Source organism: Bacillus sp. FSL R5-0447, from assembly GCF_038606125.1.
Taxonomy (GTDB): domain Bacteria; phylum Bacillota; class Bacilli; order Bacillales; family Bacillaceae; genus Bacillus; species Bacillus velezensis.
Window position 1 is genome coordinate 1,567,368 of sequence record NZ_CP152012.1, and the last position, 57,671, is coordinate 1,625,038.

Consider the following 57,671-nt stretch of genomic DNA (forward strand, 5'->3'; position numbering starts at 1 on the left):
AATGAAGTATAAACAGCTTGCTCCTTCCCTTCATTCCGATAACTTAAATCCTAATATTGATTTTGAGGAAACACCGTTTTACGTGCAGTCTGAACTGACTGATTGGGAGACGCCGCAAAATCAAGCCAGAAGGTCAGGCATCAGTTCGTTCGGCGCTGGAGGATCTAATGCCCACATTATCATCGAAGAGTATAAGAATGAAGAAAAGATGGAAACGGTAAAGAGCAACAATACGCAAATTATTCTGCTTTCTGCCAAAAATGAAGAACGGCTCAGACTCTTGATTGATGCATATATAAATGAACTGGAGCCAAAAACGTCACTAGCTGATGCTGCATACACCTCGCAGACCGGGAGAAACGCTATGGAAGAGCGGCTCGCTGTTGAGGTTAGCAGCATTGACGACCTTCGCAATAAGCTGACGATGTATTTGCGGTCAGATCATAAGGTAAACGGTTTATATAGGGGAAAGTCCCGCCGAGGCGCTTGTCAAAAGAATGCCCTGTCAGCCGCCCACTTTAAAAGTGCAAGAGAAATGGCCATTCACTGGGTGAACGGAGGAGACGTTCAATGGGAAGAGATGTACACTGCGGAATTACCGAAGCTTGTCTCTCTTCCTGCTTATCCTTTTGAACGGAACAGATATTGGGTGCCTGTTGCAAAAGCTGCACAGAAACAGAAAAAAACAGGTGTACCGCAAAGTCTGCCCCATGCACCGATTGACTTATCATTTGATGTATTAAAAAAATCGTGGAAAAAACAAAAGGCTGCGCCTTCCGCTTTTACGAAAGGACAGGTGATGATCCTGGCTAATAGTGAAAGTGAGCGGCTTGCATTCGAATTGTTTGATTCAGATCCTCTCATTGAATCCGCTGTCATTTGTGCAGATAACTGGGATCATTCGGATGGGGAAGCCAAAAAAACGGCTCTAGCGGTCATAGAAGAAAATCCGGAAATCATCGGCATGATTGACCTGTCAGATTTGCGGAGTGATCAAAACGGGGCACGCACCGGCACAATCGGGAAGCTGACACTGCTGCAGGAAATCATAAAGACACGTAAACAGCTTTTCGTTTTACATGTGACCAGAGGGCTGCAGACATTTCTGAATGACAAGCCGTCGTTAGCCGGAGCCGAAACAGCCGGACTATATAAAATGCTGAGTGCGGAGTATCAAAAGATAAAATCAAAAACAATAGATGTAGACGGTCATGTCGGGACTGCGGCGGAATTGAGACAGGTAATCACAGATGAAGCTTACGCTGACGGGCTGTATAGTGAAATCTGCTACCGCAACGGTGAACGTTATATTCCATACGTCGAGAAATTACATGCAGCGGAAATAAACCGGAAACTATCCGGTCTGCCAGTATGCCGTACGGATCAAACCCTGGTTATTACAGGGGGAACAAGAGGGATCGGAGCAGAACTTGCCAGACATTATGCCGGCAAGGGAGTCAAAAAACTTGTGTTGATGGGAGTAACCGACCTTCCGGAATCTGATAAAATAGCCGGCTTGTTAAAAGACACCGATGAAAAGTCACCTCTTTATTCGAAATTACAACTGCTGCATGAGTTGGATCAAAAGGGAGTTCAGGTGGAAGTGTATTCCGGGCCGCTCACGGAAAAAGAAACATTACATCGCTTCTTTTCAGAGGTGAGGATGAAGTTCGGCAAAATCGGCGGGGTGATTCATTGCGCTGGTGCAGCCAATCATTCGAATCCGGCTTTTATTCATAAATCTGATCAAGAAATAAGAGAAGTATTTGAGCCAAAGGTACAGGGGATGCAGGTACTTCATGACATTTTTATTGATGACGAACTTGATTTCTTCATTTTGTTTTCATCTGTTGCGAGCGCCTTTCCTTTATTAGGCGCCGGAACAAGTGACTATGCCGCGGCGAACGCTTTTATGGATTACTTTGCGGCGTATCAGCATGCAGCCGGCAGAACATATTATCAATCAATTAACTGGCCGAGCTGGAAGGACATTGGGATGGGCGAGGTGACAAGTCCATCATATCAGGCACTTGGTTTACTTTCACATTCAACAGAAACAGGTATTGCCATGCTGGATGAAATGATGACGATAAACGGATACCCATGCCTTATACCGGCAAAGACACATCCGGAGAAATTCATGCTGCAGCAGCTGCTTCAGACAAGAATTCAAGCTGCTAAAAATAACCCGGATGCTGAGGAAAAAGTGATTTCTGGTCAGGGAGACAATGAAGCTATAATCAGGAAGTTAATGGAGATTTTTTCTGCGGAGCTGAAAATACCTTACGGGAATTTAGATCAGGATACGTCTTTTGCGGATTACGGAGTTGATTCAATCTTACTGGTTCAGCTTGTTAAAAAAGCGGAAGATGCATTTCAAATAAAAATTGAACCATCAGCTTTTCTGGAGTATCCGAGTTTTTCACAACTAGGCGTCTATTTAAACGAATTATTTGCAAGTGAGGGGATCAGTCCTCAAATTGACTCAGAAAACATTGAGGTTCGGAAAAAAGAGCAACATATAAATCAAAATGCTTCCGAAGTACGGGACAGCGGATCTCAAATACAACAAACCAGTCTGAACCAAATCGCTATTATCGGAATGGGCTGTGAGTTTCCGGATGCTCCGGACACAGAAACGTTCTGGACAAATTTGAAGAAAGGACAAAATAGTGTCCGCGAAGTCCCGGGGTCGCGATGGGATATTTCTTCATACTACTCTGACACCTATGAAAAGGGAAAAAGTATCAGTAAGTGGGGCGGATTTCTTCAAGATATTGAGTCTTTCGATCCCGCGTTTTTTAATATGAACAAAAGTGAGGCATCAGAGCTTGATCCGTTAATCAAAAAATGCCTTGAGGTCAGCGTCCAGACATTGAGAGACGGCGGCTATACAAAAGAAGAAGTATCAAACAAAGAAGTCGGCGTCTTCATCGGTTCGCGGACCGGGACGTTTATGTCCAAAATAGGTTCCCCTTCAAAAAATACGATCGTGGGTATAGGACAAAATTTCATAGGCGCGCATATCTCACACTTTTTTAATCTGAAAGGACCGAATCTGGTTGTAGACACGGCTTGTTCTTCTTCATTGGTCAGCGTCCATCTTGCTTGTCAAAGCCTGATGTCAAAAGAGTCAGATATGGCGATTGCGGGCGGAGTTGACATTTTGCTGGATCAAAAGCCTTACGTCATGCTGAGTGAGGCTCGGGCGCTTTCACCTGAAGGAAAATGTCATACATTTGATGAGAAGGCAGATGGATTTGTACCGGGAGAGGGATGCGGCGCAGTCCTTTTGAAAAGACTTGATGACGCCCTTGCCGAAGGTGACAGAATTTACGCGGTAATTGACTCATCCGCGGTTAATAATGACGGACAGACAATGGGAATGACAACACCTAATCCGAAAGCGCAAAGCGCAGTGATAAAAAAAGCCCTGAAAAAAGGCGGAATTGATGCAGATACTCTCAGTTATGTCGAGACGCATGGCACCGGCACGATGATAGGAGATCCGATTGAATTAAAAGCGCTGACTGAAGTGTTCCGGGAGGTTACGGAAGAAACGCAATTTTGCGGAGTAGGCAGCGTAAAAACGAATTTCGGACATTTAATGAGCGCAGCGGGGATAGCGAGTATTATAAAGGTTGCCTTATCCATAAAAAATCAGATGCTCCCGCCGACATTACATTGTAAAACGCCAAATCCGCGTTTTAAATTTGATCAATCGCCATTCTTTCCGAACACGTCTTTAAAAGAATGGCGTCCCAGAAAAGGGGTTTTGAGAGCCGGAATCAGTTCTTTTGGATTCGGGGGCACGAACGCACATATGATATTGAGCGACAGCCATCTCACATTAGGATATGGAGAGACAAAAAGACACCCGCTTTCTCCGGTTATATTCAATAAGGAGCAATGCTGGATTGACAATGGAGAAACTCCAGAAAAGGAAGAGTCAGAATTGCTGATTCCTTTACTTGATTTCAAAGAATTATAAAGAAAAGAAAAGGAATGAGACAGGTGGCCAGTAATCAAAACTATCAGTTCACATTAACAATTAAACATACGGACTATATTGTCAGGGATCACCGGGTGCATGGCACCCGGATTATACCCGGTGTCACATTTTTAGATATGATATACCGTATGGCGCTGAGCAAAGGTTTGCCTATTGAAGAACTCGAGTGTCAGAATATTTTGTATTTGGAACCTGTAGCAACAGCGGATACCTTTGACAGAGAAATCCGCATCCTTTTTCAGGGATTGGAACAGGGATGGGAAATTCAGGCGAAGAGCAGAAAGGTAAAAGATGACCGCATCCTGGATGAAAGCTGGGATGAGAATATGACCTGCAGGCTCATGCAGAAATTCCCGGAAAGCATGAGTTCAATTCATATCGATGAAATCAAAAATGCCTCCGTCCGTGAAGCCGATATGGAGATATGTTATGACTATTTAAAAAAGGTTGATATAGAGCATTTTGAATTTATGAAGAGTCCGGGGAAGGTTTATGCGTCTGATCATTCTGTACTTGCAGAGTTGTCGCTCAGCCAAATTGCCAATCAATATACCGGCTATTTTCAATTGCATCCCACTTTTCTTGATGCGTCTACCATCATATCGATCCTTTATCAGGCATGTCCCGAATATTTTACACAAGGATCTCCGGCAAGCCGGATGAAAACGTATATTCCCATTCATATTGAATCTTTCCGTATGACGAAGCGCCTGGAAGACAGGTGTTATGTGTACATAGAGAAGCAAGACCAAAATCATGATTCAGGGGATGTCATCCAAGTAAGTTACGGTTTGTACGATGCATACGGGGAGATGATCGCTTATTTTACGCGGCTGTCTGTGAAACATATTCGCTCAAAAGATTTAATTGAAAACCTGAAGCAGACTCGTTTGGAAACTGAAGCGGCTTCTCAGCCAAAAGACAGCCTGATCAGAAAAGATTCAATCATAAATCGAAGCGAAAGCATCGAGACACACCTTAAAGAATTAATATCCGGGGTTTCAAATATAGATCTGCGTGACATAAGGACAGACATTGGTTTTTATGAACAGGGCCTGGATTCAGCTTCTTTGCTTGCCATTGTTAAAGAACTTGAAAACAAAACAGGGGAACAGCTGTATCCTACACTCCTGTTTGAGCAGAAAACGATCCGGGAACTCGCCGCGTATATTAAAGAAAATCAAAGAATGTCCAGTTATTTCTTAACGCGAAATCAACCGGCTGAAAAGCCTGACATGAAAGAAAGTATGAACGAAAATCTTTCCGCTCTTATAACAGAAGGAGACATTCAGCAGCTGATCGCAGATATCAAAGGGACTGCCCCTGAAACACTCTCTGTGGTAAAAGGTTTTTATGAACAAGGCCTCGATTCCGTAACACTTATGCAAGCCGTAAAGGCACTGGAAGAGAAAACAGGCAGGGAACTGTACCCTACTTTATTGTTTGAGTATCCGACGATTCAAAAACTTGCAAACTATTTTGCAGAGAGCGGCGAAAAAACTTCCGTTGAAAAAGACCTCCCTCTTCATCATGGAGAGAATCATACGGCTCTGACCTATTTAACGCCGCATTGGAGACAAAAGGCTGCCGCTTGGGACCCGAATTGCGGAAATAAAAAGAAAAGAACATGCCTGCTGTTTCAATATGACAGAGAGCTTTTTCATTTTATGCGGGAAAATGCTGAAAATGGATTCGAAAATACACAGATCATTCTCGTTTTATCAGGGAATCGTTTCTCCTATCACGGAGACGGTGTTTATGAGATAGATCACAGGGAGGAAGCTCACTTTGACAGGCTTGCAGCTGATCTGAAAAAAAGGGGGCAAATGCCCGACACCGTGGTTTACGGGTGGCCGGAAGGGTCATTTGCCGGCCCGGAAAAAATAAGTGAACAGCTTTCTAAGGGGGCTTACCCGCTATTCTTTTTCAGCCGGGCATTGATGCGCAGCAAGACGGAAAAAAAGGTTGTATCGCTTTTCCTTTATCCGGCGGATCATAAAAATGATCAGCCGCTTTATGCTTCAGTCCATGGCGCAGGGCAGTCTATTGTGCTTGAGAACCCGAAACTGGCCCTTAAGACAATCGGGATGTCAGTTTCAGACAAGTCATCGTTGCCGGAACTTACAGCTGAAATCATCAGAGTCGAATCTACGGAAGCGCATCCGGGAGAAACCGATCTTTATTATGAAGGAAATGTGCGCTGGGTCCGTGCCTTACGGGAAGCAGAACCGGCTCCAAACTCAGATTTCTCCTTTAAAGAAAACGGAGTATACATGATTACAGGAGGGGCCGGCGGCTTAGGCCTTATATTTGCAGAACATATCGCAGCCCAAACGAAAGCCAATATTATTTTAGCGGGCCGTTCTGAACTTACGGAAGACAAAAAGAACAAAATCAGCCGAATGAAAGCAGGCGGTTCTTCGTTTCAATATATAAGAGGTGATTTTTCAGATAGCCGCGATGCAGAGCGAATCATAAAAACCATTAAAAGGAAATTTGGGGAAATCAACGGTGTGATACACAGTGCCGGTGTGACGCACGACGCTTTATTGATTCAAAAATCAAAAGATGAAATTCAGGAAGTAATCGCTCCGAAAATAAATGGGACGGTCTTATTGGACAGCTTGCTGCAAACCGAACCTTTGGACTTCTTTGTGATGTTTTCATCAAGCACCTCGATGTACGGGAATATCGGACAGACGGATTACGCATTGGCCAACCGCTTCATCGATCTTTTCGCTGAGTGGCGTGAAGGAATGAGGCGGAAAAAAGAACGCTCCGGCGTCTCAGTAGCCATCGGCTGGCCGCTATGGGAAGACGGCGGCATGAAAGTGGATAAACAAACTGAAAAATGGATGAAACAAAAAATCGGTATGGTTCCTCTTAGTAAAACCAATGGGATCAAAGCTTTTCAAGATTCACTCTCTCTGAACGCATCACAGCTGATCGTGTTTGAAGGTGACAAAGAAAAATTGGAATCTGCACTTCAAGATACCTTCATAGAGGATGAAAGCCGTGAGATCCAAATAAATGAAACAGCTGATACAAGGCATGAGGACATTGCCATTATCGGATTAAGCGGGAAGTATCCGATGGCTGAAGACTTACCTGAATTTTGGGAAAATTTAAAGAGCGGAAAAGATTGTATTACAGAAATCCCGCCTGACCGCTGGAATATGGATGATTTCTTCAGCGAAGACAGAGATATGAAAGGGAAGTCTTACAGCAAGTGGGGAGGTTTTATCAGCGGAGCCGATCAATTTGATCCGCTTTTCTTTCATATTTCCCCAAGGGAAGCAGAACTTATGGATCCCCAGGAAAGGCTCTTTTTAGAAACGGCCAAACATTGTTTTGAAGACTCAGGGTACCCGAGAAACATGCTGGAAAAGATGAAAGTCGGTGTATTTGTCGGTGCAATGTGGGGCCAATATCAACTATTTGAAGGAGAAGAAAATGGAGTGGCTTTCTCGCCGGCGTCCGTCTATTCTTCAATTGCCAATCGGGTGTCTTATTATTTTCATTTAAAAGGTCCGAGTTTGGCTCTGGATACAATGTGCTCTTCATCACTGACCTCTATTCATTACGCATGCCAAAGCATACATTGCGGAGAGAGCGATATGGCATTAGCCGGCGGAGTGAATTTGTCAATACATCCGAATAAATATAAGTTCCTCAGCATGGGACAGTTTCTATCAAGTGACGGCAGATGCCGGAGTTTTGGAAAAGATGGAAGCGGTTATGTTCCCGGAGAGGGAGTCGGGGCCGTATTGTTAAAACCATTGAAAAAAGCAATAGACGATCAAGATCAAATATACGGTGTGATTAAGGGAAGCGCCGTTAACCATGGAGGAAAGACGAGCGGGTATTCCATACCGAATCCGGATGCGCAGGCGGAGGTCATTTCAGAAGCGCTTCGTAAAGCTGACATTGATCCGAATACCGTCAATTATATTGAAGCGCATGGAACGGGTACGTCATTAGGCGATCCGATTGAAATTCAAGGACTGAAAGATTCCTATCAATTGAACCATCCTTGCGCCATCGGTTCGGTGAAATCAAATATCGGACATTTAGAATCTGCGGCAGGAATCGCTGCGGTAACGAAAGTGCTTCTCCAAATGAAGAATAAGCAGCTTGTTCCTTCTCTGCATTCCGATATTGTTAATCCGTTTATAGATTTTGATCAGGTTCCTTTTCAAGTGCAGCGGAAAGCGGCTGAATGGAATATTCCGCAAAACAGCAATGCTGTTCATCCTTTGAGAGCCGGGGTAAGCGCTTTTGGGGCAGGAGGAACAAACGCGCATCTTATATTGGAAGCGTATGAGCCGCCAAAAGCTTTTGATCATCAAAGCGGCCGAGTGATCTTTGTTTTATCGGCTCAAGACAAGCAACGGCTGATAAAATATGCGAAGGTTATGGCTGATTTTCTATCAGAAAATGAATCGAAGGATAACAATCATAAACTGCGTCTTCAGGATATTGCCTATACACTTCAGACGGGACGCGATCATATGGAAGAACGGCTGGCGATAGTGGCAGATTCCGGGCGGGTCATTGCTGAAGAGCTTTCAGCTTATACCAGGGGTGAAAAAAGCAGCTTAAGCTATACCGGTAATACATTCGAATCAGAAGTTCACAATGAAATGCCTCACGTTTGTTCAGATTACGCCGAAGCAGCATCCAAATGGGTAAATGGAAGAAAGATAGATTGGGAGACTTTTGAGGTGAATCGGAATGCTCGCAGGATTTCTATTCCGGGACAACCGCTGATCAAACAGCGGTATTGGATAGCGGAAAAAGGGGAAACGCTTGTTTCAGCGGATATGAGTAAGCCGGGTCACCCTTTCTTGGGGAGTAACACGTCCGATTTTAATCAGTTCAGTTTCACGAAAAAAATCACCCGTAATCATCCGTTCGCACTAAGTCTGTCTGAAGGAAACGTGTCCTTTTTCCCTTATGCATCTTTGGCTGAAATGGCTATCGTCAATGCAGCGGCGGCATTTGGACAACCAGTTCAAACATTGACTGATTTATTGTGGACCGAAAGCATGAACGGAATGACTGATATAAGGGAACTGATGATTACGCTGACGCCTGAGCGCGACTTTGCGCGGTTTGACATATATGCAAACACAAAAAATGAGAATAAAGTACGTCTTGCCAGGGGAAATGCGCATATTGTTAAGCCTGAAAGCGGTATGCTTCCTGAAGCGCTTGATATTGCTGAAGTCAAATCAGAAATGACTGAACATCCGGCTGAAGCGCCTTTTGTCATTGAATCAGCGAAAAACAGTGACGGAATGCTGTCGCTTCATTCATTGCCGGATGAGCTTTATGCAAAAAGAGAGAATTTTACGATCTCTCCTGAAGCGCTTGAGTCCGCGATTCAAGCCAGTGCGTTTTTTGTCAGCGGCGAAACCTTCCCGGATTTGATCGGAATGGGAGCGGCGGATGTCTATCACCCTCTCGCTCAAAATTTTTATGTCTATACTCAAAAAGAGAACCGGCAGAACAGCCGTGATGTAACGTGTCATATGACATTTACAGATGAAAACGGAAGCATTCTGGCAGAGTGCAGAGATGTGAGATTCAGATATGGTCATGAAAAAGACACTGTTCAGACGGACGACGAACTCATTCGTCTCCTGCGTCAATTGGAAACCAATGATATTGATCAGAAGGCTGTATTGAAACAATTAATGGGGGAAGAATGATGAACGGAAAACGTGAACAAATCAGCGATATTCTTGATCTGATTCAATCAGGACAGATATCGGCTGACGAAGGCTATGCCCGTGTGACATCCATTCAGAATCAAAAATCACGGGCATCGAACCATCCGCTTTTTTATTACAAGCCGGAATGGACTGAATCGTTCATTCCGAGTAAGAAGAGCGTACCCTTGACGGGATTGCTCCTGATTTTTGCAGAAAATGAACGGCAAATACAAGAATTGAGCGGTTTGTTTAAGGACTGTACTCTCTTGTTTGTTATCCGCGGAAAAGAATTTGCTGTTTTACATGATGATACGATTTGTATGAACCACGTGAAAAAAGACGATTATCTAAAGCTGTTCCGATACATTCATGATCATTATCAGCTGCCCGAAAAGATTCTTCACTTGTGGTCTGATTCTCAGGCTGACATGAGGAAGGAAGGTATACAGAAACAATTGGAAAACGGATTGTTTTCTCTTCTGTATATTACACAGGCGCTGATTGAACTAAAATGGAAAAAGATAATAAAGCTGACGCATATTTTTCAAACAGAGAATAAAGAACAACTGCCGCTGCATCATGCTCTCGGCGGATTGGTGAAAACCGTTCACCAGGAACACCCCAATTTTCACTATCAGATTATCAATATCACGCAATCAGAGGGTGCGGGAGCCGCTCTTCCAGCAATAGCGGATATATATCAGAGAGAGTGTGACGAAAAACGGGATATCCATTTTGAAGTGCGCTATGAAAACGGCAGACGTTTTACGAAAAGCTATAATAAAGCCGGCTCATTCGATTTAACCCAGCCGCTGAAACATCATGGGAATTATCTGATTACAGGAGGCCTGGGCGGTCTCGGTTATATTCTGGCAAAACATCTGTCGGAAAAATGGAAAGCGAATCTCATATTGACGGGGCGCTCTGATTTAACTGAAGAGCAGGAGAAAAAGATCGAATATTTAAGAAGTTCAGGTTCAACAGTTGAATATATCCGATCTGATGTTTCAAAACAAAGTGATGCTGAACGGATGTTTGCTTTTGCAAAAGAGCAGTTCGGCACCTTACATGGAGTATTTCACAGTGCCGGCGTACTCCGTGACTCTTTTATCTTAAGAAAGACAAAAGAAGAAATTGATCAAGTCACAGGTTCGAAAGTTTATGGCACGCTGTGGCTGGCGGAAGAAATCAAAAAAATGAAAGTTGAATTACTTGTCTTGTTTTCATCCACATCCGCAGTCTTCGGCTCAGCCGGCCAATGTGACTATGCTTTCGCCAATGCCTGTTTGGATCAGTATGCAGCAGTTATGACCGCAAAAGAGTCTGCCGAAAGGATAGTGTCAGTCAATTGGCCGCTATGGACTTCCGGCGGGATGAATATTGACGATGAAGGAATATCCTACATGAAACAGGAACTCGGTCTTGACCCGTTAGATGACGGTGACGGAATACAGGCTCTGGAGAACAGCTTGTGTCAATCATCTGAACAGCTGATTGCCCTGAAAGGCCGTAAAGAAAAGATTGAGGATGTGCTGAAGCGTGCCGGCACAATCAGCTTACATTCAGACCAGCAGGAAGATGCCGATTTGCAAAACGATGAATTAAGACAAAATATCATCAGTTATCTGAAAAATATAATGTCAGAGGAATTGAAATTACCGGTCTCACTCATAGATGAAAAACAATACCTGGAGAAATACGGCATTGATTCAGTAATGATCATGCGTCTGACCAAAAAGCTGGAGCAAAGTATCGGCAGATTGTCGAAAACATTATTTTTTGAATATCATTCAATATCTCAGTTAGCCGAATATTTCCTGAGTCATCACAGCGAACGAATGATGAAACTGCTGAAACCGGCCGGCACATCTGAACTTGTCTCATATCAAAAAAAGCCAAAAAGAAAACCAGTGGAAACAAAAGCGCCGGTACGCTCTGAAGGAGAAGATTCAAAAGAGCACATGGCGGCCGATCCCCTTTCTGCTGATATAGCCATTATCGGTGTCAGCGGCAGGTATCCGGGCGCGGAAAACATCAGGGAGTTCCAGAATGTGCTGATGAATGGACGGGATTGCGTAAGCGAAATTCCTGATGACCGGAAGGAAATGCTGGAGGGAAGCTGCTATAAGTGGGGAGGTTTTCTGAAAAATCCAGACCGGTTTGATCCTTTATTTTTCCGGATATCACCGAAAGAAGCGGCTTTTCTTGATCCTCAGGAACGTCTCTTTTTAGAGACAGTGTACAATACCATAGAGGATGCGGGTTATAAACCTTCAGATCTGACCCGCAAAAAGGTCGGAGTATTTGCAGGCGTCACATATGGAAGCTATCAATTTTTCGGCGTTGAAGAATCACTTAAAGGAAATGAACTGGCCGTCGGGTCTCCATTTTCTGCAATAGCAAACAGAATATCATATTTCTTTAACTTTAAGGGGCCGAGTATGGCGGTTGATACAATGTGTTCATCCTCTCTTAACGCCATTCACTTAGCCTGTGAAAGTATACGAAGAGGAGAAAGCACACTTGCTGTTGCGGGCGGGGTCAATCTTACGCTTCATCCCAATAAATATACATTATTAAATCAAAGCCGCTTCTTTGCAAGTGATGGCCGATGCCGTACATTCGGCGAAGGCGGTGACGGTTATGTACCGGGAGAAGGAGTGGGATCCGTACTTTTAAAGCCGGCGGCGGAAGCGGTAAGGGATGGAGATCATATTTATGCGCTGATTAAAGCGACAGCGGTCAATCACGGAGGGAGAACAAACGGTTTTACGGTTCCTAATCCAAATGGTCAGTCTGAACTGATACAGGAAGCGCTTCAGAAAGCTTGTATTGACCCTCGTACAATTAGTTATATTGAAGCTCACGGAACGGGAACTTCTCTTGGAGACCCGATTGAGATCACCGGGTTAACAAAAGCGTTTCGGGAATTTACGGAGCACACTCAATATTGTTCCATCGGTTCTGTCAAATCAAATATCGGCCATCTTGAGGCCGCAGCGGGAATTGCCGGTTTGACAAAGGTTCTTTTGCAAATGAAACTGAAAAAACTGTTTCCTTCCATCCATGCGGAGACGTTGAATCCAAATATCGATTTTAAAGCATCTCCCTTTTATGTACAGCGGTCATTGCAAGATTGGAAGAAACCAAAACTGCAGGAAAACGGAAAAACAGTAACTGTTCCGAGAAGAGCGGGGATCAGCTCATTCGGAGCGGGAGGAACGAACGTTCATATCATTATAGAAGAATATGAAGAAACAAACGTCTCAACAGAACATGTTGAGAACGAACCGCATATTGTCCTGTTATCTGCCAAAGACAATGAACGTCTTCTTGAGTATGCCGAAAACATGAGAGATTTTATCCAACGTTCACTAAGTCCTGAAGTAAAGGATAAGCAGCCTGATATGAGAGAAAAGGTGTATGAAGTACTCAAACCGTTTGTTTCGGAATTGCTTCATATCCATCCGGAAGAAATTAATATTGCTGATCACCTGAGTGAATTTGGCGTAGGGCCTTTGGAATTAAGCCGGATGGCGGATTTTATTAACGAAATGTTTCATATTGAACTCACGATGTATGAATTAACTGATTGCCCCTCCATTCAAGCGGTTACTGAATACTTATTGAAGGAATATGCCGGAGCGATAAGAAACCTGTTCCCGAATGAAGTGATGGAAGGCAGCCAATCGGAAAGCGTCGTTTTACGGGATCTGGCATACACTACACAATCGGGCAGAGAAGCGATGGAGGCCAGAGCGGCGATTACCGGTACGTCTCTTAAAGAAATGAAAGATAAATTATTTGAGTTTTGCCGCGGTGACAAGCAAGTTCCAGGCGTATATGTTCATCAGCAATCAGCAGATGCATTTGCTGAAAAAATGAAGGTGTTAACGGAAGGCACAGCAGGTGAATTGTTTGTAAAGACTATTATTGAGAACGGTGATGCGGAAAAGCTGGCTCAATTATGGGTTTGGGGGGCGGATGTCGACTGGAAATCCGTTCATCAACATTTACAGCAGCCGGGTAAACGGATCTCAATTCCGACTTATCCGTTTGCAAAAGAACGTTATTGGGTTCCGTCCAGGACTAAGAAGACAGAGATCCCTCAGCATTCTTTTCAACATCACTTGCAAAAAAAATGGAGGGAGAATCCGTTTGTAAATCCATCCGAAACAAAAGAGTACGGACTGACAGTAGCATTTGTAAATCAAGACACAGAATCAATTGCCCGCTCTATTTGTTCGGATATAGATCAGGAGAATCTGATTGTCATAAAACATCACTCTTCATTTATAAAACACTCTGATCAAATGTTTGAGTGTTCTTTATTAGATGAAAACCACGCATACGACGTTATCCGTGAGATCTTCTCGGGCGGTGAGCGGCAGATCCAAAATATAATTGATTTCTCAGATATCGGAAACCAGAGTGACAATCAGAACGGCATCCCATATGGTAAATTCTTATTTATACAAGAAATAATTAAGCGGAGTAAAAAGGAAACACCATTATCCATTTTACAAATCACCAAGGGCTTGCAGGTATTTAAAGCGGAAAAACCAAAGCTGACGGGGGCAGAATCAGCGGCTTTTCTGAAAGCCCTTTCTGCGGAATACGGTTTTGTTCATGTGAAAACAATAGATATAGACAGCATGAAAGAAACGCATGAGCTGAAACAAATCTTTGAGAATGAAAGGCAATGTACCGGAGAGAATGAAGTATGCTACCGCAGCGGCGTCAGATATGTTCCGTATTTTGAAGAAGAAAGAATCCATACCGGCGGGCCTGTTTCATTTCCTGCGGATAAAGCCGTCGTGATTACCGGCGGGACAGGGGGCATTGGCAGAGCAATAGCTGAAGATTTGGTGAAACGGGGAGTGAAAAAACTCGTGCTGACGGGTACGCGTCCATTACCTTTGCGAAGTGAATGGGATCATTTGCTGAAAGAGGGCAGACAGGACGAAAAGACAGTCAGCAATATAAAACTGTTTCAAAGTTTTGAAGAGAAAGGTGTCAACTATCTGTATTACAGCGGTTCTCTCACAAATGAAGAGAAGCTGCGTTCATTCTTTCACCAAGTAAGCCTTGAATTTAAAGATATAAGCGGTATCATACACTGTGCCGGACTGCACAGCGGCGGAAATCCGGCCTTTATTCATAAAAGAATGAGTGAATTTAAGACGGTGTACGGGCCGAAAGTCACTGGACTTCAAAATTTGGAGCGGATTTTTAATAATAGGCCGCTGGATTTCTTTATTCTATTTTCATCAATTGCAGCACAGTCACCCAAACTGTCGAAAGGAATGACTGATTACGCGTCTGCAAACGCATATATGGACTATTTCGCGGCTTATCATTTTCAAAAGGGGAGAACGTATTTCACGTCAATCAATTGGCCGAGCTGGAAAGAAGTCGGAATGGGTACTGTGACGAGTCCTTTATATGATGAATTGGGACTGAACTCTCTATCCACACGGGAAGGACTGGCGATTTTGTATCATGCACTGGAGAAAAAATCAGCCAATATCATTCCTATCGTGAAAAAAGGAACAGTGTTTCATGCAGACAGTCTCCTGAACATCAATAAAACCGGCGGAGCTTCGGTTCCAGTCCGAAGACAGGAGACTCCCGACACTTTTGATCATTCAGAAGGGCTTGTCAGTGAACTTTCTGCCGTATTTGCCGAGGAATTGAGCATTCCCCTTGAAAAGCTTAACCCAAATACGGATTTTCAGGAATACGGTGTGGATTCTATACTTCTTGTCAGCATTATACATCGAATAGAAGCAATGATTCAGAAAAAAATTGACCCTACTGTGCTTCTTGAACACAACACGATTCATGGTCTTGCGGAATATATCGGTAAGACGGCGCCGCCGTTGAAGAAACAAATCGAACAGACTGATTCTCAAAGCAGCAATCAGCAAGATATGCAGTCTGTGACGAGCCGAAATACAGAACCGCAGACGGCTTCCTCTGCAAAGATAGCTGTTATCGGAATCGGATGTAAGTTCCCTGGAGCGGCTGATAAAGAGGAATTTTGGAACAATCTGAGAAAAGGGAAGAATCATATTAAAGAAGTACCTGATTCCCGGTGGAATATAGAAGAAAATTACTCTCCGGTGCAGCAAAAGGGAAAAAGCATCAGCAAATGGGGAGGATTTATCAATGGAATCGGCAGCTTCGATCCGGAGTATTTCCGCATGGAAGAGGAGAAAGCCATCCAAACGGACCCGCTGATAAGACATTTCTTAGAAACGAGTGTACAGACTGTACGGGATGCCGGTTATGAAGAAACGGAATTATCGGGAAAAAAAGTCGGCGTATTTGTCGGTTCCAGAATGGGCGGCTACGGTCACAAACTGCCGAAAGAAAGCAGCAGCCACATCGTCGGGCTTAGTCAAAACTTTATTGCTTCACATGTGTCGCATTTCTTTAATTTTCACGGTCCAAGCATGGTTTCTGATACCGCTTGTTCTTCTTCATTAGTCAGCATTCATTTAGCCTGCCAAAGCATAAAAAACGGTGATTCAGAGATGGCGCTGGCAGGAGGGGCGGATCTGCTTTTGGATGAAATTCCTTACCTGATGTTAACAGAAGGAGGAGCTCTTTCGCCGGACGGTCAGTGTTTTACTTTTGATGAAAGGGCAAACGGTTTTGTACCCGGAGAGGGTTTTGGCGCTGTTCTGTTAAAACCGCTGGAGAAAGCGAAAGCTGACGGAGATCGGATATACGGTATCATTGAAGCATCAGCTATTAATAACGACGGTGCGACAATGGGAATTACGACCCCGAATCCTAAGCTTCAAGAGCAGGTTATTCAAGATGCATTTGAAAAAGCCGATATCACTCCCGGATCAGTCAGCTACGTCGAAACTCACGGCACAGGCACGATGATTGGAGATCCGATCGAGCTTCAGGCTCTGACAAAAGTATTCCGAAGAGACACAAACAAAACGCAATTTTGCGGAGTAGGAAGTGTGAAAACCAATATCGGACACTTATTAAGCGCTGCCGGAGCGGCAAGTTTCATTAAAGTGATTTTATCAATATGGCATAAGGAAATTCCGCCTACATTGAATTGTGAAACGCCAAATCCCCGCTTTGAATTTGAAAAGTCGCCTTTTTATCCGAATACAGAGCTGAGAAGCTGGAAGGATGGAAAACGGAGGGCGGGCATCAGCGCTTTCGGTTTTGGCGGAACAAACGCCCACCTTTTGGTAAGCGGCCTGGATGATTCATATCATTCCGTCAGAACTCCGCTGCCTCCTGCCGAGTTTGTCAGAAAAGAGTACTGGCCGGATTCAAATCGGAAAAAACAAATCAAACAGAATAAAAAACGGCTTCTTGAAATTATTGATGAAACAGAGTAGCACCTGCTCTGTTTCTTTACTTTGTAAAAGAAGAAAGGTTGTCGAGTTGCATGAGGTTCAGCGTATTAGTCAAACATGACGATTATATTGTTTCAGACCATGTCCTTCATCAAGTGCGTACGATACCCGGCGTAACGTATCTGGATTTAATAACACGATTTTTAGCTGAGAAAGGGATATCACCCCGAAGTTTTGAAATCAAACATGTTTTATTCCGTGAACCTGTTGCGACGTCAGTCCATTTTGATAAAAAAGTCACCTTCCAGTTTACGGAACAAGAAAACGGCTGGCTTGTTGAAATAACAAGCAGGAAATGGGTCGCTGAAAAGGCGGAAGGTGAAGCGTCAGTCAACTTGCAGGCGGAAATCATAAGAAAAAATGCGATAAACGAAAAGACAATTTCAATCGAAGAATTAAAGAAAGGGGCCGTCCGGATTTCGGATGCTGAAGCCGCCTATCGTAATTTGCGTAGAGGCGGCCTGATTCATAAAGATTTTATGAAATTGGAAGGTACGGTATATGAAGGTGAAAATTATATTCTGGGAGAGGTTAGTTTAAGCGGACTTTCAAAAGAATATACAGATGACTTTTACATGCATCCCGCATTTTTGGATGGGTCTCTCAGCTTGTTGGGAATCCTTACATCAGACTTGCCGGATGAAGGAACAAATGCGTTTATCCCTATATATATTGAGACATTCCGGGCACTGCATAAAACAACTGGGTCTTGTTTTGTGTATATTAATAAAACCAGTATAACGCAGCCGCCTTCTAAAGACATTTTATATGCGGACATAGAAGTATACAGGCCTGATGGAGAGCTTGCTTTTTATTATGAGCGATTCGGTGTGAAAAGAGTCAGAAATGAAAATTCAATACAAAGGCTGGAGCATTCCCAAAAAGCTAAAGAGGTCGGCAGCGCAACGAAAAATAAAGAAATAATCAGAAATAATTTGATCCAAGAGATAGCCGGCATGATTGAAAAACCTGCTGAAACAGTGAAGAATGATATTTCCTTTTATGAGATGGGCTTGGATTCTAAACAATTATTAGACTTATCCAAAAAGTTAGAACTGATGTTAGGTTCAAAGCTGTACCCGACTTTATTATTTGATTACTCCACAATCGGTGAATTGACGGAATTTCTGCAGGAGAAATACGGAGCTAACATTACAGACTCTATCTCTGATACAGTTCAGCACCAAGACAGTCATAAAACATTAACAGATGAGCTGTCATCCATTATTGGAGAGGTTACAAACACACCGCCAAATAAAGCGGACAAACACCAATCTTTTTACGAACTGGGTCTTGACTCAAAACAGCTGCTGCATATATCGAAAATGCTCGAGGAAAGATTGGATACACAATTGTATCCGACATTGCTTTTTGATTATAACAATATTCATGATTTAGCGGCTTATTTAGAAGAAAAATATGATGTGCGTAATACGCCGGCCGCAGCTTTTAAAGAAAAAACGCAAACGAAAGAGCCGTCTGAAAAGCCGGTGCTTGATTCCTTGTATTTACAAAAAGAATGGATAGAATCGCCATTAAAGTCCGGAGAAGTACCTAAGGAAAATACATTGATTTTCGATTTCGACAGTTCATTGAGTGATGAAATCCGAAAGTACATCGGCAGTGAAAATGTTATTTATGCGGAAGCCGCCGCTGAATATGAAATGGTAAATGAAAAGCATTATAAAATTAATCCGGAGCAGTCTGCTCATTACACCAGACTGTTAGAAGATCTTAAAAAGTCCGGAGCGTTTCCGGCGTCAATCATTCATTACCTGTCAAAAAAAGCTTATACTGAGGCAGCGTTAGATTTGACTCACAGCTTTTATTCAATCCTTTATTTAAGCAAAGCGTTGATCCGTCAAAAAACAAAAGAAAACATCAACATTTTGTACGTACATGACAAGGGTCAATATACAAATCCGGTTTACGCCGCGATTGGAGGCTTTTTTAAAACGCTGAATGCGGAGCAGCCGAATATAAAGTGTAAAACGGTTGAGATTTCTTCAAGACAAACCATTGAAAAAGCACCTTTGCTTCTCAATGAATTAAGTGCCGGACATCATCAGGCTGTGAAATATGACGGCGATCAAAAAAGGCGGGTGACAGCATATAAAGACGCTTCGCCGCAAACAGGACAAAAGGCCGCCAAGTTTGCAAAAAACGGGGTGTATCTCATCATCGGAGGATTAAGCGGCATCGGCTGGATTATTTCAGCGTTTCTTTATGCAAATCACGGAGCCAGCGTTATCATTGCCGGGCGATCGAAAATGACAGCAGACATGGAAGAAAAATTAGACAGCATCCGATATGACGGGGCAAGCATTTCTTATATCCAGGCTGACATGTCAGATAAGCAGCAGGTCATCAAGTTAGCGGAAAAAATTCATGCTGATTATTCCGAAATCAACGGGGTCATTTACAGTGCAGGCGTGTTAAAAGACTCTCTCATTATGAATAAAACAGACGCGGAAGCTCAAGCGGTGCTGCAATCAAAGGTCAATGGTGTGATTCATTTGGATGAAGCGCTCAGAGATATGCCTTTAGACTTTTTTGTTTTGTTTTCTTCCATCTCCTCAGAAATCGGAAGTCTGGGTCAAGCCGATTACGCCTACGCCAATCGTTTTCTGGAGCATTTTGCCGAGTGGAGGGAATGTATGAGAAAGGCGGGGGGAAGATCAGGAAAAACCATCGCTGTAAATTGGCCTTTCTGGAAAGAAGGAGGCATGTCAGTTGATCCCGGCATTCAAGATATTATGAAAATGGAGTACGGACTTCACCCCTTAGAAAATACTGCCGGAATCAAAGCTTTTGAACACTCGCTTCTCGGCCGAGGCCACCAGCTGATCGTGTTATACGGAGAAAAAGAAAAAATACAAAACGATTTCAAGCCGTTATCCGCCCGTTCAGCACCGCCTCTGGTAAGAGATTCAGCGATTGCAGCCGATTTTGATGCTTCGTCAATCGTTACGGAAGAAGCTGAAAGTCCTTTCCGAATACTCGGCACAGCTTCCAATCGTCATCTCGACGATTATTTGCATTATTGGAGCAGACTGAAGAAAGGAGCCCTTCAGCACAATCAAAGCGATGCCGCAAAAAAACTCATCGCTTTTTACCAGACAGAAGAAACGGAAACCGTTCATTTTCTGGCAAACACAGAAAATGCCCGGCAAATGGAAATATTGATGAGCGGTAAGGGTGAAACAATTTTACTGATTTGCGGTTTTGCTACCACTGCTTACATGTGGAAAGAACAAATGAAGGAGTGGGCAGATCAATTTAATGTAATTGTCATACACACACCGGGTTACGGGCTGAGTGAGGGGAGCGCCGATTTTACACTGAGCGGGCTGGCTCAGACTTTTATCGAAGTGCTGAACGAGATAGGGGTTGCTTGGCCGATCCACATTGCGGCAGCTTCTTGGGGAGGCATGATAGGGCAGAGGATTGCCTATGAATACCCTGAAAAAGTAAAAACGCTCATTCTTTCCGGAAGTTACACCGAATACGAAGAAGACCCTGAAAGCAGTGTCGAGGAAAAACTGAAAAATGATTTTATAGCTATAGGAAAATCACATGAATATGAAAGTTTATACAGTAATCAATTCCTAAATGCTTCTATTGAACGTTTTATGAAGATACATCAACAAGAAGGCTATTCTACGATCGGCTTTTTAAAAGACATTCATACAAGAACGCTTATCCTTACGGGTGAGAAGGAAAGCGTAGTTGATCAGAAAGAAACAAAAAGGCTGCAGAACCTGCTGAGCAATGCAGAATTAAAGAAAATTAAGGGAGCGGGGCATCTTCCGAACATCACACATCCGGAAGAATTTAATAAAGCGGTGTCAGAATTCATCAAGAAATCAGTAAGTAAGGGATGAAAACGATACATACAGTACAGGGGGAGAAAACAATGAAACAAACAATAAGCAATCCGGCATTTGATATGAAACAAATTAACGCTCTTAACGGTCATTATCAGACGATGATAGACAATGGAGATCTGCAATGTGCGAGTTATATGATGTCAAGAGGAGGTGAGGTTTTTGCAGCTGAGTCGTTAGGGGAATTTACCGGCGGACAAAAAGAAAAGCAAACATTTCAGCTTGATACAATCAGAGAAATCGGTTCTTTGACAAAAGTGTTTACCGCTGTAGCCGTCATGCAGCTCGTCGAAAAAGGTTTGCTCGATCTGAAAATGCCGGTCAAGCTCATTTTGCCAGCGTTTGATAAACCGGGTTTCGGAGACATTAAAATTTTGCACCTTTTGACTCATACGGCGGGATTAAGTTTTGAGCTGGATATTCAAAAGGCTGAAGGCATTGACTTAACGAATGAGGAAGAATGGATAAACTATCTGGTCAGTACGCCTTTGGAGTACGGAGTGGATGAAGCATGGAACTATTCCAGAACCGGTTTTGTTATACTTGGCATCATTATTTCAAAAGTAACAGGCGTATCCTACGAACAGTATGTAACAAAGCATATTATTGAAGCGCTCGGATTAGAAAGAACGTATTTTTATGTGCCTGATGCTTTAAAAGAAGAAGTTTGTGTGATCAATGAGCACGAGTGCGTACAGCTGGAAAAAAGTCATCACCCGTATTTTCCGAATAAAGCGACCAGCGGTCTGTACTCTTCATTGCGAGATATTTGGAAGTTAGCTGAAATGTTTAGAAATAAAGGCAGATTGAAAGATAAGAAGCTGCTTGGAAGAAAAACAGTCGAAGCGATGCTGAGAAATCAAATAAAGCCCGGTCTTCCTTTTTACTTCTTCGGAGCGCCCAGAGAGGAAGGCGGCTTTGGTTTAGGCATTAATTTGTGGCCGGCCGGTGACCATTATTTCATGACAGAAGGCACCTTCTCACATCTTGGAATGGGGTGGTGCGGCATGTTTTCTGATCCAGCCGAAGATTTTACGTATGTATTTTTCACTCCGATTTCCGAGTTTCACCCTCATGCCGTGCTGACGCCGCTGAATATCGTGTGGGCGGGTATTGAATAATTGTCAAAAGCGTCGTCCCGTCTGTTCGGCAGGCGGGACGATTGCTAACTGCCCGTTTTTATCCCGCGGCATCTTTTCAAAGCCTGCCCCGAAGTTAAATAACTTAATTTACTCTTTGTAATTTTTTTTAATTATAGTACAGTAGAGCATTTTTATAATACAGTTTAAAGTCTTTTATAGTACAGTTTGGCGCAATATGATCTTATGTTTTATAAGCGGTTTCAAAATGAGGTTATAAATAATTGACGGCTTTGTTTAATTACTGTAAACTATGGTTGTTGATCATATTGTACTAATAAAAAATCTTTTTTTATTAGTACAGTTTAAACGTCATTATCTTTGCTTAAGCGCTATGTGAATTTCTGAATGATTAATTTTAGAATTGCAGAGCATGATAAGACTGTTTTTAATACGGATGGCTAAACGGTATCCTAACCCTGTTAAATCAAAAGAAGAGGTGGTTTAAAAAATGGCTGCAAAGACAAAAACTTCAATTGTTGATAGCAAAAAACAATTTGATGCTATTAATAAGCAGTTTGAAACGTTCCAAATTTTAAATGCTGAAGGAGAAGTCGTAAATAAAGACGCAATGCCTGATCTTTCAGATGATCAGTTAAAGGAATTAATGAGAAGAATGGTGTATATCCGCATTTTAGACCAGCGTTCAATTTCTCTTTCCCGTCAAGGACGTTTAGGTTTCTATGCACCGACAGCGGGCCAGGAAGCTTCTCAAATTGCATCACACTTCGCGCTTGAACAGGACGACTTTATCCTTCCGGGTTATCGTGACGTTCCTCAGCTGATTTGGCACGGTCTTCCTTTACACCAGGCATTCCTGTTCTCAAGAGGCCATTTTAAAGGTAATCAGATGCCTGAGGGAGTAAATGCTTTATCACCTCAAATTATTATTGGTGCTCAAATTATCCAAACCGCAGGTGTAGCTTTAGGTCTTAAAAAGCGCGGTAAAAAAGCGGTAGCTATTACTTACACTGGTGACGGCGGAGCTTCTCAAGGTGACTTCTATGAAGGAATGAACTTTGCCGGAGCATTTAAAGCGCCAGCGATCTTCGTTGTTCAGAATAACCGCTATGCGATTTCAACTCCTGTAGAAAAGCAATCATCCGCACAGACAATTGCCCAAAAAGCAGTTGCCGTCGGTATTACAGGTGTTCAAGTAGACGGAATGGATGCACTTGCCGTTTACGCTGCAACCGCAGAAGCACGCCAGCGCGCAATTAACGGTGAAGGTCCGACTCTGATTGAAACTCTTACATTCCGTTACGGACCTCATACAATGTCCGGTGACGATCCGACTAAATATCGTACGAAAGAAATAGAAAATGAATGGGAGCAAAAAGACCCGCTCGTACGTTTCCGCAAGTTCTTGGAAAACAAAGGACTATGGTCTGAAGAAGAAGAGAACAAAGTGATTGAACAGGCCAAAGAAGAAATCAAACAAGCTATCAAAAAGGCTGACGGCGAATCAAAACCGAAAGTAACAGAGCTGATTGAGAATATGTTTGAAGAGCCGACGTTCAACTTGAAAGAACAACTTGAAATTTACAAAGCGAAGGAGTCGAAGTAAGCCATGGCGCAAATGACAATGATTCAAGCGATCACTGATGCGTTACGCACAGAACTGAAAAACAATGAAAACGTTCTGCTTTTCGGGGAAGATGTAGGCGTTGCCGGAGGCGTATTCCGTGCAACTGAAGGCCTTCAAAAAGAATTCGGTGAGGACCGCGTATTTGACACGCCGCTTGCTGAATCCGGTATCGGCGGTCTCGCTCTCGGTTTAGGCCTGCAAGATTACCGTCCTGTTATGGAAATCCAATTCTTCGGATTCGTATATGAAGTAATGGATTCAATCTCAGGACAAATGGCTCGTCTCCGCTACCGTTCCGGCGGACGCTGGACTTCTCCGGTGACAATCCGTTCTCCATTCGGCGGAGGGGTTCATACACCTGAACTTCACGCTGACAGTTTGGAAGGCCTTATCGCTCAGCAGCCGGGTATTAAAGTTGTTATCCCATCCACTCCTTACGATGCAAAAGGACTGTTGATTGCCTCTATCAGAGACAATGATCCGGTTGTTTTCTTAGAGCATATGAAACTTTACCGTTCTTTCCGTCAGGAAGTTCCTGAGGAGGAATACACAATTGAGCTTGGCAAAGCTGATGTGAAACGCGAAGGTACTGACCTTTCTATCATCACATACGGCGCGATGGTTCATGAGTCGCTTAAGGCTGCTGAAGAGCTTGAAAAAGAAGGCGTTTCTGCTGAAGTTATCGACCTTCGCACTGTAAGTCCGCTTGATATTGATACGATTATTGCTTCTGTTGAAAAAACAGGCCGCGCAATTGTCGTGCAAGAAGCTCAAAAACAAGCCGGCATCGCTGCCAACGTTGTAGCTGAAATCAATGACCGCGCGATTCTGAGCCTGGAAGCTCCGGTTCTGCGTGTTGCGGCGCCTGATACAGTATTTCCTTTCTCGCTTGCTGAGAGCGTATGGCTTCCAAACCATAAAGACGTTCTTGAAACTGCGAAAAAAGTTCTTGAATTTTAATCAGGCATCATAAAAGACGGTAAAGAGAGTCCTTTTCTCTTATGATGAAGGAGTCTGTTTACTAGGTTCAATGCTTGCGTATGCATAACTAAAATTTGCTTAATCAACTAGGAGGTCGAAAACTGTGGCATTTGAATTTAAACTTCCGGATATCGGGGAAGGTATCCACGAAGGCGAAATCGTAAAATGGTTTGTGAAGCCGAACGACGAGGTAGAAGAAGACGATGTTCTGGCTGAAGTGCAAAATGATAAAGCAGTGGTAGAAATTCCTTCACCTGTTAAAGGAAAAGTATTAGAATTAAAAGTTGAAGAGGGAACAGTTGCAACTGTTGGACAAACGATTATTACGTTTGACGCACCTGGTTACGAAGATCTTCAATTCAAAGGAAGCCATGATTCAGGAGAGGCGAAAACTGAGGCTCAAGTTCAGTCGTCTGCTGAAGCAGGGCAGGACATCTCTAAAGAAGAGACTCCTAAAGAGCCTGCAAAAGAAACCGGCGCAGGACAGCAGGACCAAGCGGAAGCTGATCCGAACAAACGCGTGATCGCGATGCCTTCCGTACGCAAATATGCCCGTGAAAAAGGCGTGGATATCCGTAAAGTAACAGGTTCAGGCAATAACGGACGTGTTGTAAAAGAAGATATCGACAGCTTTGCAAATGGAGGAGCGGCTCAAGAAGCGGCACCGCAAGAAACAGCTGCACCTCAGGAAACAGCTAAACCTGCAGCGGCTCAGGCTCCTGAAGGCGAATTCCCTGAAACACGCGAAAAAATGAGCGGTATCCGTAAAGCGATCGCGAAAGCAATGGTGAACTCTAAGCATACTGCACCGCACGTAACTCTTATGGATGAAGTTGACGTAACAAATCTTGTTGCTCACCGCAAACAGTTCAAACAAGTTGCTGCTGATCAAGGCATCAAGCTGACTTATCTGCCTTACGTCGTCAAAGCATTAACATCCGCTTTGAAAAAATTCCCTGTTTTAAACACATCGATTGATGATAAAACAGATGAAGTGATCCAAAAACATTACTTCAACATCGGAATTGCAGCGGATACCGAAAAAGGCCTGCTTGTGCCGGTAGTGAAAAATGCCGACCGTAAAGCCGTTTTCGAAATCTCTGATGAAATCAACAGCCTTGCTACAAAAGCGCGTGAAGGCAAGCTTGCACCTGCGGAAATGAAAGGCGCTTCTTGCACGATCACAAATATCGGTTCTGCCGGAGGCCAATGGTTCACACCGGTTATCAACCACCCAGAGGTTGCGATTCTCGGTATCGGCCGTATTGCTGAAAAAGCGATCGTCCGTGACGGTGAAATTGTAGCTGCTCCTGTCTTAGCTCTTTCTCTCAGCTTTGACCACCGTATGATTGACGGAGCAACTGCACAAAATGCGTTAAACCACATCAAGCGTTTACTGAACGATCCACAACTTATTTTAATGGAGGCGTAATGTTATGGTAGTAGGAGATTTCCCTATTGAAACAGATACTCTTGTGATTGGTGCGGGACCAGGCGGCTATGTAGCTGCCATCCGCGCTGCTCAGCTTGGACAAAAAGTAACAGTCGTTGAAAAAGCAACTCTTGGAGGCGTTTGTCTGAACGTCGGCTGTATTCCTTCAAAAGCGCTCATCAATGCAGGCCATCGTTACGAGAATGCAAAACATTCAGATGACATGGGAATCACTGCTGAGAACGTAACGGTTGACTTTACAAAAGTCCAAGAATGGAAAGCTTCTGTTGTAAATAAGCTTACCGGCGGTGTTGCAGGTCTTTTAAAAGGAAATAAAGTGGACGTTGTAAACGGGGAAGCTTATTTCGTAGACAGCAACTCTGTCCGCGTAATGGATGAGAACTCTGCGCAAACATACACATTTAAAAACGCGATCATTGCTACCGGTTCTCGCCCTATCGAATTGCCAAACTTCAAATATAGCGAACGCGTTCTGAACTCTACAGGCGCACTGGCGCTTAAAGAAATTCCGAAAAAGCTCGTTGTTATCGGCGGCGGATATATCGGTACTGAGCTTGGAACAGCGTATGCGAACTTCGGAACTGAATTGGTTATTTTAGAAGGCGGAGATGAAATTCTTCCTGGCTTCGAAAAACAAATGAGTTCCCTCGTTACCCGCAGACTGAAGAAAAAAGGCAACGTTGAAATCCATACAAGCGCCATGGCTAAAGGCGTTGAGGAAAGACCTGACGGCGTAACAGTTACATTCGAAGTAAAAGGCGAAGAAAAAACGGTTGATGCTGATTACGTATTAATCACTGTCGGACGCCGTCCGAACACTGATGAGCTCGGCCTTGAGCAAGTCGGTATCGAAATGACTGACCGCGGTGTCATTAAAACAGACAAGCAGTGCCGCACAAACGTACCGAACATTTACGCAATCGGTGACATCATTGACGGACCTCCATTGGCTCACAAAGCGTCTTACGAAGGTAAAATCGCTGCGGAAGCTATTTCAGGAGAGCCGGCTGAAATCGATTACCTCGGTATTCCGGCGGTTGTATTCTCTGAGCCTGAACTGGCTTCTGTCGGTTACACTGAAGCACAGGCGAAAGAAGAAGGCATTGAAGTCGTTGCAGCTAAGTTCCCGTTTGCAGCAAACGGACGTGCGCTGTCTCTTAACGAAACTGACGGCTTCATGAAGCTGATCACCCGTAAAGAAGACGGTCTTGTAATCGGTGCGCAAATTGCCGGCGCAAGCGCTTCTGACATGATTTCTGAATTGAGCCTGGCGATCGAAGGCGGAATGACTGCTGAAGATATCGCGATGACAATTCACGCTCACCCGACATTGGGCGAAATCACTATGGAAGCTGCCGAAGTAGCAATCGGAAGCCCGATCCACATCGTAAAATAATGATGTAACAAAGAAACAGCCCCCGTTTGTAAAAGCGGGGGCTGTTTTTATTGTGCAAGCACATGCTGCATAGGTTTGATGATATCCTCTTTTTTCTTTACGGATCCCTCAATCTTCATGACCACATGCCGATGATTGATCACCATCAGCGCAGGGAACGTATTGATTTCCTCTTCCCATCCCTTTCTGTTGTCATAAACCTTCATTTGATCGACATGATGGGGATATTTCTTTTCTAAATCAAGAATCGCATCGTAATAAGGAACTTCTTTATCTATATGATTTTCATCGGAAAAAAACAAGATTTGAGTGTGATGAATGCTGTCGATCCGGTTATTTTTGAATGGAATGACAGTAGAAACCGAACAGCTTGACAGAACGAACAGCATCAAAAAAAAGGGAATCACCGTACGGTAGCGCATCTATCTTACTCCTCTGTTTTATATAATATATTGGTTCATCCATTTATAAGGACTATATTAAGTGTATCACGAGAGGTGAAAAACCTAAGGCTTGTTACTGAATTGTTATATAATTGAAACCGTTTTTAATGAAGAAATAATACGTGTGACAACTTGTACAGCCGATGTGTAAAAAAGGCACATTGTTTTTCGTGAGAGCGCTGTTTTTTCGTTATACTGGGGGCAAAACCATATCAGGAGGGATTGTCATGTATAAAGCCGCTGCAGCCGTCATATGTATGTGCTTACTCGCCGGCTGCCAATCAAATGAAAAGATGCAAACAAACAAACCCCATTCTCAAGCCGCGGCCAATCATGCCAAACGGGAAAACCATCATACAAAAGAGAAAAAACAGAAGGCGGAGCCCCGTTACTATATCAATCCGAAAACCTTTTCTGTGGAAAAAATGGATGAACAGAAAGAAAAAAAACCGATCGCATTGGTAACGATCGATGACGCGCCTGATCAGCATGCCGCTGAGATTGCGGACAAACTGCATGATCTCAATGCGTCAGCGATCTTTTTTGTAAACGGACATTTTTTGAAAAAAGATGAAAATAAGAAAGCGCTTAAGCATATTCATGAGTTAGGTTTTATGATCGGTAATCATACAATGACTCATCAAAACTTAAAAGATCTTTCCGAACAAAAACAACGGGAAGAAATCATTGGCGTCAATAAAGCGGTTGAAAAGGTAATAGGAGAGAAACCCGCATTTTTCAGGGCGCCTTTCGGAAGCAATACGGACTACAGTGACAGACTTATAAAAAAAGAAGGTATGGTGAAAATGAACTGGACCTTCGGGTATGATTGGGATCAGAAATATCAATCCAAAAAAGCGCTTACCGATATCACACTGAACAGTCCTTATCTGCGGGACGGGGCCAACATATTGATGCATGACCGGAAATGGACGGCGGAAGCCATGCCGGACATTGTAAAAGGATTGCGTCATAAAGGATATACTGTGATTGACCCTCGAGCTATAAAAAGACCGTAAAAAATAAATGTGTTATACAATTTATCGGTTGACATATTAAATGTGACATAATAATATAATAACAACAAGTAAAAATTAAGCGTTTTCAAATTCTGAGAAATGGGGAATGACAGATGGGTACAATTGTTTGCCAAGACTGTAACGAAGCGATTCATTACTTTGAGGATGAGAAGGTCACGACGTTATACGGAACATGCTGCGGACAATGCCAGTGTCATCTTGAAGAAGAGTAAAAAGCGTAAAAAGGCCCGAAACGATTTCGTTTCGGGCTTCTTTATGTTTATTGGATGGCTTTTTGCTCTTTGATGACTCTGATCATTTTAAGCGTTGCATCTTCGGGACCCTGCACAGGAAGGCCGGCGTCCAAGTTTTTAAAAATGTAGCTGATATTTTCTTCAGTAATGATCTCGCCCGGAATAAAGATCGGAATTCCCGGCGGGTACACCATGACAAACTCTGCGATGATCCGTCCCGCGGATTCTTTTAACGGAATGACTTCCGTATTTGCGTAAAACGCGTCTCTTGGCGTCATCGCTAACAGAGGAATTTCAGGAAGCAGAACCTCGGTTTGCTGATGAGCATAGTCATTGGCGGAAGCCTGCTTTGAAATGTCTGTAAGCGCGCTTACAAGACGGTCGGCATCTCCCGCTCTGTCGCCGGGGGTGAAAATACATAAAATATTATACAAATCGGACAGCTCGACTTCGATATTATATGATTCGCGGAGCCATTTTTCAACGTCATGACCCGTCAGGCCGAGGTTTTTGACCGAAATGATTAATTTAGTCGGATCATAACTGAAGGCAGCTTTAGACCCTGTGATTTCTTCACCGACACAGCGGATGCCTTCAATTTGATTGAGGCGTTCCCGTGTCTGATCCGCCAGCAGAATCGTATCTTCTAGAAGATCGCGGCCTTCTGTAGCGAGGCGTTTTCTTGCGACATCCAGTGAAGCGAGAAGCAGATAGGATGTTGACGTTGTCGTCAGCATGCTTAAAATCGACTGTACTCTTTCTTTGGAAACAAGACCTTCTCTCACATTTAAAATGGAGCTCTGCGTCAGGGAGCCACCCAATTTGTGCACGCTTGTGGCTGCCATATCAGCGCCCGCCTGCATGGCGGACAGAGGAAGCTTATCATGAAAATGAATATGCACGCCGTGCGCTTCATCGACAAGCACAGGCACATCGAAAGAATGCGCGAGCTTTACAATGCTGCTTAAGTCAGCTGCCACACCGAAGTACGTCGGATTTATGACAAGCAGGCCTTTTGCGTCAGGGTGCTCCGTCAAAGCCCGCTCGGCGGACTCAAGCGTAATGCCGTGAGAAATTCCGAGCTCATCGTCAATTTCCGGGTGAATAAAAATCGGCACCGCTCCGGAAAATACAATGGCCGACATAATGGATTTATGAACGTTTCTCGGGATGATGATTTTATCTCCGGGTCCGCATACGGCCATGACCATCGTCATAATGGCGCCGCTCGTCCCTTGTACGGAAAAGAAGGTATGGTCTGCGCCGAATGCTTCCGCGGCCAGATCCTGGGCTTCTTTAATGATGCCCTTTGGCGCATGTAAATCATCCAGAGGTTCGATATTAATTAAATCTATGCTTAACGCGTTTTCTCCGATAAATTGTCTGAATTCCGGATCCATTCCCGCGCCTTTTTTATGGCCCGGAATGTGGAATTGGACAGGCTGTCTGTCCGCGTGCTTTTTCAGTCCGCTGTACAGGGGTGTTTCATGTTGCGGCAATTGTTTTCCCACCTTTATCATAATACCTACGGATTAGTTTGTATTACATTCAGTTTTATTACCCGTTTTTTAAACGTAAAACAAATGAATTATATTATGAACTTGAAAGAAAGTAAAGAACAATTTATGATCTATGGAAGATGCTTATTTTGAGCATGATGATAAAGGAGTGAAGACATTTGGAATATCAATATCCGATGAATGAGGACTGGACGACAGAGGAGGCCGTGGATGTTATTGCTTTTTTTCAGCAGGTGGAAAACGCCTATGAAAAAGGAGCTGACCGAGACAGGCTTCTGAATGCGTACCGCCGCTTTAAAGAAATCGTTCCCGGGAAAGCGGAAGAAAAGAAAATCTGCAGCCAATTTGAAGCTGACAGCACCTATTCCCCGTATCGGACTGTGAAACAGGCGAAACAATCAGATCAAGCGATTATCAAAATGTAGACAAAGCGAGCCGGCAATCGGCCCGCTTTTTATGTTATGAGACTTTCTGAGTCAGTGTGTATAAAAAGGAAAGCTTCCTAAAAGTATCTTCAATGGTTTGCAGGAATTCATTGTTGTTCATGTTGATCACGTCTTCTTTTTGCAGCTGAATGCCGCACAAAAGCTCTGCTTTTTTCACTGTCTGCAGGCGTTCAAATAATGTTTTCAGCTGCTCCTGATCCATGTCGGACTGCTTGTACGCACCTGGCTTCGTATGATCCGGCGACCATACAAAATGACCGGGAATCTGTTTTGTGATGTCCTCCTGCTTCGCTTCCAGCAATCTGCCGTATTCCTCTTTTATCGGAGATTCATAAATGATGGCAAACCATACAAACATATGAGTGTCCCATAAACCGATCTGAAAGTGAGGGAGTTTCTTATACCCGCGTTTGCTGTTGGCAAAGGCAACCCAGCTGTCAGCCGGCGGGTTGACAGATCTTCTCGCGTGCTTGGCGACATGCGGGAACATTTCATCTCCTGTCAATGCTGACAATGTCGGTGCGAAATGCTCTCCTAACAAGGTCAGCTTCGGGCGGACTTGTTCTTTTAACACCTCCATGCGCGGATCTAAACCTTCTATTGTAAATGTATCGAAGTCTTCTTTTGTAAAACGCATCTGAGTCATCTTTTTCCTCCTTATCGTAAGTATTCATATTTTACCACAGCCGCCGCCGGCCGCAAAAACATTGAGAACGTTTGAACCGAGAGGATTGGTGGTAAAAAACGAATAGGTAAACACACAATTTTAAGAATGTTGTTACAGCCGAATATAAGTTTCCATACGATATAAGAAGTATCATTAATAAATTGGAAAAATGGGATGCTTTTTTAACAAATGATCTCTGGAAGGGGCGAAAGACAATGAGGCAAGTGGTGAAGGAAGGATTCAGGGAGGAAAAAAATAACCGTGTAGCTGTCTGGAGACTAGAGGTTGATTATGAATTGGCAACCCTGTATGAGGCCATGCAAAAAGAGAATGAAGATCAAATCGATCTCAGCAAAAGAAAACTGGAACGTCTCAGAAAAGAATGGATTCGGCTTAACGGATAAAGAATAGTAAAAACGAACCGCAGGAAATGGTTCGTTTTTACGTGAGAAGGCATTTTTTTCATTTTCCTTGCTTTTTCATCGCCTTTATCAGTATGCTATAGAATAAGCTATACATAGAAAAGAGGTACACGGTATGACAAATTGGACGGAAATTGATGATATCGCAAAACAATGGGTAAAAGAAGCCGGAACGAGAATCAGACAATCCATGCAGGAAAGCTTGACGATTGAAACAAAATCAAATCCGAATGATTTAGTCACAAATATTGATAAAGAGACGGAACGCTTTTTCATTGACCGTATACAGGGAACTTTTCCCGGACACCGGATTCTCGGAGAAGAAGGGCAGGGAGATAAGCTCCGCTCCCTTGACGGAATCGTCTGGATCATTGATCCGATTGACGGGACGATGAATTTTGTCCATCAAAAGCGGCATTTCGCGATCTCCATCGGCATCTTTGAAGACGGAAAAGGCAAAATCGGCTTAATTTATGATGTGATGCAGGACGAACTGTATCACGCATTCAGCGGAAAAGGGGCTTATCTGAACGACACGCCGCTTGCTCCTTTAAAAGAAGCTTCCATTGAAGAAGCCATTATTGCAATCAATGCCACATGGGTGACGGAAAACAGAAGGATTGACCCGAGTATTTTGGCGCCGCTCGTAAAACGGGTCAGAGGAACGCGGTCCTACGGCTCGGCGGCACTTGAGCTCGCCAGTGTTGCGGCCGGCCGCATTGACGCATACATTACGATGAGGCTCGCGCCGTGGGATTACGCTGCCGGCTGCGTGCTGCTGAACGAAGTCGGGGGCATTTACACGACCACAGATGGCGAACCGTTTACGTTTTTAGACAACCACAGCGTGCTTGCGGGCAATCCGGCAATACATAAAATTATCTTTGACGACTATTTACATGCTGACAGGTAGAGATTTTGAAGAAGAAGATCTCGGGTTTCTGGAGCAGCTGGCGGCTGCACACCCGGTGTGGAAAAACGAAGAGTTCGGAACAAAAAATGCGGCGGAGTTTATGCTTGCATACTCCATGTACAATGGAACGTGGCTCGTATGGGAGATTGACGGCGCTCCTGCCGCCGTCAGTTTTCATTTGGAATGGGCGCCTTCAAACGGAAAACCGTGGCTCGGAACCGTGGCCGTCGCTCCGGAGGCAAAAGAGAAAGGAATCGGACGCGCGGTCATTGAAGAGATTGCGGGCCGGCTGAGAGGGGAGCATAAAGCGATGTTTTCAGCCGTTCCCCTGGACAGGCAGGAATGGGTTTTGTTTTTAAGCCAATGCGGCTTTGAACAGCTTAAGCTTGAAAAAGACGATCGGGAAAAGACATATATGATCATGGTGAAGCCATTGTGAAATGTTTCAGATATAAAAAAGAGACCGGATTTCTCCGGTCTCTTTTTTTGTTTACAAGCCGACCGCATTCCAGGCCGCTTCTACGCTTGCAGCGTCTTGAGAGCCGTAAAGGTCCCGCGCTGATTGAATCAAAGCTGCTTTTGCATCTTTAAAGTTTGATGACGGAGTGAGATATACCGTCAGTGCGCGATAGTAAATCTGCTCCGCTTTTTTCACGCCGATTTTTGTAATCGTGTTGTAAGCGGCTTTGTTCGGAATTCCGCTGTTTGTATGCACGCCGCCGTAGTCGCCGGCATCAGTGTTCGGAAGGTTTTGATAATTTTTGTAATGATCGGGCTGTCCGTATTTTGTCGGAGTGGATAAACTGCGGAGAGCCGGCTGGCTGACCGTAATATCTTCACCGATATCCCAGTCCTCAGTATCGTTGAAGTATCCGAATACATCAGAGAAGGATTCATTTAAAGCGCCCGGCTGATTTTCATAGTTCAGGTTGGCTGTTTCCTGTGTAACACCGTGTGTCATTTCATGGGCCGTTACGTCCATTGAACCGGAAAGAGGCGAGAAGAATGAGCCGTCACCGTCACCGTAAATCATTTGGTCGCCGATCCAGGCCGCGTTATTGTATTTGCTGCCGTAATGAACGGAAGATACGATTTTGCCGCCTTTATTGTCGTAACTGTTGCGTTTAAACGTCTGATAGAAATAATCGTACACTTTGCCGAGATTGTAATGCGCATCAACGGCAGCGCGCTGAGAAGAAGTTGTGAACTGGTTGGTAGTGCTTGATACGAGCGTGCCCGGCAGGTTATACTGTCGATTTTGCAGATCGTACGTAATAATTTGCGTTCCAGTAGGTTTAGAAAGATCACGCATTACATATTTGCCGCTTTCAGAAGAAATATTTAATGAGACCGTTTTTCCTTTAAGAGTCGTACCTGTTCCGGTTGCAGCGGCATGCTCCACTTTGTTTTGCTTTTTCAGGACTTTCCCTGTCTCCGCATCAACGGTTACTTCCCAGTTAGCTGGTTCCGGTTCGATGTAGCGGATGGTTACATCATAGGCGAGGCGGTATTTACCGTCTTTTGTGGCCGCTGCTTTCAGCTCGGCTTTGTTTTTGTTTGCAACGTTGCCGTTAGAGACGGCTTCAGGTGATTTGCCGATTGCTTTAAAAGCATGATCCAGCGCCTGATTTGCAGATAATTTTTTGCTGTTTGCCGTTTTGGCAGAAGCATCGTTGTTTAATTCACCGTTAATCGCATAGACATTGTTGGATTTATCGACGTGAATAATGACTTGCGAGTCTTTCACAGGCACACCGTTAACGACAGGCACATAACGGAAGTGCTTGTAGCCGAGATCATCGGTCGTGTGGTCAATCAGCTTCAGTCTCTCAGAAGGGTTGCCTTTGAAGACTTTGCCGTTTTGTTTCAAGTATTGCTTGATTGCTTTGTCACTGACTGAAGGCAACTCAGACTGCACCAAAGAATGCTTCGGCACAAAGTTCGTCAGGTTTTCTTTAAGCTGAGGATTCTCAGCGGCCTGAACACCCGGAAGACTGATAGTTAAACTCATAAAGGAAGCGGCGACAGCAACAGACAATTTCTTACCTAAACCCACAATAAATCCCCCTTTTTGAAAATAATGAAAACTTATATTGTTATAATAAACCAGCATTCTCTCATTCTGCAATATAAAACTAGACTCCGCTGATGAATTGATAGAATCGTCCCGGAAAGGCTTCCGGCGGCCAGCATCGGGGGATAAGCCGAGAGGCACGTGTTGAATCAGACATGAGTCGAATGATGCGATTTATTCTGAAAAAAATGACAAATGAAGTCGGGAAAAATGATAGGGGAAAAATGTTCCGATCTGTAAAACTTTTTTTATAGCCGTTTGTCTAAATGGGTGAGGCCTTAATAAACGAAAAGGATTGTTTCAGATGTCAGAGATTTTCAGTCATTTTATTCAGCATTTCGACAGGTATTTCAAGAGCTGTCTTACGAAGAGATTGCTGATGTTTTGGACTGGAGTCTTTCGAAGGTGAAGAGCACCCTGTACAGGGCGAGAATGCAGCTGAAACAGCACTTGGGGGAAAAAAGGAAGGACGGACAGATATGACTTGCTGTTTAGTGAGAGATTTACTCCCTTTATATATTGAAGGCGATTGTGAAACAGAAACGGAGCGGTTTATTTCCCGCCATCTTGAATCATGCGGTAAGTGCGGGAGTTTATATCATATGATGAAGGAGCCGCTTGACCTCGGCAGCTCTGAGATGAAGGCGCCATCCTGTTATGCAGAAGAAGAAAGGCGGTTTAAGGAACGGTATTACGGAAAGCTGCTGATAAAAGCAGCCTGTTTGTTCGGCGCTGTTTTCTTTATCATGCTGGTCCTTAAACTGCTGATTTAAAAAAACGCCCGGCTGAATGACCGGGCGTTTTAATCCGTTTACTCAGCCGGATGAAAGGCTGTATAAATGCCTTCAAGCAATTCCTGGGGCAGTGAATTAAAGAATCCGGCACATAGCTTTGCTTCTTTTTTTCCTGCTCCTGCTTTTTCAGCAAGGTCCTGATCAAACGTATACACACCGTCTTCTTCAATCAGCGCAGATTGAAGGATATGAAGACTTTGGGAAAAAGCGGTGAACAGCTGATCAACGATAAGGGCCTCTTTTTCCGTAAAGCCGAGCTCCACCGCTTTTTCTTTATTAAATGTATATTCGCCGTCCGTTTTCTCAATACATTGAGAAAGAACGGTTAAAAATTCGGTTGAACTGTCCCACAGCTTTTGAATGATCTGGGCTTGTTCTTGATCTAATCCCAATTCAACCGCTTTTTCGCCATCAAAATAATAGACACCGTCTTTTTCGTAAATCGATTGGCTGATGATGTCAATGAGTTTTGCCGCGTCTTCCGGTGTTTTCTCTGCGGAAGCCTGCAGGACATGCGGTTCATTTGCCTGAATCGTTTTTGCGCCGGCAGAATCAAGCGGACTGAATGCAAGCAAGGCGGCTGAGGCGGTTGCAGCAGCAGTTACAGCGGTTTTCTTCAAAAAAGATGTTTTCATTTCATTCTCTCCTTGTCATGTGTATTTGCTTACAGCCACAAGTATAAAAAGACAATGATGGAATTGAAATAGGAGGTATGGTATTTTCTGCATAACGATGCCGGACTATTTCTGACTGCATATTCTGAGGGAATCTGCTGATGTAACTAGAGTGGGAGCTGTCATTTCCGGCTTCCTGACTAGGCGGCGGGGGAGATAAGCCTTACATCTGGAGCCTGTTTTGAGGATGTAAAAAAGCCTGAATCTTTGATTCAGGCTTCATAAGATATTGTCTTTCCATGTTTACGGAATTTTGCAAAGGGTCATGCTTTTAATCAAGCAGTCCCTGTTCGCGCATTTTTTTCTTTACAGTGAAACCGCTTCCCATCATGGCGATAACAAGAACAATGCTTCCGATGATGCCCCATGCGCTTTTCTCAGCGATTGATACGCCGATCAGCATCATGCTGAAGACTGCTGCGAATGCAAATAATAATAATAGCCAATTCAATTTTTTCATATTTCCATCCCCTTTAACGTCATACTTTCAGTTTACAGAAAAACGTAACGCTTTTAAAGAGGATGTGTGGTATAATATGAAAGTTATCTAATTTTTTTAGGAGATGAAAATGTGAAACTTCGAAACGATCTTCGCAACATCGCGATTATTGCCCACGTTGACCATGGGAAAACGACTTTGGTAGACCAATTGCTTCACCAAGCCGGAACATTCCGTGCCAACGAAAATATTGCCGAACGCGCAATGGATTCAAACGATCTTGAACGTGAACGCGGTATTACAATTCTTGCGAAAAATACTGCGATTAACTATAAAGATACACGCATTAATATTTTGGACACTCCGGGACACGCCGACTTCGGCGGAGAGGTAGAACGGATTATGAAAATGGTTGACGGCGTTCTGTTAGTCGTTGACGCATATGAAGGCTGCATGCCGCAAACCCGTTTCGTACTGAAAAAAGCCCTTGAGCAGAACTTAAATCCGGTTGTCGTCGTAAACAAAATCGACCGTGATTTCGCCCGCCCGGAAGAAGTCATTGATGAAGTGCTTGATTTGTTCATCGAGCTTGACGCAAACGAACAACAGCTTGAGTTCCCTGTCGTCTACGCTTCTGCGATTAACGGAACGGCAAGTCTGGATCCGAAAAAGCAGGACGAAAATATGGAATCACTGTATGAAACGATTCTTGAACATGTCCCTGCCCCGGTAGATAACGCCGAAGAGCCTCTTCAATTCCAAGTGGCGCTGCTTGATTACAATGATTATGTCGGCCGTATCGGTATCGGACGCGTTTTCCGCGGCACGATGAAAGTGGGTCAGCAGGTTTCATTGATGAAACTTGACGGAACGGTAAAATCATTCCGCGTAACGAAAATCTTCGGTTTCCAAGGATTGAAACGCGTGGAAATTGAAGAAGCGAGAGCGGGAGACCTCGTTGCCGTTTCGGGCATGGAAGACATCAACGTCGGTGAAACGGTTTGTCCGGCTGACCACCATGAGCCGCTGCCGGTTCTGCGCATTGATGAGCCTACGCTCCAAATGACATTTGTCGTAAACAACAGCCCGTTTGCAGGCCGTGAAGGCAAATATGTCACAGCCCGCAAAATTGAAGAGCGTCTGAACGCGCAGCTTCAAACAGACGTCAGTCTTCGTGTCGAACCGACTGCATCACCTGACGCATGGGTTGTTTCAGGACGCGGTGAGCTTCACCTGTCCATTTTAATTGAAAACATGCGCCGTGAAGGCTATGAGCTTCAAGTGTCTAAACCTGAAGTTATCATTAAGGAAATCGACGGCGTAAGCTGCGAGCCTGTTGAGCGCGTGCAGATTGATGTGCCTGAAGAGCATACCGGTTCTGTTATGGAATCAATGGGTGCGAGAAAAGGCGAAATGCTTGATATGATTAATAACGGAAACGGCCAGGTCCGCCTGATCTTTACCGTACCTTCACGCGGACTCATCGGCTATTCTACTGAGTTTCTGTCACTGACACGCGGTTTCGGGATCCTGAACCACACGTTTGACAGCTATCAGCCGATGCAAAAAGGCCAAGTCGGAGGCCGACGTCAGGGTGTGCTCGTTTCCATGGAAAACGGAAAAGCGACATCTTACGGAATTCAAGGTATTGAAGACCGCGGCGTCATCTTCGTTGAGCCCGGAACAGAAGTATATGAAGGCATGATTGTCGGCGAACATAACCGTGACAATGACCTTGTCGTCAATGTAAGCAAAATGAAACAGCAGACAAACGTCCGTTCCGCTACGAAGGATCAAACGACTACGATTAAGAAAGCGCGCATTATGTCGCTTGAAGAATCACTCGAGTACTTAAACGAAGATGAATACTGTGAAGTAACGCCGGAATCCATCCGTTTAAGAAAGAAAATCCTGAATAAAAACGAACGTGAAAAAGCGGCGAAAAAGAAAAAAACAGCAGGAATGTCTTAATCACTTGCAGAATTTGAAAAGGTAGAACCCGAACGGAAAAGGGGAGGGGGATCCTTTTGAATGAAGTAAGTGAACGGCTGTCATTCTTTGCGGCTCTTTACCAAGTGGATGAGCATCCGCTGACGGGAATGTGGCTGTTATACGGAACGATCGTCGTGCTTTCGGTAATTGTATTTAAACTCGGCTTTGCCAAACGGCTGCCGGTGTTGAAGGCTGCGGCAGTTTATCTCTTCCTCGTGCTCGGCTGCACCGTGCTGACTTTTTTCGGTGTGTTTCTGCCGGTCGGAGAAGGGCTTGTTGTCGCCGCCTTGATTTTGATCATTTACAAAATCCGTCTGCACCAGTCCAAAAAAAGCCAGTCAGCTAAACCGCAATAAAAAAATGACCTTGCCTTCCGGCGGGTCATTTTTTATTCGGTTTATTTTTTCAGTTTATCTTTTTTCGCTTTTTGTCCGGGATGAAAAGAAAAGTGTCCGGTATTCAGCCGCGCCTCCGTTTTGACTTTGATTCGGTCATGGCATTCCCGGCACATATATGTATGAATCGGACGATTGCGGAGGCGTTTGGCTGTCAGTGTTTCATCATCAATTTGTTCGATTTTGTCGCAAATGGAACATTTTACTCTCATTGATTTTTCACCTCTTTCACTATGACAAGCATTATATCATGGATGCCCCTCCTGCCAAAGGGAAAGAAAGCAGCGCCCTTCCTTTGGAGCGGGCGCTGCTTTTTACCGGCGGTTTTTCATATGATGATCCGATTGATCGTTCTGTTCGTTCTGCAGCTTATTCTGGTCTCTTTCGTTCAGCTGATCATCATTCGATTGAGTCGGTGATTCTTTTTCATTGTCGGTCACATCATTAGGGACTTCCGGCATGACACGGCCGACGATGGCGGCAAGTTCGTCCAAAATGCCTGAAACGGGGCGGCCGGCCTTAATGTCGCTGCCCATGCCTCTCAGACGGGAAACCGTATCAGGATCAGCCACGACAACGGCATTGGCGCCGTAAGGATCGTTTTTTAACGCCTGGGCAACCGTGTATTTAATGCTCTCCACTTTGCTTCTTTCTAAATTGTCATCCACATCGATACCGACAACGGAGTATCTTCCGAGTACAACCGCGGTGGCATCTGAAATGCCGGGGATTTTTTCGGTTACCTCGACGAGATGCTTAGCGATGTCTGTCCGGCCGGGATTTTCAGCTGTCTCAGGAGCCGTATTTTTCACATGGATCGGTTTTGCATCGCGCTGATCGGCTGATTCGTTCTGAATATTGCGGCCGCGGCCGTCCTGTACAGCAGTGCAGCCGGTAAGGATAAACAAGGCTTGTATGATAATGAAAAGAATTCGCACGTCAGATTTCCTCCTTGAATGCTTTCATTTATTTTATTGTTGAATTAACCTTCTATCTTTATTCACCAAATCATATATTTTAGCAGGCATCCCCGTTTTTCGCGGAAAGAGAAGCACACGATGGGCTTTGATCCTTATTTCAGGAGGCTGAGACTTGAGTAAAATTTATGTGTTAGATACGAATGTACTTTTGCAGGATCCTAACGCCATTTTTTCCTTTGAAGAAAACGAAGTTGTCATCCCCGCCGTCGTGCTGGAAGAGGTCGATTCAAAAAAGCGGTATATGGACGAGGTCGGGAGAAATGCGAGGCACGTATCTAAGCTGATAGACGGGCTCAGGGAGAAAGGAAGGCTGCACGAGAAAGTTCCGCTTGAAAGCGGAGGAACGCTCAGAATTGAACTGAACCACCGGTCATTTCACCAGCTCCAAGAAATTTTTATCGAAAAAACGAATGATAACCGTATTTTGGCGGTGGCGAAAAATTTAAGCCTTGAGGAGGAAACGAAAGAAAACGGCCGCCTCGTCATCCTGGTCAGCAAAGATGTGCTTGTCAGGGTAAAGGCGGATGCCATCGGGCTTTTGGCGGAGGACTTTTTAAACGACAGAGTCGTTGACCATGATGAAATATATAGCGGGTACAAAGATATATTTATGAATAAAGAGCGGTTTGCCTCGTTTTATAAAGACAAACAAATTTCAGTCAAGGAGCTTCAGCAGCATCAGGTTTATCCGAATCAATTTGTGCTGATGAAAGATGAATTAGGAGGATCTTCGTCTGCGGTCGGCATGACAGATAAGAAAGGCGAGACCGTAAAAAGACTCGTTTTCGATGATGAGCACGTATGGGGTATCAGGCCGAAGAACGTCCAGCAGACAATGGCGCTTGAACTCCTGCTGAGGGAAGATATCCCGCTTGTCACCCTGATCGGAAAAGCGGGAACGGGAAAAACCTTGCTTGCTCTCGCGGCAGGGCTTCTGCAGACGGAGGATCTCGGTATTTATAAAAAACTGATCGTCGCGCGTCCCATCGTCCCGGTGGGAAAGGATATCGGATATTTGCCGGGCGAAAAAGAGGAAAAGCTCAAGCCGTGGATGCAGCCGATCTTTGATAATCTTGAATTTTTATTCAATGCGAAAAAGCCGGGTGAACTTGAAGCGATTTTGGCAGGAATCGGATCGATTCAGGTGGAGGCGCTGACATACATTCGGGGAAGAAGCATTCCGGATCAGTTTATTATTATTGATGAGGCTCAGAATTTGACGAGGCACGAGGTCAAAACGCTTTTGACTCGGGTGGGAGAGGGCAGCAAAATTGTCCTGATGGGCGATCCGGAGCAAATAGATCACCCATACTTAGACAGTTTAAACAACGGACTTGCTTATGTGGTAGAACGGTTTAAAGAACAAACCGTCTCCGGCAGCGTGAAGCTTGTGAAAGGTGAAAGATCCGGCCTTGCACAGCTTGCAGCCGATTTGTTATAAAACTTCGATTTCTGTGACGCCCGTTATCGGTTTTTCTAAGTCTCCGTCCACGTAAAAATGGACCGGGCCGCCGTCTTGAAGGGGTTTCCCCGCATCGCTGAAATGCGCGATTGCGTCCATCGCCTTTTCAAGCGCCACTTCGGTTCTTTCTGATTTTGAAATAAATGCGCACAGGACAGCGCTTTCTTTCGGCTCGGCATTTGCTAAAACAGCGCCGAGCTTCATGGCGAAGCTGCCGTTCATCAGTCTTTCTTTTTCATAACGTTTTTCGCTTTTTAAAGTCGGCGGCGAAATGCGCCCTTCTCTGATCACCCGTTCCGGATCAAGCGTATGCTCCTGGGTTTCTGCAGAGCCGTCCGGATGAACGGGCTGATTTTTTTCAAACGGAAACTTACGGTCATCGAAAATCCAGACACTCGGATCAATTGTAATCGGGTATGTAACATTGCCTTTTACTTGAATAACGCTCATGGTGAAGCCCCCCTTTACTTAAAGTATAAAAGTTTTCGCATGAATTGTCACTTTGCGTCGCAAATTAGATGTATACAACGGCAGCGAAGTGAGGATGATCGACATGGTATGCCGGCATTACCAAGAGCTGGACGCATTAGTTCAAGAAGCGAAAAAAAGGACCGAAGAAGGCAAAGTGGCAGACTATATTCCGGCTCTGGCTGAATCTGAACAAGACAGCCTTTCGGTCACGATTTATCATGCGGAAAATACATGTCTGACGGCAGGAGACGCCGACCGGACATTTACGCTGCAGAGCATTTCGAAAGTGCTTTCTCTGGCGCTCGTACTGATGGATTACGGAAAGGAAAAGGTGTTCAGCTGCGTGGGTCAGGAGCCGACCGGCGACCCGTTTAATTCCATGATTAAGCTTGAAACAGTGAATCCGGGCAAGCCTTTAAATCCGATGATTAATGCGGGCGCTCTCGTCGTAACGGGTTTCATTAAAGGGCATTCGCCGAAAGACCGCCTGGATTACCTGCTCGGATTCATCAGAAGACTTGCGAATAATCAGGACATTACATATTGCAGACATGTCGCGGAATCGGAATTCAGTTCATCCATGATTAATCGGGCCATGTGTTATTACATGAAGCAGTATGACATTTTTAAAGGCGATGTTGAAGAGGTCATGGATTTGTATACAAAACAGTGCGCAATTAAGATGAGCAGTCTGGATTTAGCCAAAATCGGCTGCGTATTCGCCCTTGACGGCAAGCATCCGGAAACCGGGGAGCAGGTCATTAAAAAAGATGTGGCGAGAATCTGCAAGACGTTTATGGTGACATGCGGCATGTACAATGCGAGCGGGGAATTCGCGATTAAGGTCGGCATTCCCGCTAAAAGCGGCGTTTCGGGAGGGATCATGGGCATTTCGCCGTACAACTTCGGAATCGGTATATTCGGCCCGGCGCTTGATGAAAAAGGCAACAGCATCGCGGGTGTGAAGCTTTTGGAAATCATGTCTGAGAAATACAGGCTGAGTATTTTTTGAAACATTTTTTATCATAACATCTGCTTAAATCCTCTTGCAATTTCATCTGATACCCTTTATGATAAATAGAAGAATTAGGTACTCGCCTGGGGAACGGAGGGATACTTTTGGCTTCAGAGATTATAGTTGACCATCAGCAGAAAGCATTCGAGCTGTTGAAGTTAGATGCTGAGAAGATTTTGAAGCTGATCCGAGTACAAATGGATAACTTAACGATGCCTCAATGTCCTCTGTATGAAGAGGTCTTGGATACTCAGATGTTCGGACTGTCGAGGGAAATCGATTTTGCTGTCCGCCTGGGATTAGTTGACGAAAACGACGGCAAAGAGCTGCTGGACAGACTTGAAAGAGAACTGTCTGCTTTGCATGATGCGTTTACAGGAAAATAAATGATCAAACTCAAACTATTCAACGGTTTGGGTTTTTTTATAACCGTAAACCGTTTTTTTGCATCTTCTTTTCGTAAGACGGTCTCTTAATCTGCATTTCATCCGAAAAACTATAAAGAAACTGCGTAAAATGTTTATGAATTATAGTAAAATATAATACGCAATAGGTATTAAACGTAAGCTTTAAGCAGGAAAGAGGATGTTATGTTTAAAAGAATGTTAAAATCTTACGATTATTCATTGATATGCGCTATCATTCTGCTGTGCAGTTTCGGATTGGTAATGGTATACAGCTCAAGCATGATTACCGCCGTTATGCGTTACGGCGTGAGCAGCGACTATTTCTTTAAACGGCAGCTGTTCGCCGTCATCGCGGGGTTTGTGCTGTTTATCATCGCGGCCGTTTTTCCGTACAAAGTGTTCGCCCATCAAAAGATTCAGAAATTCATACTGCTTGCGTCAGTGGCTGCGCTTTGCGCGCTGTTTGTTTTCGGACATGTTGCCGGAAACGCGCAAAGCTGGTTTAAAATCGGCGGAATGGCCATTCAGCCGGGGGAATTTGTCAAGCTGTCCCTGATACTGTACCTTGCCGCGGTATACGCAAAGAAACAAAGCTATATCGATCAGCTTTTGACGGGGGTTGCGCCGCCGGTGATCGTCACCGTAGTCATTTGTGCGCTTATCGCCATTCAGCCTGACTTCGGAACGGCGATGATTATCGGCCTGATCGCGTTTTGCGTCATTATGTGTTCGGGCTTCAGCGGAAGGACCCTGCTCAGGCTGGTTCTCATGGCGGGAATCGTATTGCTCCTTGTCAGCCCGATCATCTATCTGAAATGGGACGATATTTTGACACCCGGGCGTATGAGCCGGTTTGAAAGCCTTGAAAATCCATTTAAATACGCCAGCACATCAGGCCTGCAGATTATAAATTCGTATTATGCGATCGGCTCAGGCGGTTTTTTCGGTCTCGGTCTTGGAGAAAGCATTCAAAAATACGGTTATCTGCCTGAATCGCATACAGACTTTATTATGGCGGTTATTTCAGAGGAGCTCGGCATTTTCGGCGTCCTGTTTGTCATTGTGCTGCTGGCTTTTGTGGTGTTGAAAGGTTTTTATATTGCGAGAAAATGTGAAGATCCGTTCGGAAGCCTTTTGGCAATCGGGATATCCAGCATGATTGCGATTCAGACCTTTATCAATCTCGGCGGTGTCAGCGGTTTAATTCCGATCACAGGTGTTCCGCTGCCGTTTATCAGCTACGGGGGCTCATCGATGTTTTTGTTATTAACGAGCGCCGGTATATTGGTGAATGTCAGCATGCATGTCAAGTACTCAGAAAAGAAGAAAAAGAGGGAGCCCGTTCCGTCTAAGGGGGTAAAAAGACGGCAGACGGAAAAATCTGTGTATCTCTAAAAAACAAGTGTATACACAGGGCGGATATTCCTTTATTATAAACTACATATTTATTAGGCCAAGGGGGAGAAAAGTTTGTCACAACAATCCATCCAAAAAGTGTTAGTAGCAAACAGGGGAGAAATTGCGATCCGGATTTTCCGGGCGTGCACAGAATTGAACATCAGAACGGTAGCCGTTTATTCAAAAGAAGATTCGGGCTCCTATCATCGCTATAAAGCGGATGAAGCTTATCTAGTGGGAGAAGGCAGAAAACCGATTGACGCGTATCTTGATATTGAAGGGATTATTGAGATCGCAAAAAGAAACGGCGTAGATGCCATTCATCCGGGCTACGGATTTCTCTCTGAAAATATCCAATTTGCGAGACGCTGTGAAGAAGAGGGCATCGTATTCATCGGACCGACGTCAGCGCATTTGGATATGTTCGGAGATAAAGTAAAGGCGAGGGAGCAGGCAGAAAAAGCCGGCATCCCCGTTATTCCGGGGAGTGACGGACCGGCTGAAACATTAAAAGATGTCGAACAATTCGCAAAAGTCCACGGATTTCCGTTTATTATTAAAGCATCGCTCGGAGGCGGAGGGCGCGGAATGAGAATCGTCCGAAGCGAAAGCGAATTGAAAGAATCGTTTGAGCGGGCCAAATCAGAAGCGAAAGCCGCATTCGGAAACGATGAAGTGTATGTTGAAAAACTGATCGAAAATCCTAAGCATATTGAAGTTCAGGTGATCGGAGATAATGAAGGCAATGTCGTCCATCTGTATGAGCGGGACTGTTCCGTTCAGAGACGCCATCAAAAAGTCATTGAGGTGGCGCCGAGTGTATCTTTGCAGCCTGAATTAAGGGACGAAATCTGTGAAGCGGCTGTGGCGCTTGCGAAAAATGTCGGCTATATCAACGCGGGGACCGTGGAATTTCTCGTAGCGGACGGTGAATTTTACTTTATTGAAGTGAACCCGCGCGTGCAAGTGGAGCATACGATTACGGAAATGATAACGGGGGTTGATATCGTTCAGACGCAAATCCTCGTCGCGCAGGGCCACGGACTGCACAGCCGTGCCGTCAATATCCCTGAGCAGAAAGACATTTTTACAAACGGGTATGCGATACAATCACGTGTGACCACTGAAGATCCGCTGAATGACTTTATGCCTGACACGGGTAAAATTATGGCTTACCGCTCAGGCGGCGGCTTCGGCGTCCGCCTTGATACGGGAAACAGCTTCCAGGGCGCCGTCATCACGCCTTATTATGATTCACTGCTCGTCAAGCTGTCGACATGGGCGCTGACGTTTGAACAAGCATCAGCGAAAATGGTCCGCAACCTGCAGGAATTCAGGATCAGGGGCATTAAGACCAATATTCCGTTTCTTGAAAACGTGGCAAAGCATGAAAAATTCCTGACGGGCCAATATGACACATCGTTTATCGACACAACGCCTGAGCTGTTTGTTTTCCCAAAACAGAAGGACCGCGGAACAAAAATGCTTTCCTATATCGGCAATGTCACGGTGAACGGTTTTCCGGGAATCGGGAAAAAAGAAAAACCTGCATTTGATAAGCCTCAGACCGTTACGTTAGGTATCGGGGAAAAGCCGGCAAGCGGTACGAAACAGATCCTTGATGAAAGAGGCGCTGAGGGGCTTGCAGACTGGGTGAAAGAGCAAAAATCCGTGCTCCTGACCGATACAACGTTCAGGGATGCCCATCAGTCCCTGCTTGCAACCCGGATCAGATCCAATGATTTGAAAAAAATCGCGAATCCGACGGCTGCCCTGTGGCCTGAACTGTTCAGCCTTGAAATGTGGGGAGGCGCGACATTTGATGTAGCGTACCGTTTCTTAAAAGAAGACCCTTGGAAACGCCTTGAAGATCTTCGCAAGGAAGTGCCGAACACATTGTTCCAGATGCTGCTTCGTTCATCAAATGCCGTCGGTTATACAAACTATCCGGACAATGTCATCCAAAAATTTGTCCGGCAGTCAGCGGAGTCAGGTATTGACGTATTCCGGATCTTTGACAGCCTGAACTGGGTAAAAGGGATGACGCTGGCCATCGATGCCGTCCGTGAAACCGGAAAAGTGGCGGAGGCTGCGATTTGTTACACGGGAGATATTCTTGATAAGACCCGGACGAAATATGATTTGCAATATTATCTTTCTATGGCGAAAGAGCTTGAGGCGTCTGGCGCCCACATTCTCGGTATTAAAGACATGGCCGGTCTTTTGAAACCTCAAGCCGCATACGAACTTATCTCAGCGCTGAAGGAAACGATTGATATTCCCGTTCATCTTCACACGCATGATACGAGCGGCAATGGCGTCTTTCTCTATGCCAAAGCTGTTGAAGCGGGTGTGGACATCGTGGATGTCGCCGTCAGCTCAATGGCGGGTCTGACTTCACAGCCGAGTGCAAGCGGATTTTATCATGCGCTTGAAGGAAACAGCCGCCGTCCTGAAATGGATGTCCGGCAGGTGGAAAGACTGTCGCAATACTGGGAATCCGTCCGTCAGTATTACAGTGAATTTGAAAGCGGGATGAAGTCCCCGCATACTGAGATTTATAATCATGAAATGCCGGGCGGCCAGTACAGCAATCTGCAGCAGCAGGCAAAAGGAGTCGGCCTGGGTGATCGCTGGAATGAGGTGAAAGACATGTACAGCGTCGTCAACCGCATGTTCGGCGACGTGGTGAAAGTAACACCTTCTTCCAAAGTCGTCGGAGATATGGCGCTTTACATGGTGCAAAACAATTTAACAGAACAAGATGTTTATGATAAAGGCGAAACGCTTGATTTTCCGGATTCAGTCGTTGAGCTCTTTAAAGGGCAGATCGGCCAGCCGCACGGCGGATTTCCGGAAAAACTGCAAAAGCTTGTTCTGAAAGGACAGACGCCGATCACGGTAAGACCGGGTGAGCTGCTTGAACCGGTATCTTTTGAAGGTATTAAAGAAGAATGGAAAGAAACGCATCAGATGGAATTGAGTGATCAGGACGCAATCGCGTATGCTCTTTATCCGAAGGTGTTTACTGAATATGTTAAAACGGCGGAACGCTTCGGTGATATTTCCGTATTGGACACACCGACTTTCTTCTATGGCATGACACTCGGTGAAGAAATCGAAGTGGAAATCGAGCGCGGAAAAACGTTGATCGTGAAGCTTGTATCTATCGGTGAACCGCAGCCAGATGCGACACGTGTCGTTTATTTCGAATTGAACGGCCAGCCGCGCGAGGTGGTCATTAAAGATGAAAGCATTAAATCATCCGTACAGGAAAAATTAAAAGCAGATCGGACAAACCCAAGCCACATTGCGGCATCTATGCCGGGAACCGTCATTAAATTGTTAACGGAAACCGGGGCAAAGGTAAATAAAGGCGATCATCTGATGATTAATGAAGCGATGAAAATGGAGACGACGGTACAGGCGCCGTTCTCCGGGACGATACAGCAGATTCATGTGAAAAACGGTGAACCGATTCAGACAGGCGATTTACTGATCGAAATTGAAAAAGCGTAAAAAATGAACATAAAAAACCTGATCCTCCCCCGTGTGCGATCAGGTTTTTTAGATGTAAAAAGGCCGAAGCTCTGATGCTTCGGCCTTTTCATGTGCCTCAGATGTTCCGCTGTTTTGATTCATAGCGGAAGCGGGCGATTAATAATAAGAAATAGCATAAGACGCCGAACAGGCCGGCAATAAAGAGCGAATGGGCAAGTGCAAAGCCGGTGGCCATTTCTGAATAAACAACCATGATTCCGGAGAGCGCCTGTAATACAACAAAGGCAAGAGCCGCTATCCAGCCCCCAAGAATCTGTTTTTGGTCTTTGTAAGAGCGCACCGCATGTGCAAAAGCGACAAGAATCCATACGAACAGAAGCAGCGCTGCCGTTCTGTGGCCCATCTGCACCCATTCCTGAAAATGGGACGGAAGCCCGTGATTCAGCCTGCTGCAAAGCGGAACGTCAGGGCAGGCAAGGCTTGATTTCGTATGGCGCACATAAGCCCCCGTATAAACGACGATATACGTGTAAATCGAAAGGCCGATCATATGAAACTGCATTTTCCTGCCGATTCTGAGCGGCTTGACGAGCTTTTTGTCTGATTTATCAGCTTCAAATATGAGCAGCGTCAAAATCAGAACAGAAGCGAAAGAAATCAGCGATATGCCGAAATGAAGCGCCATAACGAGCGCATTTGATCCGAAAACAACCGCTAATGCGCCGAGAAGCGCCTGTAAAAATAAAAAGATAATGGACATAATGGCGAGAAAGGTTGTTTCACGGAAAACAGGCGTGACTTTTCTCCATGCCCAAAAAGCGAGACTCAGCACGAGAACGATTGAGACACCGCTTGCGAGTCTGTGGCTCCATTCAATGATAGAAGCGGCGTTAAGCTCCGGGAAAAACCGGCCGTGGCAAAGCGGCCACTGCCTTCCGCATCCGAGACCCGATCCTGTCTTTGTGACAAGAGCGCCGCCGATCAGCACGACGAGCATAACGAATGTCGTCAGCACGCCGAGCGCTTTCAAAGCTTTATTCATTTTACATTCACCTTCTTAACAAACTGGACAAAATGATATACGTACCAAGTGTAAGCGAATATGTGTTTTGTGGCAATTCTCAATTCTGTTTGTTCACAAAAATATAATAGAATCAGGACTTCTTAGATAATGGGGTTGATTATTCCAGATGGGTCTGATAGAAATAAAGTAACCGCTTTATTATGAAACCGGCGGATTTGGTAAAATTCATAAAAAGTTCACAAATAAATTCCTGTTTCTCGTTTAATATTTAAGAGGATGTTTTTTTACAGGTCATTATCTTGTATGATAGAGTTGCAGGTCTTAAAAAACCTGCTTTAGGTTTGTAAGGGAGGTTTACGTTATGGCTAATTCCAGAATTTTAAACGATACAGCTATAGACGGACAGATTGAAGAGACGACGGCATGGAAGGATTTCCTTTCGCTTATCAAAATAGGAATCGTCAATTCGAATTTAATTACGACTTTTACCGGCATGTGGCTTGCGTTACATATATCCGGTCTGAGTTTTTTAGGCAATTTAAACACCGTGCTTCTTACATTAATAGGATCTTCTTTGATCATCGCCGGTTCTTGTGCGGTTAACAACTATTACGACCGTGATATCGATCATTTAATGGAACGCACGAAAGTAAGGCCGACGGTAACCGGAAAGATTCAGCCGAATCAAGCGCTGTGGTCAGGAATTTTACTCATTGCTTTAGGACTTATCATGCTTTTGATGACCACCGTGATGGCAGCAGTCATCGGTTTTATCGGCGTGTTTACGTACGTTGTTCTTTATACAATGTGGACGAAACGCCGTTATACGATTAATACGGTTGTCGGAAGTGTATCAGGCGCCGTGCCGCCGTTAATCGGCTGGACAGCGGTTGAAGGGCACATCGGTGTTGTCGCGTGGGTTTTATTCATGATTTTATTCATCTGGCAGATTCCGCACTTTTTAGCGCTTGCGATTAAGAAGACGGAAGATTACAGAGCAGCGAATATTCCGATGCTTCCGGTAGTGCACGGCTTTGAAGTGACGAAAAGACAGATTATCGTCTGGGTCGCATGCCTGCTGCCGCTTCCGTTTTTCCTCGGCAGTCTCGGTCTTCCGATCGTCATTCTCGGCACTTTGCTGAATGTCGGATGGCTTATTCTCGGACTGATGGGATTCCGTATGAAAAACATCATGAAGTGGGCAACTCTTATGTTTGTCTATTCGCTTAATTACATGACCATTTATTTTGTAGCGATGGTGGTCTTTACGCTGTTTTAATTGAATAATGAGCTTGTTTGATCGCCAAAACAAACAATGACAACTAGTAAACGCCGCCTTGACCTTTTGTTTAATCAGGCGGCTTTGCTTTTATACATAGATGGAATTTTAAGTAAAAAATCTCATATTTTAAGAAATGAGGAAAAGAAGTATTTCGGCTGGAAGCAGATTTACTGCTTGTGCATCTCGTACTGATTCAAAAAAGGGGTTGGGTGAAATGTTAAAGCGTTGGCGTCTTTTATCATTATTAGCCTTAGTGCCGCTTTTATTGAGCGGCTGTGGAAAACCGTTTCTGTCCACACTCAAGCCTGCCGGCGAAGTGGCTGATAAACAATATGATCTGACGGTGCTCAGCACACTTATCATGGTTGTCGTCGTTGCGGTCGTAGCAGTTATTTTCTTTTACGTCATTGTGAGATTCAGACGGTCGCGTATAGGGGAAGACACGATACCGAAACAGGTGGAGGGGAACCGTTTTTTAGAAATCACTTGGACCGTTATTCCGATCTTGCTTCTGATTATTCTTGTCATTCCGGTTGTCATCGACACATTGGCGCTGGCGGATACGTCGCCGATGGATAAGAAAAACCGTAAAGCAGAGGATGCGCTCGTGATTAATGTAAGGGCGAATTTATACTGGTGGGAATTCGAGTATCCTGATTACGGGTTTGTGACAAGTCAGGAGCTGATCGTTCCCACAGATGAACGCGTCTATTTCAAGCTGAAGTCCTCAGATGTGAAACACTCTTTCTGGATTCCGTCAGCCGGGGGAAAAATCGATACGAATACGGATAATGATAATACTTTCTTTCTGACCTTCGATTCTAAACGCAGCAAAGAAGCGGGAGAATATTTCTTCGGGAAATGCGCAGAGCTGTGCGGACCTTCACATGCGCTGATGGATTTCAAAGTGAAGCCGCTGCCGTCAAAAGAATTTAAACAATGGACGAAAGCGATGAAAAATTATAAGCATACAACAGATTCCGGTTTAGCTGCGCAAGGAGAAGAGCTGTTTAAGGAAAAAAACTGCCTGAGCTGTCATGCGGTTGAGCCCAATGATAAACGGGCTGAAGCGGCAAGAACGGCTCCGAACCTCGCTACCTTCGGTGAACGGGTCAAAGTGGCCGGCATTAAGGATGCGAATAAAGAGAATATAAAAGCCTGGCTGAAAAATCCGGACAGCATTAAACCGGGCAATAAAATGACAGGCACTTATCCGAAGCTCTCGGACGCTGAAACGGATGCGCTGTATGAATATCTAAAAGGGCTGAAAGCTGAGAACAAGTGAGGACAGGGAGATATCAGGGGGGAGGTCGTAAATGATGAATACGCTTACAGGACAGCAAAGAAAAAGCTCTTTGCTTTGGGATTATTTGACGACGGTTGACCATAAGAAAATCGCGATTTTATATATGATCGCCGGGGGATTTTTCTTCGTCGTCGGCGGACTTGAGGCCATGCTTATCAGGATTCAGCTCTTGAGGCCGGGGAACGATTTTATGGGTGCTCAGCAGTTTAATGAAATTATGACGATGCACGGCACGACAATGATCTTCCTGGCGGCGATGCCGCTGTTATTCGGGCTGATGAACGCGGTTGTGCCGCTGCAGATCGGGGCGCGTGACGTTTCATTCCCATTTTTGAATGCGCTCGGATTTTGGCTGTTTTTCTTCGGAGGCATCTTTTTGAATCTGAGCTGGTTTTTAGGAGGCGCTCCTGATGCAGGATGGACGTCGTATGCGTCGCTTGCGCTGAATTCGAAAGGGCACGGCATAGACTTTTTCGTGCTCGGCCTGCAAATATCAGGCTTAGGTACGCTGATTGCGGGGATCAATTTTCTCGCCACGATTATTAATATGAGGGCGCCGGGTTTGACGTATATGAGACTGCCGCTGTTTACGTGGACGACATTTGTGGCGTCGGCACTCATTTTATTCGCATTTCCTCCGCTCACCGTCGGTTTGGCGCTGATGATGCTGGATCGTTTGTTCGGAACGAATTTCTTTAATCCTGAATTGGGCGGCAATACGATAATCTGGGAGCATCTGTTTTGGATTTTCGGGCATCCGGAAGTATACATTTTAATTCTTCCAGCCTTTGGGATTTTTTCAGAAATCATTCCCGTATTTGCGAGGAAACGTCTGTTCGGTTATTCGTCTATGGTCTTTGCGATCGTGCTGATCGGCTTTCTCGGGTTCATGGTTTGGGTTCACCATATGTTTACGACGGGACTCGGACCGATCGCTAATGCGATATTTGCGGTTGCGACGATGGCGATCGCGGTGCCTACCGGCATTAAAATTTTCAACTGGCTTTTGACCATCTGGGGAGGAAACGTCAAATTCACGACGCCTATGCTGTATGCCGTCGCCTTTATTCCTTCTTTCGTACTCGGAGGAGTCACGGGTGTCATGCTGGCGGCCGCAGCGGCAGATTATCAGTTCCACGATACGTATTTTGTCGTAGCGCATTTCCACTATGTCATTATCGGCGGCGTTGTGTTCGGCATCCTGGCGGGCGTGCATTTCTGGTGGCCGAAAATGTTCGGGAAGGTGCTTCATGAAACGATGGGGAAAATTTCGTTCGTCTTATTTTTTATCGGGTTTCATCTTACCTTCTTCATTCAGCATTTCCTCGGTTTGATGGGAATGCCGCGGCGCGTTTACACATATCTGCCCGGCCAGGGGCTTGATACCGGCAACCTGATCAGTTCAATCGGCGCGTTTTTCATGGCAGGCGCGGCTGCTTTACTCGTCGTCAATATTATTTATACCTCAATAAAGGGGAAATACGTCGGGAACGACCCGTGGCTGGACGGTCGTACGCTTGAATGGGCGGTCTCTTCGCCGCCGCCGGAATATAATTTTAAACAGCTTCCGTTTGTCCGGGGACTTGACCCGCTGTGGATTGAAAAGCAGGCCGGAAATGAAGGGATGGCGCCTGCAGAGCCTGTAGAGGACATTCATATGCCGAACGGCTCCATCATGCCGTTTATCATATCTTTCGGGCTGTTTGTCGCAGCGTTCGGGTTTTTATACCACTCCGATTATTCATGGGGGCTTCCGGTTATCTTCATAGGGCTCGGCATCACATTCTTTACCATGCTGCTTCGCTCTGTGGTCGATGATTACGGCTATCATATTCACAAAGAAGATCTGCCGAATGATGATAAAGGGGTGAAGGCGTAATGCAGCTGCAGGAAAAAATGACGGCTGAAACCTTTCCGGCTTCTCCTGAAAAAGCAACGCTGGAGGGGAAAAATAAGTTTTTGGGATTTTGGCTGTTTCTCGGCGGGGAAACGGTTCTGTTCGCCTCGCTATTTGCAACATTCCTTGCTTTACGGGAATCTAAAGCCGGAGGGCCGTCAACGGCTGAGATGTTTGAGCTGCCAATCGTATTTATCGCGACGATGCTTCTTTTAACGAGCAGCTTAACGAGTGTGTATGCGATGTATCATATGAAAAATTTCTCCTTTAAAAAAATGCAGGTGTGGCTTTTGGTTACCGTTTTATTGGGAGCAGGATTTTTAGGGGTAGAAATCTATGAATTTATGCATTACACTCACGAATTCGGCTTTACCATTACAAGCTCTGCGCTCGGCTCAGCGTTTTACACGCTCGTCGGCACACACGGAGCACACGTGGCGTTCGGGCTGTTGTGGATCAGCGCGCTGATGATCCGGAATGCAAAAAGAGGGCTCAGCCTTTATAATGCGCCGAAATATTATGTGGCCAGCTTATATTGGCATTTTATCGATGTCGTGTGGGTCTTTATCTTTACCGTTGTATATTTGATGGGGATGGTGGGATAACGATGGACGATAACAAAAACAGAGGGACTGTCAGTACGGATCTCGAATATCGAAAAAAGAAAAATGCCGAGGAGATGAAATATCAGGTCATATCCTTCGGTTTGATGATCGGCCTTACGCTTGTCGCGTTTTTGACGGTGGCTGCTGACGGCATTGCCGGATGGTTTACGATGCCGTTTCTGATCCTGCTTGCGGTCATCCAGGTCATCTTTCAGCTGTTTTACTTTATGCATATGAGCCAGAAGGGGCATGAAGCGCCGTCATTATTTCTGTATTCGGGAATATTTGTCGCGTTTATCACCGTGCTTGCATTTGTCACGATTATTTGGTGGTAATCGGGGCGGCGGGGAGTGAGAGATTTGATTAATTTGGAAATGTTCGGGTTTCGCGCAATGTGGAGCCCGTATGTGTTTTGTATAACTGCCGTGATAACAGGTGTTTACTTTTACTGGTGCAGCCGGCATAAAGGACGTGTGGCCGCTAAGGAGAAGGTGCTGTTTGTGCTTTCTGCGCTATTTTTTTACGCGGCTGCGGGAAGTCCGGTTGATTTATTGGGCCATGTGATGTTCAGCGCCCATATGGCGCAGATGGCGGTTCTGTTTTTAGTCGTACCGCCGCTGTTGATTTCCGGAATTCCCGGCTGGGCATGGAAAAAACTGATCTTCCGTCCTGTCGTAAAGCCGCTGTTTTCGTTCTTTTCAATGCCGCTTATCGCATTAGTGCTGTTTAACGGTATTTTTTCACTGTATCACATCCCGTTTATATTTGATTTCGTCAAAACGGATTCGCTGTATCACACGCTGATGAACGGACTCATCTTTGTAACGGCGTTTTTTATGTGGTGGCCGCTTGTGCATAAGGTGGACGGTCTGCCCCGTCTCAGCGGTTTAATGAAGCTGGGGTATATTATGGCAGACGGGATTCTGTTAACGCCGGCCTGCGCGCTCATTATGTTCAGCGGGGCGCCCATGTATGCCACGTATACAGATCCGGCGGCTTGGGCCGAAGCAATGAAGCTTTGCGTTCCTTTAGATTTGCTGGAGGAGATCCCTTTATCCGGGCCGGAGATGTTTAACACGCTTCCTCCTCTGGAAGATCAGCAGCTTGGGGCAGTACTGATGAAAATCATTCAAGAAGCGGTCTACGGAACATATTTGGCTGTCATCTTTTTTCAGTGGGTCAGAACGGAACGGGAAAAAGATACGCTGTCAGAGCCGCCGTATATCGAGCATACCGTCTCATGAAAAAAAGTACAGCAGAATATGCTGTACTTTTTTATTACATTTGCACTGTTTTTAATGACTCTTCCAATTCAAGCAGTAAAGCTTTGCTTTCAGCGACGACATGTTCCGGAAATTCTTCAGCGCTGCCGTATTCTACGCCGTGCGGATAATAATGCTTTCCTAAAAGAGGGGCCTTCAGCTGAATCACGGCCCGGCTGCCGCCGACATCGCCCTCTTTTGCCGTTCCTTGAATCCGCAGATAAAATGTCCCCTCAGGTACTGAAAACTTTTTGTCGTAAGTCACTCTTTCATAATCCCATTGTCCAGCCAGAATGAGCCCTTTACCTTCCATCAGATCATTCAAGCGGCTGAGCTCCGCTGTTACCCCTTCAAGACCGCTGTTTTCAAACTTCAAACCTTCCCCCTCCTTTTAAAAATGCCCTTTCCTGACAATCATAGTATGAAAGCGTTACACTTTCAATGATTCATACGGTGAAAGTATGCAAAAAGAAAAATTTGACGACAATAGTAGCAGAAAAAAGGAGGAATTCCGCAATGACAAAGATCAATAAGCTCATGACGTCAGACTTGCAATATTGTACAGTATTAGATAATGTATATGAAGCTGCGGTGAAGATGAAAGACGCAGATGTCGGCGCCATTCCGATAGTGGATGAAGACGGCGCCACACTTGTCGGGATCGTGACAGACAGAGATCTCGTATTACGGGGAATTGCTTCAAAAAAGCCGAACTCTCAAAAAATAACCGACGCAATGACAGAGCGGGTTATCAGTGCAGAGGAAGACGCCTCTGTGGAGGAGGTGCTCCATTTGATGGCTGAACATCAGCTCAGAAGAATTCCCGTCACAAAGGATAAAAAACTGGTCGGCATTGTTACGCTCGGCGATCTTTCGTTGGCCGAGCAATCAAATGAGCAAGCAGGCCGAGTGCTGTCTGACATTTCTGAAGACGGCGGTCCGGAGGGGTTTATCCATTAAACATAAATCACGGACGATGCAAATAGGCTGTACTGTATAAGAGTAAACAAAAACAGAACGGTTTGAACATATGGGGGTGAGAGGTTGAAAAATATCGCAAGGGCTCTCGTTATCCTTTTGCTTATTTACGGAGCGTATGTTCTGTTTATACAATATGGATCGGCTCCTCAGAAAAAGACGGATCAGGAGGAGCCTCAGGTTTCCAATGAAGAAGAGAGCGGAAAACGGCTGAAAATGCCGTCATCCGGACTGCTTTCTCTCATGGGGAAATCTGCCGCCGATGTGAAAAAGAAACTTGGGGAACCGTCCCGGAAAGATCCTTCTGCCTACGATTACGAGTGGTGGGTGTACAACCAGGGGAAAGACCAATACGTACAAGTCGGTATTTTGAATGATAAAGCCGTGACTTTATACGCTTCGGGAAGCGGCATCAACGCAAAACCGTTTAAGATCGGCGAATCGACGGGCGAAGTTTTTAAAAC

Annotated in this window: 42 protein-coding genes and 1 pseudogene (2 of these 43 cut by a window edge); 32 read left to right on the top strand and 11 right to left on the bottom strand. The window is 44.9% G+C overall.

The features are described 5' to 3' along the window. From NYE68_RS08100 to lpdA, 9 genes are all read left to right on the top strand, one after another. Positions 1-3,991 carry the 3' portion of an SDR family NAD(P)-dependent oxidoreductase gene (locus NYE68_RS08100; protein ID WP_324635877.1) on the top strand. 3,014 nt of this gene lie to the left of the window's left edge, so only the last 3,991 of its 7,005 coding nucleotides appear in the window; its start codon lies beyond the left edge, outside the window; the stop codon is at positions 3,989-3,991. 23 nt (positions 3,992-4,014) lie between these two features. Next, a complete protein-coding gene (locus tag NYE68_RS08105; RefSeq protein WP_061861431.1) occupies positions 4,015-9,726 on the top strand; it encodes an SDR family NAD(P)-dependent oxidoreductase in 5,712 nt (1,903 codons plus the stop codon). After that, the gene (locus NYE68_RS08110) at positions 9,726-17,105 is read left to right on the top strand and encodes a type I polyketide synthase (RefSeq protein WP_039251579.1); all 7,380 of its coding nucleotides are present in this window, start codon (positions 9,726-9,728) and stop codon (positions 17,103-17,105) included. The genes NYE68_RS08105 and NYE68_RS08110 overlap by 1 nt, the downstream gene beginning before the upstream one ends. Positions 17,106-17,155: 50 nt before the next feature. Next, positions 17,156-21,007: an alpha/beta fold hydrolase gene (locus tag NYE68_RS08115; RefSeq protein ID WP_324635875.1), complete on the top strand. Its 3,852-nt coding sequence runs from the start codon at positions 17,156-17,158 to the stop codon at positions 21,005-21,007. A 32-nt stretch (positions 21,008-21,039) separates the two neighbouring features. Continuing rightward, positions 21,040-22,131, top strand: a complete 1,092-nt coding sequence (locus tag NYE68_RS08120) for a serine hydrolase domain-containing protein (RefSeq protein ID WP_324635874.1) — start codon at positions 21,040-21,042, stop codon at positions 22,129-22,131. Between the two features lie 469 nt (positions 22,132-22,600). Beyond that, positions 22,601-23,716: a pyruvate dehydrogenase (acetyl-transferring) E1 component subunit alpha gene (gene pdhA / locus NYE68_RS08125; RefSeq protein ID WP_003154530.1), complete on the top strand. Its 1,116-nt coding sequence runs from the start codon at positions 22,601-22,603 to the stop codon at positions 23,714-23,716. 3 nt (positions 23,717-23,719) lie between these two features. Next, on the top strand, positions 23,720-24,697 hold the full coding sequence (pdhB, locus tag NYE68_RS08130; protein ID WP_003154528.1) for a pyruvate dehydrogenase complex E1 component subunit beta: 978 nt from the start codon (positions 23,720-23,722) through the stop codon (positions 24,695-24,697). A 124-nt stretch (positions 24,698-24,821) separates the two neighbouring features. Beyond that, entirely contained in the window at positions 24,822-26,150 is a 1,329-nt protein-coding gene (pdhC, locus tag NYE68_RS08135; protein WP_003154526.1) for a pyruvate dehydrogenase complex dihydrolipoyllysine-residue acetyltransferase, read from the top strand. Between the two features lie 4 nt (positions 26,151-26,154). Next, entirely contained in the window at positions 26,155-27,567 is a 1,413-nt protein-coding gene (gene lpdA, locus NYE68_RS08140) for a dihydrolipoyl dehydrogenase (protein ID WP_014304945.1), read from the top strand. A 47-nt stretch (positions 27,568-27,614) separates the two neighbouring features. Here the strand turns inward: lpdA and NYE68_RS08145 are convergent, their stop codons facing one another. Then, positions 27,615-27,989 (bottom strand): hypothetical protein, encoded by a 375-nt coding sequence (locus NYE68_RS08145; protein WP_014304946.1) that lies wholly within the window; start codon positions 27,987-27,989, stop codon positions 27,615-27,617. 248 nt (positions 27,990-28,237) lie between these two features. Between NYE68_RS08145 and NYE68_RS08150 the strand changes: the two genes are divergently transcribed. Then, positions 28,238-29,029, top strand: a complete 792-nt coding sequence (locus NYE68_RS08150; RefSeq protein ID WP_324635872.1) for a polysaccharide deacetylase family protein — start codon at positions 28,238-28,240, stop codon at positions 29,027-29,029. 113 nt (positions 29,030-29,142) lie between these two features. After that, positions 29,143-29,262 (top strand): GapA-binding peptide SR1P, encoded by a 120-nt coding sequence (locus NYE68_RS08155; RefSeq protein WP_003154518.1) that lies wholly within the window; start codon positions 29,143-29,145, stop codon positions 29,260-29,262. Positions 29,263-29,309: 47 nt separating this feature from the next. Here NYE68_RS08155 and NYE68_RS08160 read toward each other — a convergent pair whose 3' ends face one another. Further along, positions 29,310-30,782 (bottom strand): aminotransferase class I/II-fold pyridoxal phosphate-dependent enzyme, encoded by a 1,473-nt coding sequence (locus tag NYE68_RS08160; RefSeq protein WP_060675414.1) that lies wholly within the window; start codon positions 30,780-30,782, stop codon positions 29,310-29,312. Between the two features lie 179 nt (positions 30,783-30,961). Here NYE68_RS08160 and NYE68_RS08165 point away from each other — a divergent pair, with 179 nt between their 5' ends. Beyond that, entirely contained in the window at positions 30,962-31,228 is a 267-nt protein-coding gene (locus NYE68_RS08165) for a UPF0223 family protein (protein ID WP_007409667.1), read from the top strand. 34 nt (positions 31,229-31,262) lie between these two features. Here NYE68_RS08165 and NYE68_RS08170 read toward each other — a convergent pair whose 3' ends face one another. Then, positions 31,263-31,895: a DUF1054 domain-containing protein gene (locus NYE68_RS08170; RefSeq protein WP_015417401.1), complete on the bottom strand. Its 633-nt coding sequence runs from the start codon at positions 31,893-31,895 to the stop codon at positions 31,263-31,265. Between the two features lie 236 nt (positions 31,896-32,131). Between NYE68_RS08170 and NYE68_RS08175 the strand changes: the two genes are divergently transcribed. The 3 genes from NYE68_RS08175 to NYE68_RS08185 all read left to right on the top strand — a co-directional run bounded on the left by NYE68_RS08175 (position 32,132) and on the right by NYE68_RS08185 (position 33,690). Further along, positions 32,132-32,320 (top strand): hypothetical protein, encoded by a 189-nt coding sequence (locus tag NYE68_RS08175; protein WP_003154513.1) that lies wholly within the window; start codon positions 32,132-32,134, stop codon positions 32,318-32,320. A gap of 133 nt (positions 32,321-32,453) precedes the next feature. Continuing rightward, on the top strand, positions 32,454-33,251 hold the full coding sequence (gene suhB / locus NYE68_RS08180) for an inositol-1-monophosphatase (RefSeq protein ID WP_007409670.1): 798 nt from the start codon (positions 32,454-32,456) through the stop codon (positions 33,249-33,251). Continuing rightward, the gene (locus tag NYE68_RS08185; RefSeq protein ID WP_012117478.1) at positions 33,238-33,690 is read left to right on the top strand and encodes a GNAT family N-acetyltransferase; all 453 of its coding nucleotides are present in this window, start codon (positions 33,238-33,240) and stop codon (positions 33,688-33,690) included. Before suhB ends, NYE68_RS08185 begins: the two co-directional genes overlap by 14 nt. A gap of 51 nt (positions 33,691-33,741) precedes the next feature. On the opposite strand, the gene NYE68_RS08190 is transcribed toward NYE68_RS08185, so the two are convergent. Continuing rightward, complete coding sequence (locus tag NYE68_RS08190) at positions 33,742-35,307, bottom strand: M4 family metallopeptidase (protein WP_007409672.1); 1,566 nt, start codon at positions 35,305-35,307, stop codon at positions 33,742-33,744. A gap of 357 nt (positions 35,308-35,664) precedes the next feature. Between NYE68_RS08190 and NYE68_RS08195 the strand changes: the two are divergent. Together NYE68_RS08195 and NYE68_RS08200 are read left to right on the top strand one after the other, a co-directional pair. Next, positions 35,665-35,808, top strand: a pseudogene (locus tag NYE68_RS08195) (sigma factor-like helix-turn-helix DNA-binding protein); the annotation flags it as partial. Then, positions 35,805-36,098 carry a zf-HC2 domain-containing protein gene (locus NYE68_RS08200; RefSeq protein WP_015417405.1) on the top strand — a complete coding sequence of 98 codons (294 nt, stop codon included), beginning with the start codon at positions 35,805-35,807 and terminating at the stop codon, positions 36,096-36,098. The pseudogene NYE68_RS08195 and the gene NYE68_RS08200, both read left to right, overlap by 4 nt. 38 nt (positions 36,099-36,136) lie before the next feature. Here the strand turns inward: NYE68_RS08200 and NYE68_RS08205 are convergent, their stop codons facing one another. Both NYE68_RS08205 and NYE68_RS08210 read right to left on the bottom strand, forming a co-directional pair. Next, complete coding sequence (locus tag NYE68_RS08205) at positions 36,137-36,754, bottom strand: hypothetical protein (RefSeq protein ID WP_012117483.1); 618 nt, start codon at positions 36,752-36,754, stop codon at positions 36,137-36,139. A gap of 310 nt (positions 36,755-37,064) precedes the next feature. Further along, positions 37,065-37,253, bottom strand: coding sequence for a YlaF family protein (locus NYE68_RS08210; RefSeq protein WP_003154504.1), 189 nt, complete (start codon positions 37,251-37,253; stop codon positions 37,065-37,067). Between the two features lie 111 nt (positions 37,254-37,364). Here NYE68_RS08210 and typA point away from each other — a divergent pair, with 111 nt between their 5' ends. Both typA and NYE68_RS08220 read left to right on the top strand, forming a co-directional pair. After that, positions 37,365-39,203 carry a translational GTPase TypA gene (gene typA, locus NYE68_RS08215; RefSeq protein WP_007409675.1) on the top strand — a complete coding sequence of 613 codons (1,839 nt, stop codon included), beginning with the start codon at positions 37,365-37,367 and terminating at the stop codon, positions 39,201-39,203. 56 nt (positions 39,204-39,259) lie between these two features. Next, on the top strand, positions 39,260-39,580 hold the full coding sequence (locus NYE68_RS08220; RefSeq protein WP_015239793.1) for a YlaH-like family protein: 321 nt from the start codon (positions 39,260-39,262) through the stop codon (positions 39,578-39,580). A 41-nt stretch (positions 39,581-39,621) separates the two neighbouring features. On the opposite strand, the gene NYE68_RS08225 is transcribed toward NYE68_RS08220, so the two are convergent. Both NYE68_RS08225 and NYE68_RS08230 read right to left on the bottom strand, forming a co-directional pair. After that, positions 39,622-39,831: a YlaI family protein gene (locus tag NYE68_RS08225; protein ID WP_007409677.1), complete on the bottom strand. Its 210-nt coding sequence runs from the start codon at positions 39,829-39,831 to the stop codon at positions 39,622-39,624. A gap of 102 nt (positions 39,832-39,933) precedes the next feature. Continuing rightward, positions 39,934-40,557 carry a YhcN/YlaJ family sporulation lipoprotein gene (locus tag NYE68_RS08230; protein ID WP_014417659.1) on the bottom strand — a complete coding sequence of 208 codons (624 nt, stop codon included), beginning with the start codon at positions 40,555-40,557 and terminating at the stop codon, positions 39,934-39,936. Positions 40,558-40,711: 154 nt separating this feature from the next. Between NYE68_RS08230 and NYE68_RS08235 the strand changes: the two genes are divergently transcribed. Next, positions 40,712-42,040 (top strand): PhoH family protein, encoded by a 1,329-nt coding sequence (locus NYE68_RS08235; protein WP_015417407.1) that lies wholly within the window; start codon positions 40,712-40,714, stop codon positions 42,038-42,040. Here the strand turns inward: NYE68_RS08235 and NYE68_RS08240 are convergent. Further along, on the bottom strand, positions 42,035-42,511 hold the full coding sequence (locus tag NYE68_RS08240; RefSeq protein WP_015239796.1) for a hypothetical protein: 477 nt from the start codon (positions 42,509-42,511) through the stop codon (positions 42,035-42,037). The genes NYE68_RS08235 and NYE68_RS08240 overlap by 6 nt on opposite strands. 103 nt (positions 42,512-42,614) lie before the next feature. Between NYE68_RS08240 and glsA the strand changes: the two genes are divergently transcribed. The 4 genes from glsA (at position 42,615) to pyc (ending at position 48,871) form a co-directional block, all read left to right on the top strand. Beyond that, positions 42,615-43,544, top strand: a complete 930-nt coding sequence (glsA, locus tag NYE68_RS08245) for a glutaminase A (RefSeq protein ID WP_007409681.1) — start codon at positions 42,615-42,617, stop codon at positions 43,542-43,544. Positions 43,545-43,651: 107 nt separating this feature from the next. Next, positions 43,652-43,933 (top strand): YlaN family protein, encoded by a 282-nt coding sequence (locus NYE68_RS08250; protein ID WP_003154494.1) that lies wholly within the window; start codon positions 43,652-43,654, stop codon positions 43,931-43,933. 204 nt (positions 43,934-44,137) lie between these two features. Continuing rightward, positions 44,138-45,349, top strand: a complete 1,212-nt coding sequence (locus NYE68_RS08255) for an FtsW/RodA/SpoVE family cell cycle protein (protein ID WP_015417409.1) — start codon at positions 44,138-44,140, stop codon at positions 45,347-45,349. 75 nt (positions 45,350-45,424) lie between these two features. Then, positions 45,425-48,871: a pyruvate carboxylase gene (gene pyc / locus NYE68_RS08260; RefSeq protein ID WP_229041440.1), complete on the top strand. Its 3,447-nt coding sequence runs from the start codon at positions 45,425-45,427 to the stop codon at positions 48,869-48,871. A gap of 97 nt (positions 48,872-48,968) precedes the next feature. On the opposite strand, the gene ctaA is transcribed toward pyc, so the two are convergent. Next, positions 48,969-49,895 (bottom strand): heme A synthase CtaA, encoded by a 927-nt coding sequence (gene ctaA / locus NYE68_RS08265; protein ID WP_007611205.1) that lies wholly within the window; start codon positions 49,893-49,895, stop codon positions 48,969-48,971. 343 nt (positions 49,896-50,238) lie between these two features. Here ctaA and cyoE point away from each other — a divergent pair, with 343 nt between their 5' ends. The 6 genes from cyoE (at position 50,239) to ctaG (ending at position 56,211) form a co-directional block, all read left to right on the top strand. Then, the gene (gene cyoE / locus NYE68_RS08270; RefSeq protein WP_053573410.1) at positions 50,239-51,156 is read left to right on the top strand and encodes a heme o synthase; all 918 of its coding nucleotides are present in this window, start codon (positions 50,239-50,241) and stop codon (positions 51,154-51,156) included. A 217-nt stretch (positions 51,157-51,373) separates the two neighbouring features. After that, entirely contained in the window at positions 51,374-52,444 is a 1,071-nt protein-coding gene (gene coxB, locus NYE68_RS08275; RefSeq protein ID WP_003154484.1) for a cytochrome c oxidase subunit II, read from the top strand. Between the two features lie 31 nt (positions 52,445-52,475). Next, positions 52,476-54,344, top strand: a complete 1,869-nt coding sequence (gene ctaD / locus NYE68_RS08280) for a cytochrome c oxidase subunit I (RefSeq protein WP_007611227.1) — start codon at positions 52,476-52,478, stop codon at positions 54,342-54,344. Beyond that, entirely contained in the window at positions 54,344-54,967 is a 624-nt protein-coding gene (gene ctaE / locus NYE68_RS08285; RefSeq protein ID WP_003154482.1) for a cytochrome c oxidase subunit III, read from the top strand. The genes ctaD and ctaE overlap by 1 nt, the downstream gene beginning before the upstream one ends. A gap of 2 nt (positions 54,968-54,969) precedes the next feature. After that, positions 54,970-55,302, top strand: coding sequence for a cytochrome c oxidase subunit IVB (ctaF, locus tag NYE68_RS08290; RefSeq protein ID WP_007409686.1), 333 nt, complete (start codon positions 54,970-54,972; stop codon positions 55,300-55,302). A 24-nt stretch (positions 55,303-55,326) separates the two neighbouring features. Further along, the gene (gene ctaG, locus NYE68_RS08295; RefSeq protein ID WP_229041439.1) at positions 55,327-56,211 is read left to right on the top strand and encodes a cytochrome c oxidase assembly factor CtaG; all 885 of its coding nucleotides are present in this window, start codon (positions 55,327-55,329) and stop codon (positions 56,209-56,211) included. A 34-nt stretch (positions 56,212-56,245) separates the two neighbouring features. On the opposite strand, the gene NYE68_RS08300 is transcribed toward ctaG, so the two are convergent. Then, the gene (locus NYE68_RS08300) at positions 56,246-56,605 is read right to left on the bottom strand and encodes a YugN family protein (protein ID WP_007409688.1); all 360 of its coding nucleotides are present in this window, start codon (positions 56,603-56,605) and stop codon (positions 56,246-56,248) included. A 140-nt stretch (positions 56,606-56,745) separates the two neighbouring features. Between NYE68_RS08300 and NYE68_RS08305 the strand changes: the two genes are divergently transcribed. Continuing rightward, positions 56,746-57,189 carry a CBS domain-containing protein gene (locus tag NYE68_RS08305; RefSeq protein ID WP_017417724.1) on the top strand — a complete coding sequence of 148 codons (444 nt, stop codon included), beginning with the start codon at positions 56,746-56,748 and terminating at the stop codon, positions 57,187-57,189. An 84-nt stretch (positions 57,190-57,273) separates the two neighbouring features. After that, positions 57,274-57,671 carry the 5' end (the start) of a CAP domain-containing protein gene (locus NYE68_RS08310; protein ID WP_007409690.1) on the top strand. It continues 643 nt past the right edge of the window, so only the first 398 of its 1,041 coding nucleotides appear in the window; the start codon lies at positions 57,274-57,276; its stop codon lies beyond the right edge, outside the window.

What these genes read in the sequence shown, in the direction of transcription:
- NYE68_RS08110 (WP_039251579.1), top strand. Translation starts at nt 9,726, where the DNA reads ATGAACGGAAAACGTGAACAAATCAGCGATATTCTTGATCTGATTCAA.
- NYE68_RS08115 (WP_324635875.1), top strand. Translation starts at nt 17,156, where the DNA reads ATGAGGTTCAGCGTATTAGTCAAACATGACGATTATATTGTTTCAGAC.
- NYE68_RS08120 (WP_324635874.1), top strand. Translation starts at nt 21,040, where the DNA reads ATGAAACAAACAATAAGCAATCCGGCATTTGATATGAAACAAATTAAC.
- pdhA (WP_003154530.1), top strand. Translation starts at nt 22,601, where the DNA reads ATGGCTGCAAAGACAAAAACTTCAATTGTTGATAGCAAAAAACAATTT.
- pdhB (WP_003154528.1), top strand. Translation starts at nt 23,720, where the DNA reads ATGGCGCAAATGACAATGATTCAAGCGATCACTGATGCGTTACGCACA.
- lpdA (WP_014304945.1), top strand. Translation starts at nt 26,155, where the DNA reads ATGGTAGTAGGAGATTTCCCTATTGAAACAGATACTCTTGTGATTGGT.
- NYE68_RS08145 (WP_014304946.1), bottom strand. Translation starts at nt 27,989, where the DNA reads ATGCGCTACCGTACGGTGATTCCCTTTTTTTTGATGCTGTTCGTTCTG.
- NYE68_RS08150 (WP_324635872.1), top strand. Translation starts at nt 28,238, where the DNA reads ATGTATAAAGCCGCTGCAGCCGTCATATGTATGTGCTTACTCGCCGGC.
- NYE68_RS08155 (WP_003154518.1), top strand. Translation starts at nt 29,143, where the DNA reads ATGGGTACAATTGTTTGCCAAGACTGTAACGAAGCGATTCATTACTTT.
- NYE68_RS08170 (WP_015417401.1), bottom strand. Translation starts at nt 31,895, where the DNA reads ATGACTCAGATGCGTTTTACAAAAGAAGACTTCGATACATTTACAATA.
- NYE68_RS08175 (WP_003154513.1), top strand. Translation starts at nt 32,132, where the DNA reads ATGAGGCAAGTGGTGAAGGAAGGATTCAGGGAGGAAAAAAATAACCGT.
- suhB (WP_007409670.1), top strand. Translation starts at nt 32,454, where the DNA reads ATGACAAATTGGACGGAAATTGATGATATCGCAAAACAATGGGTAAAA.
- NYE68_RS08185 (WP_012117478.1), top strand. Translation starts at nt 33,238, where the DNA reads ATGCTGACAGGTAGAGATTTTGAAGAAGAAGATCTCGGGTTTCTGGAG.
- NYE68_RS08200 (WP_015417405.1), top strand. Translation starts at nt 35,805, where the DNA reads ATGACTTGCTGTTTAGTGAGAGATTTACTCCCTTTATATATTGAAGGC.
- NYE68_RS08205 (WP_012117483.1), bottom strand. Translation starts at nt 36,754, where the DNA reads ATGAAAACATCTTTTTTGAAGAAAACCGCTGTAACTGCTGCTGCAACC.
- NYE68_RS08210 (WP_003154504.1), bottom strand. Translation starts at nt 37,253, where the DNA reads ATGAAAAAATTGAATTGGCTATTATTATTATTTGCATTCGCAGCAGTC.
- NYE68_RS08225 (WP_007409677.1), bottom strand. Translation starts at nt 39,831, where the DNA reads ATGAGAGTAAAATGTTCCATTTGCGACAAAATCGAACAAATTGATGAT.
- NYE68_RS08240 (WP_015239796.1), bottom strand. Translation starts at nt 42,511, where the DNA reads ATGAGCGTTATTCAAGTAAAAGGCAATGTTACATACCCGATTACAATT.
- glsA (WP_007409681.1), top strand. Translation starts at nt 42,615, where the DNA reads ATGGTATGCCGGCATTACCAAGAGCTGGACGCATTAGTTCAAGAAGCG.
- NYE68_RS08255 (WP_015417409.1), top strand. Translation starts at nt 44,138, where the DNA reads ATGTTTAAAAGAATGTTAAAATCTTACGATTATTCATTGATATGCGCT.
- ctaA (WP_007611205.1), bottom strand. Translation starts at nt 49,895, where the DNA reads ATGAATAAAGCTTTGAAAGCGCTCGGCGTGCTGACGACATTCGTTATG.
- cyoE (WP_053573410.1), top strand. Translation starts at nt 50,239, where the DNA reads ATGGCTAATTCCAGAATTTTAAACGATACAGCTATAGACGGACAGATT.
- coxB (WP_003154484.1), top strand. Translation starts at nt 51,374, where the DNA reads ATGTTAAAGCGTTGGCGTCTTTTATCATTATTAGCCTTAGTGCCGCTT.
- ctaD (WP_007611227.1), top strand. Translation starts at nt 52,476, where the DNA reads ATGATGAATACGCTTACAGGACAGCAAAGAAAAAGCTCTTTGCTTTGG.
- ctaE (WP_003154482.1), top strand. Translation starts at nt 54,344, where the DNA reads ATGCAGCTGCAGGAAAAAATGACGGCTGAAACCTTTCCGGCTTCTCCT.
- ctaF (WP_007409686.1), top strand. Translation starts at nt 54,970, where the DNA reads ATGGACGATAACAAAAACAGAGGGACTGTCAGTACGGATCTCGAATAT.
- NYE68_RS08305 (WP_017417724.1), top strand. Translation starts at nt 56,746, where the DNA reads ATGACAAAGATCAATAAGCTCATGACGTCAGACTTGCAATATTGTACA.